We start from the raw sequence: 56,582 nt of genomic DNA on the forward strand, positions 1-56,582 counted from the left end.
CGTCACCCCGAGGTGCAGCGGGTAGTCGCACTGCGCGGCGAGCTGGGTGTACGCCTCGATCATGACGACCGGGTCGTTGTGCTTGACGGAGATCTTGATGTCCCGGAAATCGTGTTCCTCGAAGAGGGACGTCTCCCACAGCGCCGACTCGACGAGGGCCTCCGGGGTCGCCCTGCCGTACTTCTGCAGCAGCCGCCGGTCCAGGGAGCCGGCGTTGACCCCGATGCGGATCGGAGTGCCGTGGTCCTTGGCGGCCCGCGCGATCTCCTTCACCCGGTCGTCGAACTGCTTGATGTTGCCGGGATTCACCCGTACGGCCGCACAGCCCGCCTCGATCGCGGCGAACACGTACTTGGGCTGGAAGTGGATGTCCGCGATCACCGGGATCTGCGACTTGCGGGCGATGGTCGCGAGGGCGTCCGCGTCGTCCTGCGTGGGGCAGGCGACCCGGACGATCTGGCAGCCGGACGCGGTGAGCTCGGCGATCTGCTGCAACGTGGCACCGATGTCCGACGTACGGGTCGTCGTCATCGACTGCACCGACACGGGGGCCCCGCCCCCGACGGACACCGGCCCGACCTGGATCCGCCGCGACGCGCGCCGCTCGGCGATCGGCCGGACCGGTACCTCGGGAACGCCCAGAGGGACGGCCGTCACGGCGTCACTCGCGGTTTCCGGAGACGGTCTCGCGCATGGCCCGCAGCGACTCCTTGAGGGAGCCCATGGTGGCGAGGACGGCGGTGGGCTCGTAGCCGCAGTGCGCCATGCAGTTGGCGCAGCGCGGGTCCTTGCCGCGGCCGTACTTGTCCCAGTCGGTGTCCTCGATGAGTTCGCGGTACGTCGGCACGTACCCGTCGCTCATCAGATAGCAGGGGCGCTGCCAGCCGAAGAGGGAGTAGTTCGGGATCGCCCACGCGGTGCACGGGAAGTCGACCTTGCCCTCCAGGAAGTCCAGGAAGAGCGGCGAGTGGTTCAGTCGCCACTTCCTTCGGTTGCCGCCCGCGAAGGCCTTCTTGAAGAGTTCGCGGGTCTGTTCCACGCCCAGGAAGTGCTCCTGGTCGGGCGCCTTCTCGTAGGCGTAGGCGGGCGAGATCATCATCTCGTCGACCTTCAGGTCGTCGTTGAGGAAGTTCAGCACCTCGATGATGGTCTGCGGGGTGTCGGTGTTGAAGAAGGTCGAGTTGGTGGTCACTCGGAAGCCGCGCCGCTTGGCCTCCTTGATGGCCTCCACCGCCTCGTCGAACACCCCCTCCTTCGCCACGGACTCGTCGTGCCGCTCACGCAGCCCGTCGATGTGCACGGCGAAGGCGAAATAGGGGGAGGGCTTGAACTTGTCCATCTTCTTGCGCAGCAGCATGGCGTTGGTGCAAAGGAAGACGTACTTCCTCCTGGCCACCAACTGGCGCACGATCTCGTCGATCTGAGGATGCATCAGCGGCTCGCCGCCGGCGATGGACACCATCGGGGCCCCGGATTCGAGCACCGCGCCGACGGCCTGGGCCACGGGCATGCGCTGCTTCAGCACCCCCGCCGGGTGCTGGATCTTGCCGCAGCCCTCGCACTTCAGGTTGCAGGCGAAGAGGGGTTCGAGCTCTACGATCAGCGGAAACTTCTCCCGCTTACGGAGTTTCTGTTCGGCGAGGTAGGTAGCGACCTTGATGGACTGGCGCAGTGGCATGGCCATGAGGCTCACCTCCGGGGGAGCAGCACATTGCGGTGCCACTCGAAGAAAGTAGGCAGGACGGAACGAAGGACACGGAAGGCTGATATTCCACCGCGCACCGTGCCGATCCGGACGAGTTCATGTTCTGGAGCGTCCACGACCACCCGGACGGCCGCAACCGGGCGCTCGCCCGCGTGGACGGCGCTCAGGAGCGTGGCCGCCGACTCCATGTCGACCGCGATCGCACCGGTCGCGCGCAGAGCGGACCGTTCGTGTCCGCGCACGACGTGGTCGGAGCCCACCACGGGGCCGGTGTGGACGGTACGCCCGGGCAGGGAACGCACCAGTTCCTTAACGAGCAGCTCGGTCGCCACGCAGGGGACGGTTCCGCGGGGGTCGCGGGTCTCCTCGGCGACGACCAGGTCACCGGGGTGCATGCCGGGCGCGAGCCCCGCGCAGAAGCCGGTGGCCAGCACGGCGGCCCCGCCGAGCACCGGGTCGGCCAGGACCCGGCCGACAGAGCGTTCGGCCGCCCGGGGCCCCATGCCCGTCCGCAGGACGGTGACCGGCCCGCCGGCGCCCCACTCGATCGGTTCGGCTCCGGGGCGCTGAAAGCCGCCCCTGCGCCTCACGCTGCGGTCGCCCATGCGCAGGGCGAGGTGCTCGATGCCGAGCGCGCAGGCGATCAGCAGCGGGGCCGGGGCGGGCTTGGCGGTCATCAGCTCCCCTTGACCTCGGCGAGCGGCTGGTCGGTCCCGTCGGTCCTGTCGGGCCTGTCAGCACTGCCGGTCCTGTCCGCGAAAGGCTCTCCGTGGACGTAGCGGCCGAGCGCGGTGAGCGGGAAGACCTGCCGGTAGAGGTGGTAGTTGATGGAGAAGTCCCACGGGAAGCCGGTGCCGGTGAAGTAGGGCTCGTCCCAGGAGCCGTCCTCCCGCTGGGTGGACGCGAGCCACTCGACCCCCCGTTCGACGGCTTTGGAGTCCTGCTCCCCCGCCGCCAGCAGGGCCATCAGCGCCCACGCCGTCTGGGAGGCGGTCGAGACGCCCCGGCCGCTCCACTCCTTGGCGTCCTTGTAGGAGCGCAGGTCCTCGCCCCAGCCGCCGTCGTCGTTCTGGACGCGCTCCAGCCAGGCCACGGCCCGCCGGATCGCCGGGTGCGATCCGGGCAGTCCGGCGGCCGTCAGGGCGGGCACCACCGACCCGGTGCCGTAGACGTAGTTGACGCCCCAGCGACCGAACCACGAGCCGTCCGGCTCCTGTTCGGCGAGCAGCCACTCGATGCCGCGCCGGGTGCGCGGGTCGTGGGTGAGTCCCTCGACGGCGAGCATCTCCACGACGTGCGCGGTGACGTCCGCGGACGGCGGGTCGATGACCTCGCCGAAGTCGCAGAACGGCAGCCGGTTGGGGAAGGGGCTGGTGTTGTCGACGTCGAAGGCGCCCCACGCGCCGTTCTTCGACTGCATGCCGAGGTTCCAGCGCACCCCGCGTCCGACGGCCCGGTCGACGCTGTCCGGGTCGGGGTGCTTGACGCGACGCAGGGCGAGAACGACCTCGGCGGTGTCGTCGATGTCGGGGTAGTTGTCGTTGTGGAACTCGAACGCCCACCCGCCCGGCGGCAGTTGGGGCCGCTTGACGGACCAGTCGCCGGGCCGGACGATCTCCTCGCCGAGCATCCAGTCCGCGGCCTTGACGAGCTGGGGGTGGTCGGCTGGGACCCCGGCGTCGACGAGGGCGATGGTCGCGAGGCAGGTGTCCCACACGGGCGACTGACAGGCCTCGACCATCCGCGCCCCGTCCTCGCGCCAGACGGCGAACCGGTCCAGTGAGGCGAGCCCCTCGCGCATCACGGGGTGCTGGAGGTCGTAGCCGAGCAGGTGCAGCGCGATGAGGGAGTACACAGCCGGCGGCTGGATGCCTCCCCAGCAGCCGTCGTTCTCCTGGCGTTCGATGATCCAGCGGGCGGCGGTGTTCATCGCGGCCCTGCGCAGTCTGCGCGGGGCGACCTTGCGCAGGGCGTGCAGTGCCTTGTCGAGGCGTTGGAAGGCGCCGTCCCAACTGGCCGCCGGGGCCAAGGGCTTGGGCGGGTTGGGTTGGCGCGGATCGGTGTGCAGCTCGTCGAGCGGGAAGGGCGCGGGGCGTACCGGGCGCTTCGCGGAGACGATGGTGAGGGGCACGATGGTCTGCCGGGCCCAGCAGCCGAAGTCGTAGATGTTGAGCGGCACCCACTTCGGGAAGAAGATGAGCTCGGGTGGGAGTTCGGGCAGGTCCTCCCACTTCCACCAGCCGAACAGGGCCAGCCAGATCCGGGTGAAGACACGCGCGGCGGCGATGCCGCCCCGGGCGCGGATCCACTCCGACGCCTGCGCCATGTGGGGGTCGTCCGGTGAGTCGCCGGCCAGGCGGAGGGCGACGTACGCCTCGATGGTGGTGGAGAGTTCGCCGGGTCCGCCGTAGAAGGACGCCCAGGTGCCGTCCTCGCGCTGCTCGCCGCGGATGAAGAGGGCGGCGGCCCGCGTGGTCGACTCGTCGCGGATGCCCAGGAACTGACGGAGCAGCAGGTCCTCGGCGTCCATGGTGACGTTGGTCTCGAGGTCGCCCTTCCACCAGCCCGCGGCGTCCTGGCGGGAGAGCAGGAAGTCGGTGGCGCGCCGGACCGCGCGCGTGGCGGCTTCGTGGACCCCGGCCGCCGCGGGGACGTTGCTGTCGGATTCGCTGGCCGCGGCAGCGCGGGGCGGCGGGGCCCCGGTGCTTCCGTCGGTCGTCGCTGTCATGGCTTCCCCTTCGTGCAGTGTGCAAGTGGTGCTGTCTGCTGTGGGTCCGCCGTCGGCCGGTGCGCGGATGTCCGCGACTCCGGCCGGCGACTACGCGAGGAGTATTCGGCCGATAGTGATCATCTCTTTCGTACGACGACGAAGTCCGCGAGCGCCGTGAACCGGGCCCGCACCGGGTCGGGCATGTCGACGGCGTCGAGGGCTTCGATGGCGATGGTGTGCTGACGACGTGCCTCTTCGGCGGTCCACTCGCGGCCGCCGGCCTCCTCGATGAGGGCGGCGCGGGCCGCGAACTCCTCCTCGGAGAAGTTCTCGAAGTCGCTGCTCTTGGCGTCGGCGGCGAGCATCTCGCCGAGCCGCTCGGAGGCGCTGCCGCCCGCCGCGAGGGCGGCCACGACCGGCAGGGACTTCTTGCGCTGGCGCAGGTCGCTCCAGGTCTGCTTGCCGGTGGCGACCGGGTCGCCCCAGATGCCGAGGAGGTCGTCGACGGCCTGGAAGGCGAGGCCGAGGTGGTAGCCGTACTTCTCCAGCGTGTCGGCGGTGTGGTCGTCCGCGCCGCCGAGCACGGCGCCGATGGAGCTGGCGCAGGCGAGCAGGGCGCCGGTCTTGTTGCCCTCCATCTCCAGGCACTCCTCGACGCTGACACGGTCGCGGTGCTCGTAGGAGATGTCCTGCGCCTGGCCGTCGATCAGGGCGCGGGTCGCGGTGGTCAGACGGCGGGTGGCCCGGCCGGCCTCCACCGTGCCGAGTTCCAGCAGGACCTCGTTGGCCAGGGCGAACAGGGCGTCGCCGACGAGGATCGCCTGGGCGGGGCCGTGCACCTTCCAGACGGTGTCGCGGTGGCGGCGCTGCTCGTCGCCGTCCATCAGGTCGTCGTGCAGGAGCGAGAAGTTGTGGACCAGTTCGACGGCGACCGCGCCGGGCACGCCGACCTCGGGAGCCGCTCCGGTGACCTCCGCGGACAGCACGGCCAGGGCGGGGCGCACGGCCTTGCCGCCGTCGCCGTCCGTGGGGTTGCCGTGGGCGTCGATCCAGCCGAAGTGGTAGGCGGAAACAGTGTCCATGGGCGGCGCCAGGCGGTCGACCGCCGCGCGCAGTACCGGGGTGGCCAGGGTCCGCCCGCGCTCCAGCAACGCGGTCACGTCCACCGCGGTCCGGTCGGCCGTCGAGGCCGGGGGCACAGTGGGCACAGTCTCTCCTCTTGTTGCGGTACCGGAGGTGCGTTGACCTGCCGAGCCGTGCTGATCGAGCATCACGCGGCCTCCTCGAAGTCGAAGAGGGTGCGGGGGCGAGGCCGGCCCAGGGCGCTCAGCGCGGCGTCCGCCGCACCCACACCGCTTCGGACCGCACTCTCCATGGTCGCGGGCCACCCTGTGGCGGTCCACGCTCCGGCCAGGTAGAGGCCGGGGGCCTTGGTACGGGCGCCGGGCCTGAGCCGTCCGACGCCGGGGGTGGGCGCGAACGTCGCCGTGCGCTCCCGGGTCACGAAGAAGTCCCGTACCTCGGCGCCGCGCGTGCCGGGCAGCAGCCGCTCGAGTTCGGGCAGGTAGCGCTCGCGCAGGGTGGCGACGGGCTCCTCGATCTCGTCGTGCGCGGCGGACTGCGACAGGGCGAGGTACTGGCCCTCGCGCAGGCCCGACGCCTCCGTGCGGTCGAAGACCCACTGCACCGGGGAGCCGAGGGTGGTGAAGAAGGGCCGGGCGAGCACCTTGCGGTCGTAGACGACGTGCACGTTGAGGATCGGAGCGGTGCCGATCTCCAGCAGCCGTTCGGGGGCGTCGAGCGCTCCGTCCGGCAGCAGCCCGTGGGCCTCGCGCTGGGGTACGGCGAGCACGACCGCGTCGGCCGCCAGCGTCTCGCCGGGCACCTGAACGCTCCAACGTCCGTTTTCGTCAAGGGAGATGGAGGTGACGCGTGTACGGACCTCGGTACGCACGCCCGCGGAGTCGAGCGCCTTGCGGGACAGCCGGTCGTGCAGTTCGCCCAACGGAACTCGCGCCCAGCCGATGTCGGCCGCGGCCGGGTCGGACAGCAGACCGGTCTTGAACACCATCGCGGCGAGCCCCAGTGAGGCGTCGCCCGCGACCGCGTTGAGGGTGGCGACCCCGACCAGGTCCCACAGGGCCTCGACGGCACGTGCCGACTGACCGTGCGCGGTCAGCCAGCTGCCGAAGTCCTGCGCGTCCAGGGTCGGATCGGCGAGGTCGAGCCCCTTGAGCGCGAGCGCGGCACGGCCGACCTTGGCGCGTTCGGCGAGCGAGAGGTGCGGATACGTGGCGAGGCTGCGTCCCAGGTGCAGGGGCACCGGCAGCGCGTCGCGCCGCAGCCTGCCCAGCCGCCGTCCCTCGGGCTTGGTGACGTCGAGGACGGGCACGTCGAGGCGGTCCTGCAGCGGTGCCAGCGCGGTGCCCTCGATCCGGTCGAGGAACCAGCGGTAGGCGGTGCAGCAGCGCAGGTAGACGTGCTGGCCGTTGTCGACCGTCAGTTCGCCGCGCTGGAAGGAGAAGGCGAGGCCGCCCAGTCTCGGCCTGCCTTCGAGCAGGGTCACGCGCACACCGGCGTCGGCGAGCGCGAGCGCGGCGGTGATACCGGCCAGCCCGCCGCCCACCACGACGGCGTCCCGCCCGCCGCGCTCATGGACACCGTCTCCGGGAGCGTCCGCGGGCAGCCCCTCGGGCCGCATGCCGTCGGTCATCGTGCACCCTCCCCTGCGGGCCCGCCGAGCTGCGACAGGCGTACGCGGCGAGCCGTCGCAGTCAGGGACGCAACCGTGTGCCGAAGGGTTGCGTGCCGCATGGCGTCGGTGGCGTCGCCCAGATCCAGGCCACTCATCAGACGCGCCTCCTGACGGTCTGCCGGGACACGTGTCGGGTGTCCAGGCCGGAGAGGCCGCGTACGGCGACGTACGCCTTCTCGCGGCCGGGCAGCGAGACCCGGCCGCGCAGTACGGCCTCCGGATGGCGTTCGATGCGGTCGAGGAGGCGGCGGTAGATGCCGGCCATGGCGGCGACGCAGGCGCCGCTGCGCCGGTCGAGCATGGGGAGCAGCCGGTAGCCCTCGGCGAAGAGGGCGCGGGCCCGTCGCACCTCGAAGTGCACCAGACCCGCGAAGTCGGAGCCCTCCGGTGGTCTCGGCCCGCTGAACCCGGTGGAGCAGCCGAACTTGGCGAGGTCGTCGGCGGGCAGATAGGTGCGGCCGCCCTCGGCGTCCTCGCGGATGTCCCTGAGGATGTTGGTGAGTTGCAGCGCGAGACCGAGCGTGTCGGCGTACTCCGGCGCGCGCTCGGCGCCGCGCGCCCCGGGTTCCGTGCCGAACACGCCGAGTGAGAGCCGCCCGATGGCGCCGGCCACGCAGCGGCAGTACACCTTCAGGTCGTCCCAGGTCTCGTAGGTCTCACCGCGTACGTCCATCAGCACGCCGTCGATGAGTTCGTCCAGGCCGCCCAGGGGAATCGAGAAGACCCGGGCGGCGTGGGTGAGGGCGACGGCGACCGGGTCGGTGTCGTCCTCGTCGACCTCGCCCTGGCGGATCCGGGTGAGCAGCGCCCTGGTGTCCTCCAGCCGCGCGGCCTTCACGTCGTCGCCGAGCGCGCCGTCGCCGATGTCGTCGACGCGCCGGGAGAACGCGTAGAGCGCCGACATCGCGCGGCGCTTGTGCGTCGGCAGCAGTCTGATGCCGTACGCGAAGTTACGGGCCTGCTGGCCGGTGACGGCCTCGCAGTAGCTGTAGGCGGCGAGTACCGGTGCGGGCACGTCCGCTGGGGACTCCACGGTCCGGATCACCCCTCTCCTCGCAGAGTCAGGCCCACCTCGCGCAGCAGCCGGAGCTTGCCGGGCTTGGGCGGACCGGGAAGTACGTCGTATTCGGCGGCGGAGATCGCGTGGATCGCCGCCCTTCCCCCCGCAACGAACCCCGCGAGCAGCAGCTTGAGTCTGCCGTGGACGCTACCCACCAGGGGGGCGCCTTCATTCAGGAGGTCGCGGGCGCGTTGCGCTTCGTAGGCGACCAGGGCGCGCACCGACGCGCTCGCGCTGTTCGCGGCGAGATCCGCCTCCTGGACGTGAAAGCGCTTCATGTCCGCGGCGGGCAGGTAGATGCGGTCGCGGCCGAGGTCCTCGGCCACGTCCTGGAGGTGTTCGACGATCTGCAGGGCGGTGCAGATCGCGTCGGAGCGGCGGACCCGCTCGGGGGTGGCGGTTCCGGTGACCGCGAGGACGAGTCGGCCGACGGGGTTGGCGGACAGCTCGCAGTAGGCGAGGAGGTCGTCGTAGGTCTCGTAGCGCCGTACGACCTGGTCCTGGCGGTTGGCGGCGATCAGGCCGAGGAACGGCTCGGGGGTGAGCGAGCGGAGGTGGACGGTGGGCTGCAGTCGGCGCAGCAGGGGGTGGCGCGGGGTGCCGTCGAAGACGCGGTGAAGGTCGGCCTCGAAGGCGTCCAGGAGCACCAGCCGGTCCTCGGCGTCCTGCGGATCCACGCCGAGCAGGCGGGCGTCGGCGCCGCCGGGGGCGAGGTCGCCGTCACCGATGTCGTCGACGAGGCGGGCGAAGCCGTAGACGGCCATGAGGTCGGCGCGCCAGGCCTGGGGCAGAAAGAAGGGCGCCACGGGGAAGTTCTCGTCCGCGGCCTTGTCGAGCGTGCCGCGTTCCGTGGCGCCGGTGCGCGGCGTGTCGGTTCCCGTCACCGTCGGCTGCCCGGGGCGGGGACGGCACATGCTGCGTTGAGCTGGGGAGTTTCCGTAGCCATTGCCGTCACATCTCCCGTTCTACACTGCCGACCCAATACACACTATTTCGGACACGCCGCCCAGCCGTCCGCGCGGTGGCCCTGCCGAAGGGTGTCGCGCATTATCGCCCCACTTGCCGCGTTTCGGCACCGGTACAGCTTACGTTGTACAACGCGCCGAGGACCGTGGGGGTGTCCCGCGCATCACAAGAACACACCGATTGGCGTCAAGATTCCTCAGCGCGACCGGAGTTGACGTTTCCTTTGCAGACGCAGGGCCCCACCGGAACAGTTCCGGCGGGGCCCTGGCCGAATGGGCTACTTGCCCGTGAACTTCTCGTACTCCTTCAGGACCTCTTCGGTCGGGCCGTCCATACGGAGTTCGCCGCGCTCCAGCCACAGGACGCGGTTGCAGGTGTCGCGGATCGACTTGTTGTTGTGGCTGACGAGGAACACGGTGCCGGCCTCCTTGCGCAGTTCCCGGATCCGCGCCTCGGAACGCTTCTGGAACGCGCGGTCACCGGTGGCCAGGGCCTCGTCGATCATCAGGACGTCGTGGTCCTTCGCGGCGGCGATGGAGAAGCGCAGGCGGGCCGCCATGCCGGAGGAGTAGGTGCGCATCGGCAGGGTGATGAAGTCGCCTTTCTCGTTGATGCCGGAGAAGTCGACGATGTCCTGGTAGCGCTCCTTGATCTCCTCACGGGACATGCCCATGGCGAGCCCGCCCAATATGACGTTCCGCTCGCCGGTGAGGTCGTTCATCAGGGCCGCGTTCACACCGAGGAGCGAGGGCTGGCCGTCGGTGTAGACCTTGCCCTTCTCGGCGGGCAGCAGGCCGGCGATGGCCCGCAGCAGCGTGGACTTGCCGGAGCCGTTGGAGCCGATCAGGCCGATGGCCTCGCCCCGGTAGGCGACGAAGGAGACACCCCGCACCGCGTGCACCTTGCGCACGCCGCGCTCCTCGCCGCGCTTGACGATCCGGCTGAGGGCGGCGGTGGCGCTGCCCTTGCCGGTCTTGGCGCCGTTGACGCGGTAGACGATGTGCAGTTCGTCCGCGATGACGGTCGGAACCAGTTCGGTCTGCTGCTCAGCCACGGCCGTACCTCTCCTCCGCCTTCCAGAAGTACACGAAGCCGCCGACGGCGAACAGCGCGGCCCAGCCGCCCGCGGCCGCCCACACGTGGTCGGGCAAATTCTCGGAGCCATAGCCGTCGATGAGTGCGAAGCGCATCAGGTCCATGAAGATGGCGGCCGGGTTCCACTGCAGGATGTTCGCCACCCACTGCGGCTTGTCCTCCAGCATGATCGGGATGGAGAACATCACACCGGACGCGTACATCCACGTACGCATCACGAACGGCATCAGCTGCGCCAGGTCAGGGGTCTTCGAACCGGCCCGGGCCATGATCAGGGCGAGGCCGGTGTTGAAGAGGAACTGCAGGACCAGCACCGGCACGATCAGCAGCCAGGACAGGTCCGGGTAGCTGCCGAAGCCGGCCGACACGGCGAACAGCACGATCATCGAGAACAGCAGTTGCTGGAGCTGCTGCAACGAGAAGGAGATCGGCAGGGAGGCGCGCGGGAAGTGCAGGGCGCGGACCAGTCCGAGGTTGCCGGAGATCGCGCGGACGCCCGCCATCACCGAGCTCTGCGTGAAGGTGAAGACGAACACACCCGTCACCAGGAACGGGATGTACACCTCGCGCGGCATGCCCCGGTCGGCCTCCAGGATCACGCCGAAGATGAAGAAGTACACGGCCGCGTTCAGCAGCGGTGTGACCACCTGCCACAGCTGTCCGAGCTTGGCCTGGCTGTACTGGGCGGTCAGCTTCGCCTGGGAGAAGGCCAGGATGAAGTGACGGCGTCCGAAGAGCTGGCGGACGTACTCCCCCAGTCCGGGCCGCGCGCCGCTCACGGACAGCCCGTACTTGGCGGCGAGCTGCCGCGGCGGGAGGCCCTCGTCGGGCGACGGAGGCGCACTCACCGCGACTCCACCGTCATGCGTTGTCTCACTCACAAGTGGAAACTTTCGTCTTCGAGATGCACAGCCTGTGCGGGCCTGGCATGAGCCGGGGCCGGGGTACGACCCGAATGATCTCAGGCCCGAACGCTCTCAGGAACGAGCTTGTCAGATGACGGGAGGTCGTCCCAGTCGCGTCAGCCGCCACACCGTACGCCACTTCATGGGCCGGCGGGGTCCGCACGGTGTGGTCCAGCCCTCCTTGAAACCGCCGAACCACGCCTTCAGTGCGGGCCGCGAAGGACGGCGCGCCAGCGTGAGCAGCAGCCAGACGCCCAGGTAGACGGGGACGAGGAGCGCGGGCAGGTTGCGGCGGGCCAGCCAGACCCGGTTGCGCGCGACCATGCGGTGGTAGACCGCGTGCCGCGAGGGCGCGGTCGTGGGGTGGTACAGCACCATGTCGGACCGGTAGTCGATCATCCAGCCCGCGTCGAGGGCCCGCCATGCCAGATCGGTTTCCTCGTGTGCGTAGAAGAATTCGTCCGGGAGCCCGCCGACTTCTTCGAAGACCTTCGTACGGACCGCGTTGGCGCCGCCGAGGAAGGTGGTGACCCGCGAGGAGCGCATCGGGTCGGCGGCGCGCAGCCGGGGGACGTGGCGGCGCTGGGTGACGCCGGTGTCCGGGTCGGCGATGCGGAAGCTGATGATGCCGAGCTCCGGGTCGGCCGCGAAGGCCGCACGGCACAGCTCGGCGGTGTCGTGGTGCGCGAGCAGTCCGTCGTCGTCGAGGAAGAGCAGGATGTCGACGTCGCGGCCACCGGGGCCGAAGGCCTCGATGCCGACGTTGCGGCCGCCGGGTATGCCGAGGTTCTCGGGCAGCTCGACGGTCCGTACGCCCTCGGGGACGTCCGGGACGGGCGAGCCGTTGCCGACGACGACCACCTCGACCCGGTCGCCGTCCTGCTTGGCGACCGAGTCGAGGAGGGCGCGCAGTTCGTCGGGCCGGTTACCCATGGTGATGATCACCGCGCCCACCTTGCCGGCCAGGGGTCCGGTCATCGCAGCCTGCTGGAGGCGAGGATGGACACGAGGTGCAGCACGGTCTGCAGCATCGCGATGCCGGCCAGCACCGCGACACCGAGCCGGGTGTAGAAGAGGTCGCCGCGCATCTGGTCCACGATCGCGAGGCCCAGGATCAGCAGGGACGCCTCGATGCCGAGGATCAGCCGGTGGAACTTGAAGGCGGCGGCGGCCCTGCGGGCCAGCGCCATGCCGGAGGAGCGCATCTCGGAGGCGGTCTCCTGGACCGGCGGCAGACCGCCCTGGTGGCGGGCGACACCGACGAGGTCGGTCTCGGCCTTGATCAGGATCGCGCCGAGGGCGGCCAGGGTGCCGAGGAAGGCCCACAGCCAGTCGATCCGCCCGCTGCCCCACAGGTCGGCGGCGCGCAGGCCGAAGCCGACGAGCACGGCGGCGTCGGTCAGGTAGGCGCCGACCCGGTCGAGGTAGACGCCGCCGAGCGAGTACTGCTGCTTCCAGCGCGCGACCTCGCCGTCGACGCAGTCCAGCAGCAGGTACATCTGGACGCACACCACGCCCAGCACGGCGCCCGCGATCCCCGGCACCAGCAGGGCCGGGGCCGCGAGCACGCCGAAGACGGTCATCAGGTACGTGAGCTGGTTGGGCGTGACCCTGGTGTTGACCAGGTAGCGGTCGACCCGCAGGGACACCTCACGCATGTAGAGGCGTCCCATCCAGTGCTCACCGCTGCGCCGGTCCTTCACCCCTGCGGGGTGGACGACCGGACGGAGTTCAGCTACCGATGGCCTTGACATAGTCGGCGTACGTGTCCTTGATCTGTTGGGTGGTGAGGTCGAGGTGTTCGAGGATCGTGTAGCGGCCGGGCCTGGTCTGCGGGGCGAACGCCACGGCCCGGACGAACTCGTCCACCGTGAAGCCGATCTCGTCCGGCGTCACCGGCAGCCCGTGCCGACGCAGCACCTCGGCCATGTACACCGACTCCTCGTGGGCCCCGCGCAGGTACATCGCGAAGGCCGCGCCCAGGCCGCACTGCTCGCCGTGGGCGGCGGCGCGCTTGGGGAAGAGCAGGTCGAAGGCGTGGTTGATCTCGTGGCACGCGCCGGAGGACGGGCGGGAGTCGCCCGACACCGACATGGCGATACCGCTGAGGACCAGCGCCTCGGCGAGCACCTGGAGGAAGTCGTTGTCCCCGATGCCGCCGGGGTGCCTCAGCACCGCCTCCCCGGCCTGGCGGGCCATCGCGGCGGCGAGCCCGTCGATCTTCTCGCCGTTGACACGGTTGGCGAGCTCCCAGTCCGCGATCGCCGAGATGTTCGACACGGCGTCGCCGATGCCGGCGCGTACGTAGCGGACCGGGGCCTCGCGGATGACGTCCAGGTCGATGACGACCGCGATCGGGTTCGGCACGCCGTAGGAGCCGCGGCCCGCGTCGTTGTCGAGGGTGGCGACCGGCGAGCACAGGCCGTCGTGGGCGAGGTTCGTCGGTACGGCGACCAGCGGCAGGCCGATGCGCGCCGCGGCGAACTTGGCACAGTCGATGATCTTGCCGCCGCCGAGGCCGACGACGGCGTCGTAGTGGCCGGCCTTTATCTCGCCGGCCAGCCGGATCGCGTCGTCGAGGGTGCCGCCGCCGACCTCGTACCAGGTGGCGCCGGGCAGGCTGGGGGCGATCCGCTCGCGCAGCTTGGCGCCGGAGCCGCCGCTGACGGCGACGGCGAGCTTGCCGGAGTGCGAGATGCGCTCGTCGGCGAGCACGCAGCCCAGGTCGTCGAGGGCACCCGGGCGGATGTCCACGACGACCGGCGAGGGGATGAGCCGGGTCAGTAGCGGCACGCGATCTCCCGTCCTCGCGCGAGGTCGTCGTGGTTGTCGATCTCGACCCACGGGACGTCACCGATCGGTGCGACGTCGATGCGGAAGCCGCGGCCCACGAGCTCCTGGTAGCCGTGCTCGTAGAACTGCTGCGGGTCGGTCTCCCACACGGTCTTCAGCGCGTCGCCGAGTTCGGCGGCCGCGTCGCCCTCGATGAGGGTGACGCCGATGTACTCGCCGGTGGCCTCGGCCGGGTCCATGAGCTTGGTGATCTTCTGGACGCCCTTGTCGGGGTCGACGACGACCTTCATCTCCTCGTCCGCGAGGGACTTCACGGTGTCGAGGGCGAGGATGATCTTCTTGCCGTCGCCGCGGGCGGCGAGCAGCGTCTTCTCGACGGAGACCGGGTGGACGGTGTCGCCGTTGGCGAGGATCACACCGTCCTTGAGAGCGTCACGGCCGCACCACAGGGAGTAGGCGTTGTTCCACTCCTCGGCCTTGTCGTTGTCGATGAGGGTGAGCTTGAGGCCGTACTTCTCCTCCAGCGCGGCCTTGCGCGCGTAGACGGCCTCCTTGCGGTAGCCGACGATGATCGCGACCTCGGTCAGGCCGATCTCGGCGAAGTTGCCGAGGGTGAGGTCCAGGACCGTCGGTTCGCCCTCTATGCCCGCGGGCCCCACCGGCACCAGCGCCTTGGGCAGGCTGTCGGTGTAGGGGCGCAGACGCCGTCCGGCGCCGGCCGCCAGCACGAGGCCGATCATGCGGGTTCTCCTTCATCGTGTACGGCGGGCGCGCCACCCTTGTGGGCGGCGACCCAGTAGCGGATGCTCTCGACGAGCACCACCAGGGCGACGGCCACGGCGAGGGCCGTGAGCGCCGCCGTGAACTGCGAGGCGGTGAGAAGCGCGGCGAGCACGGTGACAAGCAGCGTCCGCCCTTCGTGCCCCCCGATGGCGCGCACCAGCCAGGCCGGGGGCGCTCCGGCGTCGCCGCGGATGCGGTACACCGTGTCGTAGTGATGGTAGGCGACAGCCGCCACCAGCCCGAAAGCCGCAGGAAGGGCGCCGTTCACGTTCGCTTCGGCGGCGAGGATGAGGACGGTGCCGTATTCGGCGGCGCGGAAGAACGGAGGGATCAGCCAGTCGAGGGTGCGCTTGAGGGGGCGGGCGACGGCGGCTGCGCAGAAGAGGACATAGCCGACGGCACACAGGACGGTCTGCCAGCCCGCGCCCCAGAGCCAGGCCGAGCCGGTCACCAGGGCGGCACCGACGGTGGCGGCAAGGGAGGCGGAGCGGGCGTACGTCGCGCCGGGAAGACGCAAGACCAGTTCGACCAGCGGTCCGCTGTCCGCGAGGTCCGCCAGCGCCTTCGCCGCCCGGTCGGTGCGCTGCGCCTTGCGCGTCAGGGACCGCAGCAGCCGGCCCGCCGTGGTGTACGCCGCCGCGAAGGCGCAGCCGACGAGCAGGGCGTAGAAGGTGATCCGCGGTGTGGTGAACGCCGTGAGTACGGCGATCATGGCCCAGCGTTCGCCGATGGGCAGGACGATCATCCGGCGCAGCCAGACGGTCCAGCCGACGCTGTCGAGCTTGTCGGAGAGGGCGGCGGTGGGGCTGGTGTTGGCGGTGGCGTCGTGGTTGGCCTCGTTGAAGGAGAAGTCCACGATGTGCCGGCAGCTCTGCAGGACCATCGCGCCGAGGGCGAGGGCCCACACGTCGTCACCGCCGCGGGCCGCGCCGAGCGCGAGGCCCGCGTAGTAGGCGTACTCCTTGGCCCGGTCGAAGGTGGCGTCGAGCCAGGCGCCGAGGGTGGAGTACTGCAGGGAGTAGCGGGCGAGCTGGCCGTCGGTGCAGTCCAGTACGAACGAGGCGATCAGCAGGACGCCGGCGGCGACGTACCCGCCGCGGGTGCCGGTGGCCGCGCAGCCGGCCGCGATCAGCGCGGTGAGCAGGGAGGCGGTGGTGACCTGGTTGGGGGTCAGGCCGCGGCGTGCGCACCAGCGGGCGATGTAGCGCGAGTAGGGGCTGATGAAGTAGGTGGTGAAGAAGCCGTCGTGGGCCTTCACGGCCGACTTCAGGCGTACGGCCTCGTCGTCGACGGCGGCGACGGCCTGCCGTGCCTCGTTGCGGGCCTGCGGGTCGGCGGGGACGACGGCGACGAGGCGGCCGAGCGTGGGGCGGTGCACGGGGGCGCCGTCGGCGTCGAGGGCGGTGACGACGCGGTCGGCGAGGCTGTCGACGTCCGCCACGCTCGACTTCGCTCGCGCGGGGGCACCCCCATGGGCCGTGCCGCCGCTCGCGGAGTTCTCGCGGGCCATCGCGCGGGTCAGCGCCTGCCGGCCGGCCGCCTGCGCGGTCACGGCGCCGGGGATCGCGGCGAGCGGGAAGCGGGGGTCGGTGAGGGCGAGGCGAAGCGCATGCAGATGGCCGACGAAGCGGGCGTCGACCACGGCGACCCGCTGCTCGGTCGGCACCTGGGCGAGGAGCGTCTCCGCGTCCGTGGGGTCGGCGGCGGCCCGGACGTCGAAACCGAGGGACCGCAGATCCCCCTCGATCGACGATCCGGGGACCGGCTGACCGGTGAGGATGGCGGTCGGCAACCGAACTCACTCCCTGGGTCCCCGACGCGTCCGCGCCGGTCGTGTGCACGATGGGGGGCGCCCTTGGCTGCGCCAGACGTGATGGCTGCACCAGGTGGGCGGCGTGTCGGCAGAGGCTATCGGATGCCGGGAAGCAGGCGTTCACCGCCTGTTCATGGCACCGTTGACGGGGTTCGTACCCGGCCTTTGCCGAGATCATCATCGGTGATGCGCGGCCCGGCCCACAAACCGCGCCCCTTACACCTCGCATCCGGGACATTGCGCCCGCCTCGCGGGGGGCGACATAGGGTGGGCGACCATGACGTGGCTGATCACCGGCGGAGCCGGATACATCGGGGCCCATGTGGCACGGGCCATGGCCGGCGCCGGGGAGCGGGTCGTCGCGCTGGACGACCTGTCGGCGGGGGTTGCCTCGCGGCTGCCGGCGGACGTGCCGCTGCTGCGGGGCTCGTCGTCGGACGGCGACCTGGTGAAGCGGGTCCTCGCCGAGCACGCGGTCACGGGTGTGGTGCATCTCGCCGCGCGCAAGCAGGTCGCGGAGTCGGTGGCGCAACCCACGCGGTACTACCAGGAGAACGTGGGCGGCCTCGCCGCGCTGCTGGAGGCGGTCGCCGGGGCCGGGGTGGAGCGGTTCGTCTTCTCCTCCTCGGCTGCCGTGTACGGCAATCCCGATGTGGATCTCATCACCGAGGACACCCCGTGCGCGCCGGTGAACCCGTACGGCGAGACCAAACTCACCGGGGAGTGGCTGGTGCGGGCGGCGGGCCGGGCGCACGGCATCGCGACGGTGTGCCTGCGCTATTTCAACGTGGCGGGCGCGGCGGCGCCCGAGCTGGCCGACACCGGCGTCTTCAACATCGTCCCGATGGTCTTCGACCGGCTCACCCGCGACGAGGCCCCGCGGATCTTCGGCGACGACTATCCGACGCCGGACGGCACCTGTGTACGCGACTACATCCACGTCGCCGATCTCGCCGAGGCACACCTCGCGGCGGCCCGGCGGCTCGGCGAGCGCAGCGGTGACCTGACGGTGAACATCGGCCGTGGCGAGGGCGTCTCGGTACGGGAGCTGGTCACGATGATCGGCGAGGTCACCGGTGACCCGCGCCCCGCCCTGGTCGAGGCCCGGCGCCCGGGCGACGCCCCGCGGGCGGTCGCCTCGGCCGCGCTGGCCGCCGAGGAGCTCGGCTGGACGGCCCGCCGTGGGGTGCGCGAGATGGTCGAGTCGGCCTGGCAGGGGTGGCGGCTGCACCACGGCGGGTGAGCGCGCACCGCTCTGACCTGCGCTTCGTTCGGTGGTTCGTTCGGTGGTTCGCCCGTGGACCGTTCCGTGGTTCGTTTCCGCAGGTCAGGGCACATGACAACGGTGTTCAGTGCCGCGTTGCCCGATACCCCCCGCCCGTAGTTGACTGTGAGCCCGGAGACCACGGCGACACCTAGGAGGGCGGCTTCTCATGGGGGCTGGGCACGATCACGGACACGCGCACTCGCACGTGCCGACGGGCGGTACGGCGACGGCGGCCTACCGCGGTCGGCTCCGGGTCGCACTGTCGATCACGCTCACCGTCATGGTGGTCGAGATCGTCGGCGGGGTCCTCGCGGACTCGCTCGCGCTGGTCGCGGACGCGGCGCACATGGCGACGGACGCGCTCGGCCTGGGCATGGCCCTGCTCGCCATCCACTTCGCGAGCCGCCCACCGAGCGGGAACCGCACCTTCGGGTACGCCCGTGCCGAGATCCTCGCCGCGCTCGCCAACTGTCTGCTGCTGCTCGTGGCCGGCAGTTACGTCCTGTACGAGGCGATCCAGCGGTTCATCACGCCGGCCGGCACCGAGGGCGGTCTGACCATCGTGTTCGGCGCGATCGGCCTGGTCGCGAACATGATCTCGCTGACGCTGCTGATGCGCGGTCAGAAGGACAGCCTGAACGTGCGGGGCGCCTTCCTGGAAGTGGCCGCGGACGCGCTGGGCTCACTCGCGGTGATCCTCTCCGCGCTGGTCATCCTCGCCACGGGCTGGCAGGCCGCCGACCCGATCGCCTCGCTGGTGATCGGCCTGATGATCGTGCCGCGCACCTTCAAGCTGCTGCGCGAGACCCTCGACGTGCTGCTGGAGGCGGCCCCCAAGGACGTCGACATCGCGGAGGTACGGGCCCACATACTCGCCCTGGACGGCGTGCAGGACGTCCACGACCTGCACGCCTGGACGATCACCTCCGGCATGCCGGTGCTGTCCGCGCACGTCGTCGTGACCTCCGACGCGCTCAACGCCATCGGCCACGAAAAAATGCTGCACGAGTTGCAGGGCTGCCTCGGCGACCACTTCGACGTCGAGCACTGCACCTTCCAACTGGAGCCGAGCGGGCACGCGGAGCACGAGGCCCGGCTCTGTCACTGAGGGTGTCGTGATCACCGGCGGGACCACCACGGACGGTTCCCGGCCTGTCACGCAGGGCACGATCACCTATCGGGCCCTCTTCCGGCGCCGGCCCGGGTGACGCGCGCCGTGAAGTGCCGGGAGCGCCGGTTTCGTACGGCAGACTTGGGGCGCGAAGACCGATGCGAAGGATGGGTATGCCGATCACACCTGCCACCGCGACGCACAGCACGTCGAGCGGCACCGAGGACGCGATTTTGCTGGAACTCGTCGACGAGAACGGTGTGACGATCGGCACCGCGGAGAAGCTCTCCGCGCACCAGCCACCCGGGCAGTTGCATCGCGCGTTCTCGGTGTTCCTCTTCGACGAGCGGGGCCGGCTGCTGCTCCAGCAGCGGGCGCTCGGCAAGTACCACTCCCCCGGTGTCTGGTCCAACACCTGCTGTGGCCACCCCTACCCCGGTGAGGCGCCGTTCGCGGCGGCGGCGCGGCGGACGCACGAGGAGCTCGGGGTCTCCCCGTCGCTGCTCGCCGAGGCGGGCACGGTCCGCTACAACCACCCGGACCCGGACTCGGGCCTCGTGGAGCAGGAGTACAACCACCTGTTCGTGGGCATGGTGCAGTCCCCGCTGCGACCGGACGCGGAGGAGGTCGGCGCGACGGCCTTCGTCACACCGGCCGAACTGGCGGAACGCCACGCGAAGGACACGTTCTCGGCCTGGTTCATGACCGTCCTGGACGCGGCACGCCCGGCGGTGCGGGAGCTGACGGGGCCGTCGGCGGGCTGGTGACGGTGAGGGGCGCCGCGGGCTCACGGGCAGCGGGTGACCAGGCAGCGACCATGCCAAGCTCACGGGCGGTCCCGGCTCACGGGCGGTCCCGGCTCACGGGCGGTCCCGGCTTGCGGCCGGTCAGGTGACCACCGGCCACGGCCCCGGGCTCACGGGCCGGTGGGCTTGAGGGGCAGAGCGGCCCAGATCACCTTGCCGCCGGCCGCCGTGTGTTCGACGTCGCACACACCGCCCGCCTCGTGGGTGATCTCGCGCACCAGGAGCAGTCCGCGGCCGCCGGTGCGGCCGTGGTCGGCCTCCAGGGCCGTAGGACGGTAGGGGTGGTTGTCCTCTACGGACACCCGCACCCACTCCGCGCCGACGGCGACCTCCACGGCGAGCATCGGCGACAGCAGCGCCGCGTGCCGGACGGCGTTCGTCACCAGCTCCGAGACGATCAGCAGTAGCCCCTGGGCCAGGTCGTCCGAGACCGGCACTCCCTGGCGGTGGAGCAGGTCCCGTACCGCGTGTCGCGCCTGCGGGACCGAGGCGTCCGCGGCGGGGGCGGTGAACCGCCAGACACCTTCGTACGGCAGCGGCTGCGGCGGCCCGTGGTTCTCCATCGTCCGGTCGCCACCCTTGCGCTCGATTGTCACCACACGACGAGTGTTGGTACCGCGCGCCCCGACTCCCGAGAACTGAACAGAAGTCAGCAGATATCGAGCGTTTCTGACCACTGGCGTATGACACGGTCAGTTGTGGGACCACTCCTGTCCTGGCCACGCCGAGCTTGCGAACTCTTCGGGTTGTACGTCATCGGCCTTGTCACCGACCTTTGGACAGCCGGTCGGTGACCATGCCGACAACGCGCCGGCCGCCGAAGCCGGTGGCGATCAGGCCGAGCCCGTCGAAGAGCAGCGCGAGGGAGAAGAAGCAGCCGATGACGTACTTGCTGCTGCTCGGCCAGTTCGCCAGCACCAGGGCGCCCAGCAGCAGGTCGAAGGCGCCCAGGACGAGGGTCCAGCCGAACTGCGGGCCGCGCACCACGAGGCTGCCGACCACCCGGAAGAGGCCGGCGGCCAGGAACAGCAGGGCGGCGAACATGGTGAGGGCGGCGGCGGTCTCGTCGGGACTGCGGATGACCACCACGCCCGCGGCGATGTTCAGGGCCGCGACGACGGTCCCCAGCCAGAAGAAGTTGGTGCCGCGCGCCTGGACCGCGTGCAGCAGACCGACGATGCCGCCGATCAGCAGCAGCCAGCCGAAGAGGATCATCGACGTGAGGGTGGCGAGGCCGGTGTAGATCAGCCCGACGAGTCCCGCGACCACCAGGAGCACACCGAGTGCGCCGATCCAGCTGAAATCGCGCCGGAGCTTCTCCGTCTCGCCCTTGCGGCGGGTGGACGTGACCATGACCGCCTCCTCACGCCTCTTTGCCTTTGAGCCCTCTTTTGATCCCCTCTGTCCATCGTGCCGTAACTCACCTTGTCCTTCTTGATCGCGTCCACGGCCCTGCGGATAGCATCCGGCGCATGGAGCCGCAGCTGCTGCACAGCGTCACCGACTCGGTCGCCACCGTCGTCGTCCACCATCCGGCCAAGCGCAACGCCATGACGGCCACGATGTGGCGGGCGCTGCCCCCGCTCCTGGAGACGCTGGCCGCCGACCCGGACGTACGGGCTCTGGTGCTGACCGGCGAGGGCGACACCTTCTGCGCGGGGGCCGACATCTCCACGCTCCAGGGATCGCCGGAGGAGGCGCAGCGGCTGGCGGTGCTCGCCGAGGAGGCCCTCGCCGCCTTCCCGAAGCCGACGCTGGCGGCGATACGGGGGCACTGTGTGGGCGGCGGATCACAGCTCGCGGCGGCCTGTGATCTGCGGTTCGCCGAGGAGGGCGCGCTGTTCGGGGTGACCCCGGCGAAACTCGGCATCGTCTACCCGGCGTCCTCCACGCGGCGGTTGGCGTCGCTGGTGGGGCCTGCCACCACCAAGTACCTGCTGTTCTCCGGTGAGTTGATCGACGCGGGGCGGGCGCTGCGGACGGGTCTTGTCGACGAGGTACTGCCCGCCGGTGAACTCGGCAAGCGGATCGCGGAGTTCACGCGGATCCTGGTGAGCCGCTCGCAGCTGACGCAGGCCGCGGCGAAGGAGTTCGCCGACGGGCGCACCGACCGGGACGCGTACTGGGCCGCGCAGGCACGCGGCAGCGGCGACACCGCGGAAGGCGTCGCCGCGTTCCTTCAGCGCAGGCAGCCGCGCTTCACGTGGAGTGTGCCTACGTCAGGATGAAGCGGCTGGTGTCGCGGAACTGCTCGACGAGGTGCGCGGGCGCCTTGTCCGGGGAGCCGGCGTCGTAGGGCGGCTGCGGGTCGTACTCCGTGAGCAGCTGCACCGCCTGGGCGTGTTCGTCGCCGGCGATCGTGCCGAGAAGGGTGAGGCCCATGTCTATGCCCGAGGAGACGCCGGCGGCGGTGACGTACTTGCCGTCGAGGACGACCCGCTCCCCCGTCGGCTCGACGCCGAACTGCGTCAGCTGGTCCAGGGCCAGCCAGTGGGACGTGGCACGGCGGCCCCTCAGGAGACCGGCGGCGGCCAGCAGCAAGGAGCCGGTGCACACGGACGTCGTCCAGGCGCTGGTGGCGTCGGCGGCGCGCAGCCACTCCAGCAGGGTCTCGTTCCCCATCTGCGCGGTCTGCCCGGGACCACCCGGCACCACCACGATGTCGGGGCTCGGCACCTCGGCCAGAGCCTTGTCGGCCGTGATCGCGAGGGTTCCCGTGTCGGTGCGGACGGGTCCGGTCTCCTCAGCGACGAACACGGTCTGCGCGCCTGGGAGGCGGCCGAGGGTCTCATAGGGGCCGACGGCGTCGAGCGCGGTGAACCGGTCGAAGAGGACGATGGCTATCTGCACGGGTGAGGTCTCCTCTGGGTGGGTTCAGCTGGGCGGGCCCAGCTGGGCGGGTTGGGTGGACGGAGGCGAGCGCGGTGAGCGGGAGCGGGGTCAGTGGACGGGAGCGGTGTCAGCGGGGGCGGGAGCGGGATCCGCGGGCGGGAGTGGTGTCCGCGGGGGCGGGAGCGGGATCCGCGGACGGGAGCGGTGTCCGCGGGCGGGAGCGGGGTCAGTGGGCGGGTGCCGGGTGGAAGCGGCGGCGGTATTCGGCGGGGGACGAGCCGAGGGTTCTGGTGAAGGCGCGGCGCATGGCCTCCGGGGTGCCGTAGCCGCTGGCGCGGGAGATCTCCTCGATGCCGTCGGCCGTGTCCTCCAGGAGGCGGCGGGCGTGTTCGAGGCGGACGCGGTCGACGTAGCGGCCGGGGGTCATGCCGGTGTCGGCGAGGAAGGCGCGGGCGAAGTGGCGGGGTGAGAGGCGGGCGCGGGCGGCGAGCGCGTCGACGCTCAGGTCGGCGGCCGGGTGCTCGCTGATCCACTGCTGGACCTCGCGCAGCGGTTCGCGCCGGGCGGTCTGGGCGGCGAGCTGGGCGCTGAACTGGGCCTGGTTGCCGGGCCTGCGCAGGAAGACCACCAGATGGCGGGCGACGGTCAGCGCGGCGTCCCGGTTCAGGTCCTCCTCGACGAGGGCGAGCGCGAGGTCGATGCCGGAGGTGACGCCGGCCGAGGTGAGGACGGGCCCGTCGCGTACGTAGATGGGGTCGGGGTCGACCTCGACGGCCGGGTGGTCGCGGGCGAGCTTGTCGCAGTAGGCCCAATGGGTCGTGGCGCGGCGCCCGTCCAGCAGACCCGCCGCGGCCAGCAGGATCGCCCCGGTGCACACGGAGACGAGGCGTTCGGCGCGCGGGGCGTGCGTGCGCAGCCAGTCGGTGAGGCGCGGGTCGGGCAGGCGGGTGCCCTGGCCGCCGGGGACGAGGAGGATGTGCGGGGCGGCGACGTCCGTGAGCGCCTCGTCCGGTACGAGGGTCAGGCCGCTGGAGGTGCGTACCGGCGCGCCGTCCAGGGAGGCCGTGCGGACGCGGTATGTGCCCGGGGTGACATTCTCCGCGCCCGCGAAGACCTCCAGGGGGCCGGTGACATCGAGACTCTGGACGCCGTCGAAGAGGACGAAGAGAACGGTGCGCTGCGCCATGCCCTCGATTCTCGACGGGCCGGAGCATGGCCGCAATGACGGCCTTCCCACCTTTCCCGCCATACGAGGGGTAGCTCGACGCATGATCGGCCGCGGCCGAGGTACCCGAGCGTCGCCCGGCCCCGACGGCCGGCAGAGAAAGCGAATCGAAGCGAGGAAAGGGGAACTCCGTGTTCCGTGCGATCGCAGACGTGCTGCGCCAGATCGGTGGGGCGATAGCCACAGTGGTGACGCTCCCGTTCCGCGCCCTGGCCAGGCTGTTCGGCGGCGCCTCGTCCTCCGCCCACCGCGGACGGGCCTGACCCGCCGTGTCCCCGCCCTGATCCCCGAGTGTCGGTTCCGCCTGCCACAATTGCCGCGCAACCTCAGTGGAGAAGGCGGTACGGGATCGTGACGACACCCGGATCCATCGGGTCCATCAACGTAGGGTCCATCGAAGGCAGGATCGCCGAGGAGCTCGGCGTACGGGAGCGGCAGGTGAAGGCCGCTGTGGAACTGCTCGACGGCGGTTCCACGGTGCCCTTCATCGCCCGCTACCGCAAGGAAGCGACCGAGATGCTCGACGACGCGCAGCTGCGCACGATCGAGGAGCGGCTGCGCTACCTGCGGGAGCTGGAGGAGCGTCGGACGGCGATCCTGGAGTCGGTGCGCGAGCAGGGCAAGCTCACCGACGAGCTGGAGGCGCAGATCCGGGGTGCCGAGACCAAGGCGCGCCTGGAGGACATCTACCTGCCGTACAAGCCCAAGCGGCGCACCAAGGCGCAGATCGCGCGGGAGGCGGGGCTGGAACCGCTGGCGGAGGGGCTGCTCGGTGACCCGGGTGTGGACCCCCTCGCCGCGGCCGCCGCGTTCGTCGACGCCGACAAGGGCGTGGCCGATCCGCAGGCCGCCCTGGACGGCGCGCGGGCGATCCTCACCGAGCGGTTCTCGGAGGACGCCGACCTGATCGGCGAGGTCCGCGAGCGCATGTGGGTGCGGGGGCGGCTGGCGGCCAAGGTGCGGGAGGGCAAGGAGGAGGCCGGCGCCAAGTTCGCCGACTACTTCGACTTCGCCGAGCCGTTCACCGAGCTGCCCTCGCACCGCATCCTGGCGATGCTGCGCGGCGAGAAGGAGGAGGTCCTCGACCTCGTCCTGGAGCCGGAGGAGCCTTCGGAGCAGCCCGGCCCCTCGTCGTACGAGGCGATCGTCGCGTCGAGGTTCGGGATCGCCGATCGCGGCCGCCCGGGTGACAAGTGGCTGACGGACACGGTCCGCTGGGCCTGGCGCACCCGCATCCTCGTCCACCTCGGCATCGACCTGCGGCTGCGGCTGCGTACGGCCGCCGAGGACGAGGCGGTCAACGTGTTCGCGGCGAACCTGCGGGACCTGCTGCTGGCCGCCCCGGCGGGCACGCGCGCGACGCTGGGCCTCGACCCGGGCTTCCGTACGGGCGTGAAGGTCGCCGTGGTCGACGCGACCGGCAAGGTCGTCGCGACGGACGTGATCTATCCGCACGTCCCGGCCAACAAGTGGGACGAGGCGATCGCCAAGCTGGCGCGGCTCGCCAAGGAGCACGCGGTCGAACTGGTCGCGATCGGCAACGGCACGGCGTCCCGCGAGACGGACAAGCTCGCCGGTGAACTCATCACCAAGCACCCCGAGTTGAACCTCACCAAGGTGATGGTGTCCGAGGCGGGCGCGTCCGTGTACTCGGCCTCCGCCTTCGCCTCGCAGGAGCTGCCCGACATGGACGTGTCGCTGCGTGGCGCGGTGTCGATCGCGCGTCGGCTCCAGGACCCGCTGGCCGAGCTGGTGAAGATCGACCCGAAGTCGATCGGTGTCGGCCAGTACCAGCACGACCTGTCCGAGGTGAAGCTGTCACGCTCGCTGGACGCGGTGGTGGAGGACTGTGTGAACGGCGTGGGCGTCGACGTCAACACGGCGTCGGCCCCGCTGCTCGCCCGGGTCTCCGGGATCACCTCCGGTCTCGCCGAGAACATCGTGTCGCACCGCGACGCCAACGGCCCGTTCACCTCCCGCTCCCAGCTGAAGAAGGTGGCGCGGCTGGGTCCGAAGGCGTACGAGCAGTGCGCGGGCTTCCTGCGCATCCGCGGCGGCGACGACCCGCTGGACTCCTCCAGCGTGCACCCGGAGGCGTACCCGGTGGTGCGCCGGATGGTGAAGACGACGGGCCAGGAGGTGGCCTCGCTCATCGGCAACACGTCGGTGCTGCGCTCGCTGAAGCCGACCGAGTTCGTGGACGAGACGTTCGGTCTGCCGACGGTGACCGACATCCTCAAGGAGCTGGAGAAGCCCGGGCGCGACCCGCGGCCCGCCTTCAAGACGGCCACCTTCAAGGAGGGTGTCGAGAAGATCTCCGACCTGTCGTCCGGGATGGTCCTGGAGGGCGTGGTGACGAACGTGGCGGCCTTCGGCGCCTTCGTCGACGTCGGTGTCCACCAGGACGGTCTGGTGCACGTCTCGGCGATGTCGAAGACGTTCGTGAAGGACCCGCGGGACGTGGTGAAGCCCGGTGACATCGTCAAGGTGAAGGTCCTCGACATCGACATCCCGCGCAAGCGGATCTCGCTGACGCTGCGGCTGGACGACGAATCCGCTGCGCAGGGCGGCCGGCAGGGCGAGGGAGGCGAGCGGCGGCAGCGTGGCGGACGTCCGCCGCAGCAGCGGCAGGGCCGGGGCGGCGGTGGCGGCGGCGGTTCGCGCCAGGCGGCCCCGCCGGCCAACGGTGCGATGGCCGATGCTCTGCGCCGGGCGGGTCTGCTCGATCCGAAGAAGGGGCGCTGACGGCTCCGCCGGGGAGGCCGTGGAAGACCGTGGGGAGCTGCGGGCCGGTTGTGGCCGGCCGCGCCCCCGCGGCGGTGCCGCATATCGACACAGCCCCGCGTCCCTTCGGGGGCGCGTCCGAGCCTGGAGTGACGGCATGATCGCTTCACACGTCATCAGCTGGGACGTCACGGGGAGCAGGGGGTACGAGACCGCCTGGGTCGAGATCGGCGCCGAGGTTCTGCGGGCCCGCGGGCGGGCGGTCGGGACTACGCCGGAGCCGTACTGGATCTCGTACGAACTCGAGACCACCGTCGGCTTCGTGACGCGACGGTTGCGGGTGGCGGCCGAGACCGCCGACCGGACCCGCACGCTGGATCTACGGCACGACGGCCATGGCGGCTGGACGGCCGACGGCGTGCGGGTGCCGGAGGTCGAGGGTGCCCTCGACTGCGATCTGGGGCTGTGCCCGCTCACCAACACCATGCCGGTGCTGCGGCACCAGCTGCATCGGGTGCCCGGGGAGCGGGAGTTCCTGATGGCCTGGGTGTCGGTGCCGGACCTGGCCGTACGGCCGTCACCGCAGACCTACACCCATCTCGGGCGCGCCGGCGACGGCGGCGGACGGGTGCGGTACGCCTCCGGGGACTTCAGCAGCGATGTGGAGTTCGACGCGGACGGCCTGGTTGTGCAGTACCCGCAGCTGGCGCGGCGCCTGACGGCCGGTTAGCGCTCGGTGACCTTGCCGTCCGCCACCTCCAGGCGGCGCGTGACGTGGACCGCGTCCAGCATGCGGCGGTCGTGGGTGACGAGCAGGAGCGTGCCCTCGTAGGCGTCGAGGGCCGACTCCAGTTGCTCGATGGCCGGCAGGTCGAGGTGATTGGTGGGCTCGTCGAGGACGAGGAGGTTGACGCCTGCGCCCTGGAGCAGCGCCAGGGCCGCGCGGGTGCGCTCGCCCGGTGAGAGCGTCGCCGCAGGGCGCAGCACGTGTTCCGACTTGAGGCCGAACTTGGCCAGCAGGGTGCGTACCTCGACGGGTTCCGTGTCCGGGACGGCGGCGCAGAAGGCGTCCAGCAGTGCCTCCGGGCCGTGGAAGAGCTTGCGGGCCTGGTCGACCTCGCCGACCAGCACGCCCGAGCCGAGGGCCGCGTGTCCCGCGTCCAGGGGGACGCGGCCGAGGAGGGCGCCGAGCAGGGTCGACTTGCCGGCGCCGTTGGCGCCGGTCACCGCGACCCGGTCGGCCCAGTCGATCTGCAGGGACACCGGGCCGAAGGTGAAGTCGCCGCGCCGTACCTCAGCGTCCCGCAGGGTGGCCACGACGGCGCCCGAGCGTGGGGCCGACGCGATCTCCATGCGCAGCTCCCACTCCTTGCGCGGCTCGTCGACCACGTCCAACCGCTCGATCATGCGCTGGGTCTGCCGGGCCTTCGCCGCCTGCTTCTCGCTGGCCTCGCTGCGGAACTTGCGGCCGATCTTGTCGTTGTCGTTGCTCGCCTTGCGACGGGCGTTCTTGACGCCCTTGTCCATCCAGGAGCGCTGCATCTGGGCGCGGTCCGCGAGGGCGGCGCGCTTGTCGGCGTACTCCTCGTAGTCCTCGCGGGCGTGCCGACGGGCCACGTCCCGCTCCTCCAGGTAGGCCTCGTAGCCGCCGCCGTAGAGGTTGGTCTGCCCCTGGGCGAGGTCGAGTTCGAGGATCTTGGTGACCGTGCGGGTGAGGAACTCGCGGTCGTGACTGACGACGACGGTGCCGGCGCGCAGGCCGCTCACGAAGCGTTCGAGGCGCTCCAGGCCGTCGAGGTCGAGGTCGTTGGTGGGCTCGTCGAGCAGGAAGACGTCGTAGCGGGAGAGCAGCAAGGAGGCGAGTCCGGCGCGGGCCGCCTGGCCGCCGGACAGGGAGGTCATCGGCTGGTCGAGGTCCACGCCGAGGCCCAGCGAGTCGGCGACCTCCTCCGCCCGCTCGTCGAGGTCGGCGCCGCCGAGCCCGAGCCAGCGCTCCAGGCTGGTCGCGTACGCGTCGTCGGCGCCCGGCGCCCCGTCGACGAGGGCCTGCGTCGCCTCGTCCATCACCCGCTGTGCCTCGGCGACGCCCGTGCGACGCGCGAGGAACTCCCGCACGGTCTCCCCCGGCCGCCGCTCCGGCTCCTGCGGCAGATGTCCCACGGTCGCCGTCGGCGGGGAGAGCCTGAGCTCCCCCTCCTCCGGCACGGTGAGCCCGGCGAGCAGCTCCAGCAGGGTGGACTTCCCCGCCCCGTTGGCACCGACCAGCCCGATCACGTCCCCGGGCGCGACAACGAGGTCGAGCCCGGAGAACAGGGAGCGGTCACCGTGCCCGGCGGCGAGGTTCTTGGCGACGAGGGTGGCAGTCATCAGGGGGCGATCCTAATGGCCGCCCGGCGCCGCCCGCGCCGGGGTTTCCACCGAGCCGCCACCCCACCGCCCCGGGGAGCCCCCAACGCGCCCCGCCCGCCCGACCGCTGCCGCCCACGCCATGGGCCCCGAGCGCACCGCCTCCTCCCTGCCCGCGCGCTCCACGCACCACCACCCCTGCCAGGGCCTCAGCGAGCCATCGCGCCACCCCCGCCGCCCCACCCGGGCACGACGTCGGGATCCGGGTGGCTCACGCCGGCGCACCTCCGTCCCGGAGTCCGGGCGCTGCTCCCGCGCTCCCAAGGCACCGCCGCCCACCACTGCCCCCGCCGGGGCCTCAGCGCGTCATCGCCCCCACCAGGACGCTCCCGGTAGTCCGTGCCACGACGAAGGACTCGCCCTTCAGCGCCTTGGGGTCCAGGGGGATGCGGTGGTGGCCCGGTTCGAGGACGGCGTCGAAGAGGTCGTGGGTGTGGGTGCGGGAGAGACGGTCGAGGCGGTAGGTGGTGATGCGGACGCGGCAGGGGGAGGTGACCTCGATGGCGGCGGCGCCGTCGGAGGCGACGAGGTCGAGGAGGCGGCGTTGTTCGGGGGGTCGGCGGTCGAGGGCGTTCTCGATCTGGGCGACCAGGAGGGCGACGATGGGGGCGAGGCCGTCGACGTAGGCGACGTCGACTCCGGCGCGGGTGAAGGAGTGGCGGACTGCGGCGCGTTCCTCCTCGCCGATGGCGCGGCCGAAGGCGACGGCGCCGTAGGCGCGCAGTTCGTCGGCGGGGACGTCGTTCGCGTCGTGGGCGATGTCGGCACCGATGCCGATGGTGCGCAGTGCCGCCGCCAGTTTGGCGAGGACGGCGACCCGGGCTCCGATCAGCAGGACACGGCGGCGGTCGGTGGTGGGGGCGGTGTCGTCGAGCAGGGCGCCCAGGGACGCGCGGTACTCGTCGCCGCGGAAGCGGAAGGGGCCGAGGCCGTGGTAGCCGTTGAGGTCCAGGTCGGCGTGTTCGTCGGTCTGCCAGGCGAAGTCCCGCCAGACGTAGTCTTCGCCGTGGCGCTCGATGAGGGCGGTGACCGCTCCGCAGCCCAGGTCCTCGCACTCGGGGCAGCCGTAGACGACGTAGCGTCCGCCGGGCAGTGGCGGGTCGGCCTCCAGCAGCAGGGCGCGGACCTGCGCGGTGAAGATCGCGGGTGGTACGTCGGAGGCGAGCGGGGAGACGGCGTCCAGGTCGGAGAGGCGGAACAGCAGCGGGCGCCCGTCGACGATGAAGTCCAGGAAGTCCCGGTGGACCTGGACGGCACCGTCCGCGAGAACTCCACCGGCACGCATCGCCGGTGCCAGGCCGAAGGTCGCGTACTCGGCAGACATGCTGTGAGTATCCCCAGGAAGGGGGCGAGGTGAGCACGGCATGACGTATTCCGCTAACGTCCCGGCGTGGCGAACGAACAAAGTGGCGACGTGGTGGTCGTCGGCGGGGGCGTCATCGGTCTGACGACGGCCGTCGTGCTGGCGGAGCGCGGCAGGCGGGTGCGGGTGTGGACGCGGGACCCGGTGGAGCGGACCACCTCGGCGGTCGCCGGTGCGCTGTGGTGGCCGTACCACATCGACCCGATCATCTCGGCACGGGCGTGGGCCCTGCGATCCCTCGACGTGTACGAGGAGTTGGCGGCCCGTCCGGACGAGACCGGTGTACGCATGGTCGAAGGGGTGCTGGGCGAGACGGAGCTGGACGAGGTCCTCGGGTGGGCGGCTGCCCGGCTGCCGGGGGTGCGGGTGTCGTCGGCCGACGAGTACGCGGGGGCGGGCACATGGGCGCGGCTGCCACTCATCGACATGCCGGTCCATCTGTCGTGGCTGCGGGAGCGGTTGCTGGCGGCGGGCGGCACGGTCGAGGAGCGCACGGTCGCCGCTCTCCCGGAGGTCGCGGCGCCCGTGGTGGTCAACTGCACCGGGCTGGATGCCCGGAATCTGGTGCCGGACCCGTCCGTGTGGCCGGTGCGCGGGCAGTTGGTCGTCGTGGAGAACCCCGGGATCCGTACGTGGCTCGTCTCCACCGCCCCGGACGGCTCGACGGCGTACTTCTTCCCGCAGCCCGGGCGACTGGTGCTCGGCGGGACCGCGGACGACGACGCCTGGTCGCTGGAGCCGGACCCGGAGGTGGCCGAGGCGATCGTGCGGCGGTGCGCGGCACTGCGGCCCGAGATCGCCGGGGCGCGGGTCCTGGAACACCGGGTGGGGCTGCGGCCCGCACGGCCGACGGTCCGCCTGGAGCGCGAAGTGCTGCCGGACGGGCGGGCGTTGGTGCACAACTATGGGCACGGCGGGGCGGGGGTGACGGTGGCGTGGGGCTGCGCGGAGGAGGCGGCCCGGCTGGCCGCCCCCTCCTGAGTCACTGACTTTCCGGCGGCCCGGGACGCAGGCGAGGCCCGCGTGCCCTACTGGCCCGGGACGCGGTCCGCTCCCTTCGGCGCCTCTACGCCGTCCAGGGCCCTGGCCCCGGCAGTGGCCGGCCGTGTTCCGGACGTGGCGCGGGCGAAGGCGTCGGTGCCGCCGACGAACGGGACCTTGGCGGAGGTGCGGGACAGGTCGAGGGTGAGGGTCGGAGTCGTGGACGGGGGATCGATGAGGTCCTTGTCCGTGCCCGCGACGATCAGCGCGAGGCGGTGACCCCGGGGGACGACGTGGTCGGTGGCGGCCAGGTCGAGGGTGATGGTGTACGCCTTGCCCGGGGTGAGCGGCTCGCCCTCGAGGTCGGAGGCGTGGTTGCCGAGGTCGGCCCAGCCGCGGCTGACGATCGTGTAGTCGACGTCGGCCGTCTTGGCCCGCGTCTCCTTGAAGCACGCGCTGTCACCCGCCGTGCTCGCTCCCCAGCAGGAGCGGTCCGTGAGGGTGGTGATGCCCTCGGCGGTGTCGGCGTAGTCGCGGATGGTGTCGGGGCCCAGGTCGACGAGGACGGCACTCAGGTGGGCCGTCGAGGTGCTGGGGGTCGCGGTGACGGTGACCTTGGAGGAGCCGGACAGGCGCAGGTCCCGGGTGAGGGGACCGGTGGTGAAGCCGGCCTTGTCGGAGGTCGGGGTGTCGATCCGGGCGGCCCAGTCGGTCTCGGCGAGCCGTGGGTCGTCGGTGAAGGTCTCGGTGCCCCTGGCCCTGCTCAGGCCGAGGGTGCCGACGCCCGGCTGGGCGCCACGGGCCGGGCGCAGGGTGGTGGTGTCCGTACCGTGCGGCGGCCAGGCCTTGGAGGTGACCCACTGGTCGGGGTGGCGTTCGAGGTCGGCCATGGGTGCGCGGTCGATGCCGTTGTCGTAGCCGAGGAGTTCGTGGTCGAACCAGCGGTGCAAGGTGTCGACCCAGGTGGCACGGCGGAAGTCGAAGGGGTCGACGTGGCCGGTCTGGGAGAGCCAGATCTTGCGCTCGACGCCGTTCTTCGCGAGGGCGTCCCACCACTGGCCGAAGTGCTTGGCGCGCACGTTGAGGTCCTGCAGGCCGTGGATCAGGAAGACGCTCGCCTTCACCTTGGAGGCGTCCTTGACGTAGTCGCGCTCGGTCCACAGGCGGGTCCACTCGCCGGTGCGCGGGGCACCCTCGACGAGCTTGCGCTGGACGGCGGCGCACTCGGCGCGGGCCTCGGGGCTCTCGACGCGGTCGGACAGCCAGTCGGGGCCGGAGTCGTACAGCGGGGCGCCCTTGGCGAAGTAGTAGTCGTACCAGGAGGAGATCGCGCTGATCGGGACGATGGTCTTCAGGCCCTTGACCCCGGTGGCGGCGACGCCGTTGGCGATGGTGCCGTCCCAGCTCTTGCCGATCATGCCGGTACGGCCGTTGCTCCAGGTCGCCTTGGCGCGTGTGGTGCCGGTGCGGGTCGTGTACGCCTTGGCGCGGCCGTTCAGCCAGTCGACGACGGCCTTGGCGGACTGGATGTCGGAGCGCCCGCCGACGTCGACGCAGCCGTCGGAGCGGTTGGTGCCGGAGAGGTCGACGGCGACGAAGGCGTAGCCGCGGGGCACGAAGAAATTGTCGTAGAAGAGCGGAGCCTGGATGACGTTGCCGGCGGCGTCGTACGTCTTCTTCTGGCTCTCGTTGCCGCGGCCGCAGCAGGAGTAGTAGGGGCTGGCGTCCATGATGACCGGGATCTTCCGGCCCAGCTGGGCGGGTTCGCGCGGGCGGACGATGTCGGCGGCGACCCGGTCGGCGCTGCCGTCGCCGTCGGCGTCGAGGCCGGTGTCCACCCAGACGGCCTCGCGGACGGCGTTGTCGTAGGAGTAGACCGGTCGGCTCTCCCTCGGGCCGGCCTGGGCGGTCGCGGGGGCGAGGAGGGCGGCGGCCAGCGCGGTGACGGCCGCGGTCGCGAGCGTTCTCCAGGTCGTTAAGCGCGTGCGTTTCGGCATGCGCGGGACGGTACAGGGGTCAACTCCCGGGCAGAAGAGGGCAACGGGACGTGTCCTGAGGCCTGACGGAGTGGTGTGTCCATGACGGCCGAATGGCGATCGTGTGACAGCGGTGGTGATGGACACGCGTGGGGGCACAGGGAGTCAATAGGCTTCGAACTGACCTTCTGCCCCAACGACTTGGAGCTTTCGTGCACCGCAGATTCATCGCGCCGGGCGCACTCGCTACGGCTTCCCTGTTGCTGGCGATCCCGGCATCGGCCGCGAGCCACACCCCTGGCGCGCCGGGCATCGGCGACCCCTACTACCCGGACTACGGCAACGGCGGATACGACGTCTCCCACTACGACCTGCGGCTGAAGTACCAGCCCGCCACGGACGAGCTGGAGGGCACCGCGACGCTGCTGGCCCGCACGACGCAGGACCTGTCGCGATTCGATCTGGACTTCCTGCTGGACGTCGAGGAGGTCCGGGTCAACGGCGCGAAGGCGTCGTTCACCACCTCGGGTGAGCACGAGCTGGAGATCACGCCGAAGACGCCGCTGGACAAGGGCACGGCCGTCACCGTCGTGGTGCGCTACAGCGGGGTGCCGTCGTCGAAGCAGGCGTACGGCTTCACGAGCTGGCACCGCACTCCGGACGGCGGGGTCGCCGCGAACGAGCCCGAGGCGGCCTGGTGGTGGTTCCCGAGCAACGACCACCCGCTCGACAAGGCCACCTACGACGTGTCGGTGCTGGTCCCCGACGGTTCGCAGGCCATTTCCAACGGCACGCTGCAGTCCACGAGTTCCCGGCTCGGGTGGACCCGTTACAACTGGCGGTCCAACAAGCCGCAGGCCACCTATCTGGCCACGCTCGCGGTGGGCAAGTTCGACGTCACCACCCAGACGACCGAGAGCGGCATCCCGGTCGTCAACGCCTACAGCAAGGACCTGGGGGACAACTACGGGGCGGCGCGGGCGAGCATCGAGCGTACCGGTGAGATCGCAGACTGGCTGACCGAGTACTTCGGGCCGTACCCCTTCAACGCGCTGGGCGGGTACGTGCCGAACACGACCACCGGGTACGCGCTGGAGACGCAGACCCGGCCGTACTACAGCCCGCGGCAGTTCGCGAACGGGACGAACACCTCCGTGGTCGTGCACGAGTTGGCCCACCAGTGGTACGGCGACCTCGTGTCCGTCTCCCAGTGGAAGGACATCTGGGTCAACGAGGGCTTCGCGCGGTACGCGCAGTGGCTGTGGTCCGAGCACGAGGGCGAGGGCACGGCCCAGGAGCTCGCCGACTACGTGTACGCCTCGCACCCGGCCGACGACCCGTTCTGGACGGTCAAGCCCGGTGACCCGGGTCCGGAGAACCAGTTCGACATCGCGGTCTACGACCGGGGCGCGCTGGCCCTGCAGGCGCTGCGCAACGAGATCGGCGACGAGGCGTTCTTCACCCTGCTGAAGGGCTGGCCCAAGAAGCACGCGTACGGCAACGCGTCGGTCGCCGACTTCCGGAAGTACGCCGAGGCGGTCTCCGGGCAGCAGTTGGGCGCCCTGTTCGACACCTGGCTGTTCCAGGTGTCGAAGCCGAGCGCTCCGGCGGCGCGGGAGGCGTCCGTCTCGGCGCGCTCGCTGGGAACGCCGGGTGCTCCCGCCCAGCCCCGGTCCTGGAAGAAGATCGCGCAGACGAACGACGTGCACGAGCACTGACGCGCTGCGTCCCGCACGGCGGTGCACGGTGGGCCCATGCGGATGCGTGGGCCCGCCGGCGCCGCCGGGCAGGCCACGGGGCCCGGGGGCGGCGCGGGCCGGCCGGGTCGCGTCGCCCGCGTACGACACGCGGCGTGATGCGGACGGCGGACACCGGCTGTGCCCAGGCCGCGGTGGAGGGTGTTGGCGCCCGCCTCGAGCCGTATCGTCGCAGCGGGACAACAGCAGTGTGCGTCAGGCCGTCGGCAGGGAGATCGTGATCCGTGCGCGTTGCCCGGCGGTGAGGGAGATGTTCCGGGCATGCGGGCCCAGCATGGAGGGGCCGACTTGTGCGGAGGTGGTGACGGCCGTGATGCCGCGGCGGCTGATCAGCGTGACGTCCTGGGTCCGGTCCGAGGTGACGGTCGCCGTCGTGGTGCCGTCGGACAGATCCCAGTCCAGGTTGTGCACACGGATTCCGCCGCGGCCCCGGATGCCGGTGATCGTGCCCTTGTCCCACTGCTCGGGCAGTGCGGGAAGGAGTTCCAGAACGCCCGGCCTCGTGTGGAGCAGCGCCTCGGCCAGGACGGCGGGCAGGGCGTTCGCCGCGTCGGCGTTGTAGATGTGCCGCCCGGGGTTGTGGGAGGTCATCAGCGACCGGAAGAGCATGTCATTGCCGATGATCTTCCGGAGGTTGTCGTACACCTGGGCGCCGTCCTTGAGCCGGGCGGCCGCCAGGGCGCGATGGAGGCTGCCGTGTGCGGAGAGGTTCTGGTCTCCGCGCAGTTCGAGCGCCTTGAGAGCCGGGGGCACGAGGTCGGGGCGCTCCTCGGGGTTGATCTCGTGCAGGGGCCAGGCGGCGTACAGGTGCTGGATGTGGCGGTGGTCGTAGTGGTCGGTCAGTCCGGGCCAGGACCATTCGGCGAGCGCGCCGTCCTCGTTGATCCGGTAGTCGGGGAGTCTGCTGAGCAGCGCCGTCCAGCGTTCGACGCCCTCGCCGCTGCCCTGTTCGACGCCGAGGGCGCCCGCGGCGTCGATGGCGGCCCGCAGGGCGTGTCTGCCGGCCGTGATGTCGCCGGTGGCGTTGACGGACAGGTGCTCGCCCGTGCTGGCCGGAGCGTTCTCCATGGAGAAGGACGGTACGAAGACCGCCTTGCCGCGCGCGTCGGTGCGGGTGAGGAAGTCCTCGTAGAACAGGGCCAGTTCCATCAACGCGGGGCCGAGCTTGTCACGCAGGAACGCCTGGTCGCCGGTGACCTCGTAGTACTCCAGAAGCGGCTGGAGCAGCCAGTCGGCGCCGCCGGTCCAGCAGTGGCCGGGGAAGTCGCCGCCGTTGAAGTGCAGCATGTGGCCGTACTCGCCGTCGGTACGGGAGGGGGCGAGGAAGCCGCGGGCTCCGTAAAGGTTCTTGGCGTTGGTGCGCCAGTGGTCCAGCTGACCGAGGATCAGGTCGAAGTAGCCCTCCATGGCCTCGGTGAGGTCGAGGATGTTGCCGCCCGCGACCTGGAGGTTGACGTTGGCGTCGGTGGTGAAGTCACCGGCCCAGGCGGCGGTCCACGCTCCCGTCCAGATGCCGGTCAGACGGGGCGGCAGGATGCCGCTGGAGCTGAGGAAGAGGTAGCGGCCCGAGGCGTAGAGCCGCTCCAGCAGCGCCGGCTCGATGACCGTGCGGTCGGCGTTCTGACGTGTGATCAGCTCGGTGGTCGACAACTGGCGGTCGGCCTCGGGGACGTTCAGGTCGAGGCGGGAACGGTCGTACAGTTCCGAGTGGATCTTCGTGTGCCGGGCGAGCAGTACCTCGTAGTCGGATTCCAGGGCGGCCAGGCCCGCGTGCAGGGGCCGGGCGTGCCAGGCGGTGGGCGTCTCGTACCTGTCCAGCCGGGTCAGGAGGGTGAGCCTGGCCGCCCCCGTCACGACGACGGTCGAGCCGCTGACGGCGACCGTGCCGCCGGTGGGCACGACGCGGGTGACGCCCTCGTAGCCGTAGGCGCCGAGTTTCTCGGGGTAGGTGCCTCGTAGGTTCAGCCACCCGGAGCCCTCACCGACGTCGGCCAGGGTGGTGAACGTCATGCGGGTGTGCAGGGTGTCGCCCCCGCCGTGGTCGGTCGCGGTGTCGTCGAGCGCGGTGTGCACGCCCAGGGTGACGTCGACGGTACGGCCCGGGGCCGGCACCAGTTCGTGGACGACGACCCGGTCGGCACGGGAGACGAAGATCCGGCGCGACCAGGTGCCGTGCGCGTCCGTCCAGGCGGAGGTGACCTCGCCCGTGCGGAAGTCGGTGACCCGCGTGTACCGGTCGTACCGGTCGGCGGCGGGGGCGTCCACGGTGGCGATCCGGAGCTCGTAGGCGGGGTGGTACGTCTGGGTCCAGCGCAGTTCCCATCCGGCGGCGAAGTCCCGGCTCGCTCCGGCGTAGTCCCCGGCCAGCGCCTTGTCCCGCACCGCTTCCAGCCGGTCGGCGAGCACCGGCGGGGTGACATCGCGGGTGCTGTTCGGCAGGACGAGGCGGTGGTGGTCGAGGACGACCTTCTCCAGCGCCGGGTCCCCGTACACCACGGCCCCGTATTCGCCGTTGCCGGTGAGGAAGCCGTCGGTCCACGAATCGGCGGGAGCGGCGTCATGGATTCCCCGGTCGGGCAGCGCGACCAGGGCCGGCGAGGACGCGGTCGTGGCGCCCGCTGGGGGGCGTACGGAGTGCATGGCTTTCCTGTCCTTGGTGAGTGTGATTCAAGTGCCCGGACATGTGTATCCGTGGGCGGCCGGTACCGTCTGCCGCGCTCGACGGTACCGGCCATCCCGGATCAGTGTGTCTTGTCGTACGCCTGCTGGTAGATCTCCAGGAAGCGCTTCAGCCCGAGCTGGTCGAGGTTCTTGAGGTACGAGTCCCAGTCGGAGTCGAGGGACTTCTTGCCGGTGAAGTGGGCTCGCGAGGCAGGTGATGGCCGCGGCACCTCGTCGGCGGTGGCCCTGCGTCCCACGGGGACGGCGGGCGTGAGGGCGGCGCGTTCTGCCTCGGGGTCGGCGGCGCGCTCCAGCAGGCGCCTGATCCACGAAGTGTCAGCGGTGCCGGGGGGGTGACTGGGTCGCCGCGGATTCCTCAGGGTAAGAGGTCGGCGGCGGTCGCCCGGGTGAGGGAGAGGGCGTTGGCGTCGAAGACGCTGTGCCCCTCGTCGTCGGGGTGGTCCTCGATGGTGCGCTGGGCGCCGATCCCGGCGTGGTCGACCAGGATGTCGATGCCGCCGAGCAGGTGTGCGGGGGCCAGGCCGATGCCGGAGGAGCCGCCGGTGACAATCGCTCTCAGGCCCGCGACCTCGGGCGGATCGTCGCTCATGTGCCGGCCTCCTCCTGCCACACGGGACCGTCCGGGTAGCGGTGGGCTGCCACGGAGGCCGGGTGCAGTTGAGCGCTGATGCCGGGAGCGGTCGGTGCGAGGTAGCGGCCGTCGCGGATACGCACGGGGGCGGTGAAGTGCTCGTGCAGATGGTCGACGTACTCGATCACACGGTTCTCGGTGCTGGCGCTGACGGCGACGTAGTCGAACATCGCCAGGTGCTGCACCATCTCGCAGAGTCCCACACCGCCGGCGTGCGGGCAGACCGGGACCCCGAACTTGGCGGCGAGCAGCAGGATGGCGACGTTCTCCGTGACCCCGGCGGTGCGGCTGGCGTCCATCTGCAGGACGTCCAACGCTTCCGCTTGGAGGAGCTGCTTGAACATCACCTGGTTGTGGGTGTGTTCGCCGGTGGCCACCTTCACGGGTGCCAGAGCCCTGCGGACTGTGGCATGTCCGAGGACGTCGTCGGGTGAGGTGGGTTCCTCGATCCAATACGGGTCGAAGGGGGCGAGCGAGCCCATCCAGTCGATCGCCTGCTGAACTCCCCAGGCCTGGTTGGCGTCCACGGCGATCCGGATGTCCGGACCGACCGCCTCGCGGGCCAGCCGCAGCCTGCGGACGTCGGCGTCGAGGTCGGCGCCCACCTTCAGCTTGATCTGGGAGAAACCGTCGGCGACCGCCTCCTTGGACAGCCGCACCAGCTTCTCGTCGTCGTAGCCGAGCCAGCCCGGTGTCGTCGTGTACGCCGGATAGCCGTGCTCCAGCAGGTGGGCGGTGCGTCCGGCGCGGCCCGGCTCCGCACGGCGCAGGATCTCCAGCGCCTCGTCGCGGGTCAGCGCGTCCTCCAGGTAGCGGAAGTCGACCAGGGCGACGAGCTGCTCCGGTGACAGTTCGGACAGCAGCCGCCAGACCGGCTTTCCCGTGCGGCGCCCGTACAGGTCCCACACAGCGTTGACGATCGCCGCGGCGGCCATGTGGATGGCGCCCTTCTCCGGTCCCAGCCAGCGCAGTTGGCTGTCTCCGGTCAACCGCCGGGAGAAGCCCCCGAGATCGTCCAGGACCTCCTCCACCGGCAGCCCGACCACCAAGGGGGCCAGGGCCCGTACAGCGGCGACCTCGACGTCGTTGCCGCGCCCCACGGTGAAGGCCAGCCCGTGTCCCTCGTCACCACCGCTCGTACGGATCGTCACATAGGCGGCCGAGTAGTCGGGTTCTGGGTTCATGGCGTCGGAGCCGTCGAGTTCGCGTGAGGTCGGGAACCGTACGTCCACCGTCTCCACGGCGCTGATCAGTTCAGTCATGGTGCCCGGCCATCCCGGCCCGGGGGCCGTGGTGTCGGTTCGGAGTCATGGAAACCACCTGCCGTCAAGCGTCGATGGCAGTCCCTGTAGAACAACAGGTTTCGGACATGGGATGGATTTAACGACCGCTCGAACGCCATGTCCATACCTGCGGCGGAAATTTATATATGTGACCACAATTCCTGCGGTTATCCGCCTCACTGATCGTGGCGGCCTCAGGCGAGCCACCTCTGCCTCCAAGGCCATGGGATGTCTTGTCAAGGTGCCGCTGCGCACGCACCTCGACCACCACAGGTCCACTCGCTGGGCACCCACGGACGCTGCGGCCCCTCGACGGCCGCCCCGGCAGGAAGGTCGGGCCTGTCCAGGCCGTCGACCGCCTGGCGCCCGTGCCCGCCTTGTTGCCGGGGCTGCCCACGCCGCCTGTCTGCGCGAGCTTTAAGTGCTGACGAGATACGGGGCCGCGGGTGGCAGTGGTCTTGGGAAGGGCGCATCATGCCCTCAGGCGGCGAAGTCCACCGGAACCGGATCGGAGGCCAGGGCAGCAGCGCGCCCGGAAAGAGGTGTGGACACACCCGTGGTGTGCCGGCCCAGGCGCTGCGCCGCCCGCGCGGTCACCAACGAGCCATGGTCGTACTGCGTCACGGCGACCCGTGGTCGTAGACCGTCACGGCGACGCCACGCCTCACCAGCCGCTCGGTGATCAGCGGCTCGACGCGGGACCACTTCCCGCCGGCCAAGCCGCAGCCTATCCGGGGCATGTGCACGGAGGCCTCGCGGGCGAGGGCCTCGTCGGCCAGGCGGGCCAGCGCCGCGTCGATGGCCTCGTAGCGCACGGGGACGCCCTTGCTGCCCGTTCGGATGCCCCGCTGGCCGATCATGTTGGCCACCCACACGTACGGCTCGACCTGGACCAACTGGAGCGCGCCCAGGCCGAAGTCGTTCGACGCGCGCTCGCGGTGCCAGGCGCGGTAGGCCTCCTCGGGTCCCGGCCAGCGGCGGGACAGCGCGACGACGAAGCCCTTCCCCCATCCCCCGATGTCGTTGCAGACGTGGGCGATCATCTTGACGCCCTTGGCCGACGGCACGGTGGCGTCACCCCGGACATACATGATCTCCGACATGACGCCACCGTAGGCGATGCCACTGACAGCGGCTCCGACCTGCTACTTCGCGAGGTCGGACAGCTCTCGGTCGGCGGCCTTGGTGACCCGGCGGCGGACCGCGAACCAGCCCGCGACGAGGGCGACGGCGATCACCGGGACGAGGAGGAGCGTCTTGCGGCCGACCGCGGGGTCGTTCCACATCAGGCCCAGCACGGCGAGCAGGAAGGCGATCGTGGTGATCTCCGTGACCGGACTGCCGGGGAGGCGGAAGGAGGGCCGGGCGAGAAGGCCCGCCCTGGCGCGGCGGACGAAGACCAGGTGGCAGATCATGATGATCACCCAGGTGCTGACGACGCCGAGCGAGGCGATGTTGAGCACGATCTCGAAGGCCTGGCTCGGCACCAGGTAGTTCAGGCCGACGCCCAGCACGCACACCGCGCAGGTGAGCAGGATGCCGCCGTAGGGGACCTGGGAGCGGTTCATGCGGGCGGTGAACCTGGGGGCAGAGCCCGCCATGGCCATGGAGCGCAGGATGCGGCCGGTGGAGTACAGGCCGGAGTTCAGGGAGGACATCGCGGCCGTGAGGACGACCAGGTTCATCACGTCGCCGGCCGCCGGGACGCCGATCTTCGACAGGACGGTCACGAAGGGGCTCTGGTCGGCCGAGTAGACCGAGCCGGGCAGCAACAGGGCGAGCAGGACGACCGAGCCGACGTAGAACAGACCGACGCGCCACATGATCGAGTTCACCGCGCGCGGGACGACCTTCTCGGGCTCCGAGGTCTCGCCCGCGGCGACGCCGACGAGCTCGAGCGCGGCGTACGCGAAGATCACGCCCTGCATGACGAGGACGACGGGCATCACGCCGTGCGGGAAGACGCCGCCGTTGTCGGTGACCACGTCCATGCCGGGCGTGGCTCCGTCCACCTGGTGCTGGGTGGCCAGCAGGAAGACACCGACGAGCATGAAGCCGACGAGCGTGGCGACCTTGATGATCGCGAACCAGAACTCCATCTCGCCGAAGTACTTCACCGAGATCAGGTTGACGGCCAGGACCACGGCGAGCGCGATCAGGGCGAGCACCCACTGGGGGATGTCCGTGAACAAGCTCCAGTAGTGCGTATAGAGCGCGATCGCGGTGATGTCGGCGATTCCGGTCGTCGACCAGTTCAGGAAGTACATCCAGCCGGCGACGTACGCGCCCTTCTCGCCGAGGAACTCGCGCGCGTACGACACGAAGGAACCCGAGGAGGGGCGGTAGAGGACCAGTTCGCCCAGGGCCCGCACGACGAAGAAGGCGAAGACTCCGCAGACGAGGTAGGCCAGCGCGAGCGCCGGGCCCGCGCTGTGCAGACGGCCACCGGCGCCCAGGAAGAGGCCGGTGCCGATCGCGCCGCCGATGGCGATCATGTTGACGTGGCGGTGCTTGAGGTCCTTGCTGTAGCCGGCGTCGCCCGCGTCCGCGGGCGATTGTGTCGCCCGGGTCCGGGTGACGACCTGTGCCGATTGCGCGGCGTCCTTGCTGCTCACGGGTGGTACCACTCTCTGGTGCGCCCCGAGCGGGGTCTCCCTCGGGTATCCGTACGTGACTCGGCCCGTACCACCCTGTAGGCGGCACGGACCGAGACTGCGCCTTCCCGGAGGCACCCGTCGCATGTGGCAATTCACGTCACATGGCGTTACTCCTCACACGGTCCTCACTCACTGGTGGTCACTCAGCGGGCGTCGGTGAACGTCTCGCCGTTCTCGGCCTTCTGCACCAGTAGCGCGGGCGGGGTGAACCGGTCGCCGTAACGTTCGGCGAGTTCACGCGCGCGTGCCACGAATCCGGGCAGGCCGGCACCTGCCCCGGCGCCGCCGTCGTAGCCGTTGATGTACTGCAGGATCCCGCCGGTCCAGCCGGGGAAGCCGATGCCGAAGATCGAGCCGATGTTGGCGTCGGCGACGGAGGTGAGGACGCCCTCCTCCAGGAGCCGGACCGTGTCGAGCGCCTCGGCGAAGAGCATGCGTTCCTGCATGTCCTCGAAGGGGATCTCGGTGCCCTCGCGCGTGAAGTGCTCGCGCAGCCCAGGCCACAGCCCGGCCCGCTTTCCGTCCTCGCCGTACTCGTAGAAGCCGGCGCCGCCGCTGCGGCCGGGGCGGCCGAACTCGTCGACCATGCGGTCGATGACGGCCTCGGCCGGATGCGTCTGCCAGGTGCCGCCCGCCTCCTCGACGGCGCGCCGGGACTCGGCGCGGATCTTGCGCGGGAGGGTGAGCGTCAGCTCGTCCATCAGCGAGAGCACCTTGGCCGGGTAGCCCGCCTGGGCCGCCGCCTGCTCCACGGAGGCGGGCTCGACGCCCTCGCCGACCATGGCCACGCCCTCGTTGATGAAGTGCCCGATGACGCGTGAGGTGAAGAACCCGCGCGAGTCGTTGACGACAATCGGCGTCTTCTTGATCTGCCGGACCAGGTCGAAGGCGCGCGCGAGCGCCTCCTCACCGGTGCGTTCACCCTTGATGATCTCGACGAGCGGCATCTTGTCGACGGGCGAGAAGAAGTGCAGCCCGATGAAGTCGGACTGGCGCTCCACACCCTCGGCGAGGGCGGTGATGGGGAGGGTGGAGGTGTTGGAGCACAGCAGCGCGTCCGGCTCGACGACGTGCTGGATCTCCTGGAACACCTTGTGCTTGAGCGCCGTGTCCTCGAAGACGGCCTCGATGACGGCGTCGCAGCCCGCGAGGTCGGCCGCCTCGGCGGTGGGGGCGATGCGGGCGAGCAGCTCGTCCGCCTTCTCCTGGGTCGTACGCCCCTTGGCGACGGCCTTGGCGCACAGCTGCTCGGAGTAGCCCTTGCCCTTGACGGCGGCTTCCAGGGAGACGTCCTTCAGGACGACGTCGATGCCCGCGCGGGCGCACGAGTAAGCGATGCCGGCGCCCATCATGCCGGCGCCGAGGACGGCGACCCTGCGGACCTGGCGCGGCTCGATGCCCTGGGGGCGGTTGGCGCCGGAGTTGACGGCCTGGAGGTCGAAGAAGAACGCCTGGATCATGTTCTTCGAAGTCTGGCCCGCGGCCAGCTCCACGAAGTAGCGGCTCTCGATGACCTGGGCGGTCTCGAAGTCGACCTGGGAGCCCTCCACGGCGGCCGCGAGGATGTTGCGCGGGGCCGGGTAGGGGGCGCCGTTGGTCTGCTTGCGCAAGGAGGCCGGGAAGGCGGGCAGGTTCGCCGCGAACTTCGGGTTGGCCGGGGTGCCGCCCGGGATGCGGTAGCCGGGCCGGTCCCAGGGCTGCTGCGACTCGGGGTGGGCGTCGATGAAGGCGCGGGCCCTGGCGAGCAGTTCCTCCGGGGTGTCGACCACCTCGTCGACCAGGCCGTTGTCCAGGGCGCGCCGGGGGCTGTACTGAGTGCCCTGGATGAGCACCTTCAGCAGCGCGTCCGCGATGCCGAGGAGGCGTACGGTGCGCACGACGCCGCCGGCTCCGGGCAGCAGGCCGAGGGTGACCTCGGGGCAGCCGATCTTCGAGCCGGGCGCGTCCAGGGCCACGCGGTGATGGCAGGTGAGGGCGAGTTCGAAACCGCCGCCGAGGGCCGCGCCGTTGATCGCCGCGACGACGGGCTTGCCGAGGGTCTCGATGCGGCGCAGGTCGCGCTTGACGGCCATGCCGCCCTCGAACAGTTCCTGCGCCGTCTCGGGCGTGACCTTGATCAGCTCGCGCAGGTCGCCGCCGGCGAAGAAGGTCTTCTTGGCGGAGGTGAGGATGACGCCGCGGATCGAGTCCTGCTCGGCCTCCAGGCGGTCCGCGACCACGGCGAGCGACGCGCGGAACGCCTGGTTCATTGTGTTCGCGGACTGGCCGGGGTCGTCGAGGACGAGGGTGACGACGCCGGTGTCGTCCTGTTCCCAGCGGATGGTGGTGCTCTCGGTCATGACAGGGTCTCCGTAGAAGTCTCTGAAGTCACTCGGATCCGGATTCCGCCGGGGATTCAGATGCGCTCGACGATCGTCGCGATGCCCATGCCGCCGCCCACGCACAGCGTGGCGAGGCCGTACCGCTTGTCCTGGCGCTCCAGTTCGTCGACGAGCGTGCCGAGGATCATCGCGCCGGTCGCGCCGAGCGGGTGGCCGAGGGCGATGGCGCCGCCGTTGACGTTGACCTTGTCCAGGGACAGGCCCATGTCCTTCGCGAAGCGCAGCACGACCGCCGCGAAGGCCTCGTTGATCTCGACAAGGTCGATGTCGTCGATGGTCAGGCCGGCCTTGGCGAGTGCCTTGCGGGTGGCGGGGGCGGGGCCGGTGAGCATGATGGTGGGCTCGGAGCCGGAGACCGCGGCGGAGACGATCCGCGCGCGCGGGCGCAGGCCGTGGCGCTCGCCGACCTCCTTGGAGCCGATCGCGACGAGGGAGGCGCCGTCGACGATGCCGGAGGAGTTGCCCGCGTGGTGGACGTGGTCGATCTTCTCCACCCAGTGGTACTTCTGCAGGGCGACGGCGTCGAAGCCGCCCAGGTCGCCGATGTCGGCGAACGACGGCTTGAGCTTGGCGAGGGAGTCGGCGGTCGTGCCGGGGCGCGGGTGCTCGTCGTGGTCGAGGACGACCAGGCCGTTGCGGTCCCGGACCGGGACGACGGACCGGTCGAAGCGGCCCTCCTTCCACGCCGTGGCCGCCCGCTCCTGCGAGAGGGCCGCGTACTCGTCGACGTCCCGCCGGGAGAAGCCCTCGATGGTGGCGATCAGGTCGGCCCCGATGCCCTGCGGCACGAAGTTGACGGCGATGTTGGTCATGGGGTCGTTGAACCAGGCGCCGCCGTCCGAGGCCATCGGCACCCGGGACATCGACTCGACGCCGCCCGCGAGGACGAGGTCCTCCCAGCCCGAACGGACCTTGGCGGCAGCCATGTTGACGGCCTCAAGACCCGAGGCACAGAAGCGGTTCTCCTGGACGCCGGCCACGGTGTCCGGCAGTCCGGCGGCGACGGCGGCGATCCGCGCGATGTCGGAGCCCTGGTCGCCGACGGGGCCGACCACGCCGAGCACGATGTCGTCGATGGCGGCCGGGTCCAGGCCGGGGAAGCGGTCGCGGAGCTCGTGGATGAGGCCGACGACCAGGTCGATGGGCTTCGTGCCGTGCAGGGCGCCGCCTGCCTTGCCGCGCCCCCGCGGGGTGCGGATCGCGTCGTACACGTACGCTTCGGTGCTCACTGGTAAGCCTTTCGGGGAGGGTGGGCCGAGCGGTGGGCCGGGGTCAGCCGGCCGGGGCGTCGCTGTCTGTCGCGAGGGCTCGGTCTGCTGCCGGGGCGTCGTACGGTGCCGCCGTCGCGTCGCCCTCGGCCGACGTGATGAGCCGGGGTATCCCCCAGTCGCGTGCCACCGCCTCCGTGTCGGCACCGGGCCGGGCGGGGCCGTTGCGGACGGTGACCGGGGTGGCGGAGAAGCGGGGAGCGGGGGCCGGCTGGGTGACGCCGCCGTGGTCGGTGAAGGTGCCGCGGGCGGCGAGGTGCGGGTGGTGCGGGGCCTCACGCAGCGACAGGACGGGCGCCACGCACGCGTCGGAGCCCTCGAACACGGCCGTCCACTCGTCGCGCGTGCGGGTCAGGAAGCGGGCGGAAACCGCCTCGCGCAGTTCGGCCCAACGGGTGATGTCCTTGCGCGCCCGTGTGTGCTCGGGCAGGCCGAGGATGTCCAGGAACTCCTCGTAGAACTGCGGCTCCAGCGCGCCGACCGCCATGTACCGGCCGTCGGCGGTCTCGTAGGTGCCGTAGTACGGGCAGCCGCCGTCGAGGAGGTTGGCGCCCCGGCGGTCCTGCCAGCCGCCGGCGGCGAGCATGCCGTGGATCATCGCGGCGAGGTGGGAGGCACCGTCGACGATGGCGGCGTCGACGACCTGTCCGGTGCCGGTGGCGCGGGCGTGGTGCAGGGCGGCGAGGACACCGACGACGAGGTAGAGGGCGCCACCCGCGTAGTCGCCGAGCAGGTTGGCGGGGACGGCCGGGGGCGCGTCGGGGGCGCCGATCATGCCGAGGGTGCCGGTGAGGGCGAGGTAGGCGATGTCGTGGCCCGCGCGGTGGGCGAGGGGGCCCTCTTGGCCCCAGCCGGTCATCCGGCCGTAGACCAGCCGGGGGTTGCGGGCGTGGCAGTCCTCGGGACCGACGCCGAGGCGCTCGGCGACGCCGGGGCGGTAGCCCTCCAGGAGCACGTCGGCGCGTTCGGCGAGGTCGAGGACGCGGGCGGGGCCGTCGGCGGACTTGAGGTCGACGACCACGGAACGCTTGTTGCGGTTGGTGACGTCGTACTCGGGGTCGATCGCGAGGACGGCGCCGCCCGGGCGGTCCACGCGGACGACGTCGGCGCCGAGGTCGGCGAGGAGCATGGCGGCGAAGGGAGCGGGCCCGATGCCCGCCAGCTCGACCACGCGCACACCGGCGAGCGGGCCGTGCCCCGGCGTCCTTGCCGTCGTCATCCAGCCCCCTGCTGAGACGGAGCGATGTAGCCACCAGCGATGCTAAGAACGTGTTTCACCCGGCACAAGACCTGGGCGAGCAAGCGCTTAGACACCGTACCTCGCGCCGAGCCGATCGGCAGGCCGCCCGGCTCGCCCCGCACTCCTCACGCTAGCCTCAGCCACCGACAACGGCGCGGAGCACACGACCCGAGGGGTGTCATGAGCAGGCTGAACAGGGCGGATCGCCCCACCGACCGTCCGTACGACATCGTGCTCTTCGGAGCCACGGGCTTCGCCGGTGAACTCACCGCGGAGTACCTCGCGCAGCACGCGCCCGAGGGACTGCGGTGGGCGATCGCGGGCCGCAGCGAGGAGAAGCTCCAGCGGCTGCGCGAGCGGCTGCCCGGCGGCGCGGACATCGGAGTGCTGCGGGCGGACGTGTCCGATCCGGCCTCGCTGCGCGCACTCGCCGAGCACGCGCGCGTGGTGGCCACGACCGTGGGGCCGTACGTCCGCTACGGCGAGGCCCTCGTCGCCGGCTGCGCCGACACCGGCGCCGACTACCTCGACATCAGCGGTGAGCCGGAGTTCGTGGACCTGATGTACGTGCGTCACGACGCACGCGCGCGTGAGACCGGCGCACGGCTGGTGCACGCGTGCGGGTTCGACTCCGTTCCGCACGACCTGGGCGCGTACTTCACCGTCCAGCAGCTGCCGGAGGGGGTGCCGCTGACCGTGGACGGCTACGTGACCGCCGACGCGACGTTCTCGGGCGGCACGTTCTCCTCCGCGCTGGGCCAGTTCGCGCGCGGACGGCAGATGGTGGCGGCCGCGCGGGACCGCGGACGGCACGAGCCGCGCCTGGTGGGCCGCCGGGCGACGGCGCCGACGAGCGCGCCCCGGTTCGCCCCGGAGGTCGGCGCGTGGGCGCTGCCGCTGCCGACGATCGATCCGCAGATCGTGCGCCGCTCGGCGAGGGCGCTGGAGCGCTACGGGCCCGACTTCCGCTACCGCCACTACGCGGCCGTACGCAGCCTGCCCGCCGCGGTGGGCGGGGTCGCGGCCGTCGGCGCGCTCTTCGCGGCCGCCCAGGTGCCACCCGCCCGGCGCTGGTTGTCCGACCGGCTCAAGCCCGGTGAGGGGCCGAGTGCCGAGAAGCGGGCGAAGAGCTGGTTCTCCGTGCGGTTCGTGGGCGAGGGCGGTGGCCGCCGTGTGTTCACGGAGGTCTCGGGCGGCGATCCCGGCTACGACGAGACGGCGAAGATGTTCGCCGAGGCGGCGCTCTCCCTCGCCTTCGACGACCTCCCGCCGACGGCCGGCCAGGTCACCACCGCGGTGGCCATGGGCGACGCCCTCATCGAACGGCTGCGCGGGGCCGGGATCACCTTCCGTGTCGCCGCGTCCCGCTGACCGTCCCTACATCGGCCAGACCACCAACGTGTAGATCATCCCGCCGATCCAACCGAGCCCCGCCAGCAGGGCGAGAACCAGCGCGGCGGTCACGGCACGCTCGACGGGCCGGTTGGGGTCGGCCAGAGGCTTGGGAGCACGGTGCGTCGTCATGCGCCCAAGCCTGCCGATCATGACGGGGCGGCCACATCCGTACGGATACTCAGACGTGGTACTCAGGCGCGGTACTCGGACGCGGTACTCGGACGTGCCCTCTCAGTCCGCGGCGGTCACTTCGGCGGCGTCGGTGGGCGGCCAGTCCCCCAGCGCGGTCTCGACCCGGTCCCGTACCGCGGGGTCGTGCGCGGCCTCGGCGAGCCGGACGGCCAGCGGGCCGATCTGCCACCCGACGTGAGGGTCGTAGAACGGCGGGGGCCCTGCGGCGTTGTGGGCGAGTTTGGCGACCAGTTCCGCGAGCCGGTGCAGCAGGTCCTCCTCCGTGAGCCGGCCCCCCGGGGCGAACTCCCGCTTGCGGACCAGGCTCAGCACCTCACTCCCCCGGCTCCACGCGTCGCGGTCGTCCGCCAGCCGCAGCGCCGCGTCGATCTCCGGTGTCCGGCCCGGGCCTTCCGCGGCGGCTTCGAGCACGCGGGCCGCCCAGAACAAGGGGTAGCGCTGACGCTCGAACAGGGAGCGTCCCCAACTCCACGTGGGGTCCGCGGCGCCCTGTCCGGCAGAGGGAAGCCGCCCGCGCGTCGCTTCCCGCAGTGCCTTCCTGCACAGCGCATCTGCCGTGCGGGTCGTTTCCGGGAGGCGGTACTTCGGGGTGAGGGCGAGGGTGTGGGCGCAGGCGTTGGTGAGGGTGGTGCGGTGGCCCACGGAGACGAAGACCGGCTTGGTGTCCGTCCGGGTGCGCAGGGCGCGGCCGACCTCCTCGTGGTCCGCCATCAGGGGGGTCGAGGATCCGCGCGGGGTGTCGGGGGTGTCGTACGTGAAGGTGAAGGGATTCTTGGCCACGCCGATCGTCGGAAGGCCCGTGAGGACGCCGAGGTGGGTGGCGAGGCCGAAGCGGCGGGGGTGGGCCAGGCCGTAGCCGTCGCAGACGACCAGGCCGGGCGAGCAGGGCAGGGCGTCGAGGGCGGCCAGGACGGTGGGGAGTTCGCGGAAGGCGAGCAGACCGGGGACGTAGGGGAACGAGATCCGGCCCACCGCCGTGGTCTCGGCGACGACGTCGAGGGTCGCCGCGTCCAGGACGACGGCAGCGGCCGCCACCACGTCGAGTTCGTCGACGTAGGCGACGTCGACTCCGGTCACATGGCCCGTCCCGGGCGGCGGGCCCGGCTCGTCGAGCACCACTCTCGCCCGCAGCTCGTCCTGGACGGCGCGGGCCTCCTCCTCGGTCGCGGGCCAGCCCGCGGGCACACCTACGGTCGTCATCGTGCTGACGAGCCTACGGGCTGCGGGGGTAGGCTCGCGATCATGTTCGTACTGGAGCTGACGTACACCGCCCCGCTCGATGCCGTCGACGCCGTGCTGGAGGCGCATGTGGCGTGGCTCGAAGAGCAGTACGCGAAGGGGTACTTCCTCGCTTCCGGGCGCAAGAACCCTCGCGACGGCGGGGTGATCCTCGCCGTCGCCGAGGACCGCGCCCGGATCGAGGAGGTCGCCGCGGGCGACCCGTTCGTCACCGCCGGGGTGTGCGCGTACCGCGTCACGGAGTTCGCCGCGACGAAGACGGCGCCGGCGTTGGAGCGGTACCGCGAGACCCCGGGCTGAGGCTCAGCCCTTGTTGCCCAGCGCGCGCTGCAGCTGCTGCTTGTTCATGTCCGAACGGCCCTGGATGTTGCGCCGTTTGGCCTCCTCGTAGAGCTGGTCGTAGGTGGGCCCCTGGGAGCCCTTGCCGGACCGCTGGCCGCCCCGCTTGCCGGACGACATGTCCTGGGTGGAGGTGCGGCTCGCGGTCTTCGACTCGCCGGAGCGGGCGCGTTCCTTGTTCACCGTCCGCGCGGCGATCTCCTTGGCGCGCCCGGCGCTCTCGCCCCGGTCCTGCGCGCTCTCCTTGATGTGCTCGTACTGCCGCTCCCGCTTCGGGCTCGAACCGCGTGGCATGTCCGTTCACTCCTCTCGTGCCGCTCATGCCTCTTGCTCGGGGAACGGGTACCCCGTTGCGGGCGAATGTGGCACTCCGGTTCGCCCGGTCGGCCCGCATCCGGCGGGGATCAGTTCTCCAGGCGCGCCACGCGGCCCTTCTCGCCGGCCGCCCAGCACCCCAGGTCGGCGGTGCAGTCCACCGTGTCGTACGAGCCCGTGTCGACCGTCCGCCAGGTGCGGCCGCCGTCCGTGGTCAGGTCCGTGCCGGTGGGGCCGACCGCGAGGGCGGCGGTGCGGCTGTGCGGGAGCCAGGCGACGCCGGAGCGGTAGGCGGGCGGGGGCGTGGTGGCGGGCCGCCAGGCGCGGCCGGCGTCGCCGGTGGTGGCGGCCGCCTGCGGGGAGGGCTGGTCGGCGCGGTAGTCGCCGCCGACGGCGAGTCCGTGCGTACGGTCGCGGAAGGCGAGCGCGAAGACACCGCGGGCCGGGTCTCCCGCCGGGATCGGCGTGTCGCCGGCCGTCCAGGTCAGGCCGCGGTCGGCCGAGTGCAGCACGCGCGCGTGGGCGCCGCCGCCGGTGGCCAGCCAGACGTCCCGGGAGCCGGAGGAGACCAGGCACTGGCCACTGGCCGCGAACCCGGCCTCGCCGTCCAGTGCGGCCGGCATCCCGTCGTCGGGAAGCACCTTCCAGGAGCGGCCGCCGTCGCTCGTCGACAGGATGCGGAACTTTCCGTCGACCGGGTCGCTCATCGCGAGGCCGTGGCGGCGGTCGAAGAAGGTGAGGCAGTCGTAGAAGGCTCGCGTGTCCGTGTTGCGGAAGGATTCGGTCCAGGTCGTGCCGCCGTCGTCGGTGCGGTAGAGGCGGGACGCCTCGCCCTCGCCGATGGCCAGCACCACGGCGCGCCGCGCGTCGAACGCCTCGATGTCCCGGAACTGCAACTCGGAGGCGCCCGGCGGTGAGACGTTCCGCCAGCTCTTCCCGGCGTCCGTGGTGCGCAGCACGGTGCCCTGGGTTCCGGCCACCCAGGCGGTGTTCCGGCCGACGGCCGCGAGCCCGCGGAACCGCACGTCCGGGGTGCCGCTGTCCTTGAGGGCCCAGTGCGGGGTGCCGTGTGAGGGGAGGCCCCCGTGCGGGGTGCGCTGCCCTGGCGTCTGCACGTGCGCCTGCGCCTGCGCGGGTACGGCGGTCAGGGCGGCCAGTGCCGCCGCACAGGCCACTGCCGCGGCCACCGCCCGGGCCGTACGCCCCGCCCCTCGCCCCGCCCCTCGTCCGGTCCCGCGTTCCGTCCGTGTCACCTGTCTCGTGCGTCGCGTGTTCCCCAAGCGCCTCATGGCGGGCGAAGCTAGCCGACCACCCATGAGCCGTCCAGATGACCTCGTCCGGGCCGTCCCGAGGTGTCCCCGATCGCCCCAAGTGCCCTTTCCTGCATGGGAGGAGAGTTGCGCCACTCCTGTGAATGAACGCGGTGACCGAGGTCACTCGACTTTCTGTACACGGATTGGCCGATTCCGTCGTCTCTTCCCATGCCCGGCCTCATCCGCCCGGAAGGTCTGTCCAGCCGTCACCAAGGGAGCAAGGCGTTGTCCACCGTCATCGAGCAGCCCGTAGAGGCCCGCCTCGTCGCCGCCGCGCCGCGGATGCCGAGCATTCCCGCCACCCTGCACTACGACCGCCGTGACCCGTTCGCCGTCCGCATGACCTTCCCCGCCCCGGCCACCCTGGAGGGCGTGGAGGTCTGCTGGACGTTCGCCCGCGACCTGCTCGCCGCCGGCCTGCAGGATGCCGAGGGCCACGGCGACGTCCGCGTCCGCCCGTACGGGTACGACCGTACGGTCCTGGAGTTCCACGCCCCCGAGGGCACCGCGATCGTCCACGTCCGCTCGGGCGAGATACGCCGCTTCCTGGACGCCACGGGTGAGCTGGTGCCGGCCGGCCTGGAACACCTCCAGCTCGACCTGGACCACGACCTGGCGGAGCTGATGCGGGACGCCTGAGAGGGGCAGGTCGGCGAGCCGGTCGGGCGCCTAACGCCCCGCGCCGAGCAGCGTGTTCAGCTCGCCGTAGTCGAACGCGTCGGTCAGTGTTTCGTACGTCCCCGCCTCCAGCAGCTCCCGCGCGGCGCGACGGACGAGGGCGTGGGCGGCCTGGGCGATGGCCGATCCGGCGCTCACGCGCGCGACACCCAGGCCGGCCAGTTCGGCGACGGGGAGTGCGCCGGGGCCGACCAGCACGTTCAGCGGTCCGTCCACGCCGTCCACGAGGAGCTTGACGGTCTCCCGGTCGACGGCTCCGGGGACGAAGATCCCGTCGGCGCCCGCGGCGCGGAAGGCGGCGGCCCGCTCCAGGGTGAGGTCCACTCCCCCGGCATCCGCCAGGAAGGTGTCGATCCGGGCGTTGACGAACAACGGCACGCCCTCGGCGTCGGCGGCCTCACGAGCGGCGGCGATCCGCTCGGCCTGCTCGGCGACCGCCCGCAGCGGCCCCGCCCCGCCCTCGTACAGTGCGTCCTCGATGTTGATACCGACGGCACCCGCGGCGAGCACCGCGCGGACCGTGTCGGCGACTCCGGCCGGGTCCGAGGCGTAGCCGGCCTCGATGTCCGCGCTCACCGGGACACGGACCGCGGCGGCGATGGCCGCGACCGCCGCCACGGCCCGGTCGCGCTCCAGCCGGTCGCCGTCGGCCGCGCCGAGGGCCCAGGCGACCCCGGCGCTCGTGCTGGCCACGGCGGCCGCCCCCGCGTCCTCGACGATGCGGGCACCCGCGGTGTCCCAGGCGTTCGGCAGCACCAGGGGCCGCCCCGGGACATGCAGGGCGTGGAAGGCGAGGGCGCGGTCACGGACGGGGTTCTCGTTCGTGGAGCTGGTCGTCATGCGGATCACTCAAGCACCGGGCGTGGGCGGGAGCTGGCGGAAATCCGACATCAGCGTGCGGGCCCGCGACCGGTCCCGCGTAATTCCGTTGACAGCCCTTCAGATCCTTCCTACGGTGTACAACGGTTCTGTTGCCGTCGATTGGAGAAGGACGTTGCTCGTCTGAGGTCCTGAGACACCGCTCCACACCCGTGAGGTGTGGACGCCGCGTGCGACCTCGGCATCCGAGCCGTCCTTGACGGAGCAGGGCTTCTCTCATGTTCCCTCGGCTCCTCGTCCGGCCTTCGTGAGTGGTCGCCACCCCGGTGTCTCGACACGCGTTGCTCCCCGACCGCATCCAGCAACCGCGAGGCCCGTATGCATAGTTCCATCGCCTGTACCTCCCTCTCGTTCACCTGGTCCGACGGCACGCCCGTCTTCGAGGACCTCGACGTCGCCTTCGCCCCCGGCAGGACCGGACTTGTCGGCGTCAACGGCTCCGGGAAATCAACCCTGTTGAAGCTGATCGCCGGGGAACTCACCCCCGCCGACGGCACCGTCATCCGCGTGGCGGGCGAGGTGGGTTACCTCCCGCAGAACGTCACGCTCGACACGGCGCTGCGCGTCGACGAGGCCCTCGGTATCGCCGCCCAGCGGGCCGCGCTGCACGCCATCGAGGCGGGCGACGTGACCGAGGCCCACTTCGAGACCGTGGGCGACGACTGGGACGTGGAGGAGCGCGCCCTGGCCACGCTGGGCGAACTCGGGCTCGGTCACGTCGAGTTGGACCGTACGGTCGGCGAGGTGTCGGGGGGCGAGTCCGTCCTGCTCCGGCTCGCCGCGCTGCTGCTGCGCCGGCCGGACGTCCTGCTGCTCGACGAGCCCACCAACAACCTCGATGTGTACGCGCGCCGGCGGCTGTACGCGGCGGTGGCGTCCTGGCCGGGTGTGATGGTCGTGGTCAGCCACGACCGCGAACTCCTCGACCTGGTCGACCAGATCGCCGATCTGCACTCGGGTGAGATCACCTGGTACGGCGGCAACTTCTCCGCCTACGAGGAGGCGCTCGCCGCCGAGCAGGAGGCGGCGGAGCGCATGGTGCGGGTCGCCGAGGCCGACTTCCGCAAGCAGAAGCGCGAACTGGTCGACGCTCAGGTCAAGTTGGCCCGCCGTAAGCGGTACGGGCAGAAGATGTGGGACAGCAAGCGCGAGCCGAAGATCGTCATGGGGGCACGCAAGCGCGCGGCCCAGGAGTCCGCGGGCAAGCACCGCATCATGCACGAGGAGAAGCTCGCCGAGGCCAGGGAACGGCTCGACGAGGCGGTGGAGGCCGTACGGGACGACGACGAGATCCGTATCGACCTGCCCTACACCGCCGTACCGCCGGGCCGTACCGTCCTCACCCTCCTGGACCTGGAGTTGGCGTACGGGGCCCGGGTGGCCGGAGGGCTCGACCTGCGCGGGCCGGAGCGGGTCGCGCTGATCGGCCGCAACGGCGCGGGCAAGACGACGCTGCTGCGCACGATCGCCGGGGAGCTGGCGCCGGTGTCGGGCGAGGCGCGGGCGCACGTACCGCTGCGGTTCCTGCCACAACGGCTCGACGTCCTCGACGACGAGCTGACCGTCGCCGAGAACGTGGCCCGGTTCGCTCCGGGTGCCACCAACAACCGGGTCCGGGCACGGCTGGCCCGCTTCCTGTTCCGGGGCGCCCGTGCCGACCAGCGGGCGGCGACCCTCTCCGGCGGCGAACGCTTCCGGGCCGCACTGGCCGCGCTGATGCTCGCCGAGCCCGCGCCGCAACTGCTGATGCTGGACGAGCCGACGAACAACCTCGACATGGCGAGCGTGCGCCAGCTCACCACGGCCCTGGAGTCGTACGAGGGAACACTGATCGTGGCCAGCCACGACCTCCCCTTCCTGCAATCGATCGGCATCACCCGCTGGCTGCTCCTGGACGGCGAACTCATCCACACCACACCGGAGGCGGTGGGGCAAGCGGGGCCGGCGGGCTCCTGAGAGGAGGGTGCCTCTGACGGCGGAGCGGGCAGGCTCCAGGGGAGGAGGCCTCTGACGGCGGAGCGGGCAGGCTCCTGAGGACGGGTCGGGGCGCTGGGCGCCGGCTCGTGGGGGCGGCTCCGGCGGCCGGGTGGTGGGTCTGCGGAGCGTCTCAGGAGGGGCACGGGCCGGTGGGTGGGGTTTTGTGGGGGCGGACCGGCGCTGCATGATGGCCTGTCGGTGCCGCTTCAGGGGCGCCGACACCCTCAGCCGATTCGGAGACCTGGACGTGCCCAGCAAGAAGGCCCTCATCCGCCGCCCCAGCCCGCGCCTCGCCGAAGGCCTGGTGACGCACATCGCGCGGGAGAAGGTCGACGCCGGGCTCGCCCTGGAGCAGTGGGAGGCCTACACGGAGGCGCTGCGCACCCACGGCTGGGAGACGATCGAGGTGGACCCGGCCGACGACTTCCCCGACTCCGTGTTCGTCGAGGACACGGTGGTCATGTACAAGAACGTCGCCCTGATAGCGCGGCCCGGCGCCGAGTCGCGGCGCGAGGAGACCGCCGGGGTCGAGGAGGCCGTGGCCCGCCTCGGCTGCTCGGTGAACTGGATCTGGGAGCCGGGCACGCTGGACGGCGGCGACGTGCTGAAGGTCGGCGACACGATCTACGTCGGCCGGGGCGGTCGCACCAACGCGGCCGGCGTCCAGCAGCTGCGCGCCGCCTTCGAACCGCTGGGCGCGCGGGTCGTCGCCGTGCCGGTGAGCAAGGTGCTGCACCTGAAGTCGGCGGTCACCGCACTGCCCGACGGGACGGTGATCGGCCACATCCCGAAGGTGGACCGGCCCGCGCTGTTCCCGCGCTTCCTGTCGGTGCCCGAGGAGGCCGGCGGCCACGTCGTACTGCTCGGCGGCGACAAGCTGCTCATGGCGGCGAGCGCGCCCAAGACGGCCGACCTGCTCGCGGATCTCGGATTCGAGCCGGTCGTGGTGGACATCAGCGAGTTCGAGAAGCTCGAGGGCTGTGTGACATGCCTCTCGGTACGATTGCGGGAGCTGTACGCCTGACGGGTGGACGCCCCACGCCTTCAGCCCTGGGACCTGCGCGTCCCGGGGCTGTTTTC

50 protein-coding genes and 1 pseudogene (1 of these 51 only partly in view) are annotated in these 56,582 nt (G+C 71.4%); 14 read left to right on the plus strand and 37 right to left on the minus strand.

Annotation, left to right across the window (positions count from 1 at the left end; all coding sequences use genetic code 11):
* The 16 genes from ispG to AC067M_RS29090 form a co-directional block, all read right to left on the minus strand.
* Positions 1-657, minus strand: the 5' portion of a protein-coding gene (gene ispG, locus AC067M_RS29015) for a flavodoxin-dependent (E)-4-hydroxy-3-methylbut-2-enyl-diphosphate synthase (RefSeq protein WP_478699987.1). The gene continues 501 nt to the left of window position 1, outside the view; only the first 657 of its 1,158 coding nucleotides appear in the window; its start codon is at positions 655-657; the stop codon falls past the left edge of the window.
* A gap of 4 nt (positions 658-661) precedes the next feature.
* Positions 662-1,684 (minus strand): adenosyl-hopene transferase HpnH, encoded by a 1,023-nt coding sequence (gene hpnH / locus AC067M_RS29020; RefSeq protein ID WP_478699988.1) that lies wholly within the window; start codon positions 1,682-1,684, stop codon positions 662-664.
* 5 nt (positions 1,685-1,689) lie between these two features.
* Entirely contained in the window at positions 1,690-2,382 is a 693-nt protein-coding gene (locus tag AC067M_RS29025; protein WP_478699989.1) for a 5'-methylthioadenosine/S-adenosylhomocysteine nucleosidase family protein, read from the minus strand.
* Positions 2,382-4,433: a squalene--hopene cyclase gene (gene shc / locus AC067M_RS29030; RefSeq protein ID WP_478699990.1), complete on the minus strand. Its 2,052-nt coding sequence runs from the start codon at positions 4,431-4,433 to the stop codon at positions 2,382-2,384. Before shc ends, AC067M_RS29025 begins: the two co-directional genes overlap by 1 nt.
* Before the next feature lie 119 nt (positions 4,434-4,552).
* Positions 4,553-5,614 carry a polyprenyl synthetase family protein gene (locus tag AC067M_RS29035; protein WP_478700081.1) on the minus strand — a complete coding sequence of 354 codons (1,062 nt, stop codon included), beginning with the start codon at positions 5,612-5,614 and terminating at the stop codon, positions 4,553-4,555.
* A 71-nt stretch (positions 5,615-5,685) separates the two neighbouring features.
* Positions 5,686-7,128 (minus strand): hydroxysqualene dehydroxylase HpnE, encoded by a 1,443-nt coding sequence (gene hpnE, locus AC067M_RS29040; RefSeq protein WP_478699991.1) that lies wholly within the window; start codon positions 7,126-7,128, stop codon positions 5,686-5,688.
* Positions 7,125-7,265, minus strand: coding sequence for a DUF6380 family protein (locus AC067M_RS29045; protein WP_478699992.1), 141 nt, complete (start codon positions 7,263-7,265; stop codon positions 7,125-7,127). The genes hpnE and AC067M_RS29045 overlap by 4 nt, the downstream gene beginning before the upstream one ends.
* On the minus strand, positions 7,265-8,215 hold the full coding sequence (hpnD, locus tag AC067M_RS29050) for a presqualene diphosphate synthase HpnD (RefSeq protein ID WP_478699993.1): 951 nt from the start codon (positions 8,213-8,215) through the stop codon (positions 7,265-7,267). Before hpnD ends, AC067M_RS29045 begins: the two co-directional genes overlap by 1 nt.
* On the minus strand, positions 8,212-9,114 hold the full coding sequence (gene hpnC, locus AC067M_RS29055) for a squalene synthase HpnC (protein WP_478699994.1): 903 nt from the start codon (positions 9,112-9,114) through the stop codon (positions 8,212-8,214). The genes hpnD and hpnC overlap by 4 nt, the downstream gene beginning before the upstream one ends.
* Positions 9,115-9,473: 359 nt before the next feature.
* Positions 9,474-10,250, minus strand: coding sequence for an ABC transporter ATP-binding protein (locus AC067M_RS29060; RefSeq protein WP_478699995.1), 777 nt, complete (start codon positions 10,248-10,250; stop codon positions 9,474-9,476).
* Positions 10,243-11,172 (minus strand): ABC transporter permease, encoded by a 930-nt coding sequence (locus AC067M_RS29065; protein ID WP_478699996.1) that lies wholly within the window; start codon positions 11,170-11,172, stop codon positions 10,243-10,245. Before AC067M_RS29065 ends, AC067M_RS29060 begins: the two co-directional genes overlap by 8 nt.
* A gap of 111 nt (positions 11,173-11,283) precedes the next feature.
* Positions 11,284-12,174, minus strand: a complete 891-nt coding sequence (locus AC067M_RS29070; protein ID WP_478699997.1) for a glycosyltransferase family 2 protein — start codon at positions 12,172-12,174, stop codon at positions 11,284-11,286.
* On the minus strand, positions 12,171-12,950 hold the full coding sequence (locus AC067M_RS29075) for a CDP-alcohol phosphatidyltransferase family protein (RefSeq protein WP_478699998.1): 780 nt from the start codon (positions 12,948-12,950) through the stop codon (positions 12,171-12,173). Before AC067M_RS29075 ends, AC067M_RS29070 begins: the two co-directional genes overlap by 4 nt.
* Entirely contained in the window at positions 12,928-13,989 is a 1,062-nt protein-coding gene (locus AC067M_RS29080) for an iron-containing alcohol dehydrogenase family protein (RefSeq protein ID WP_478699999.1), read from the minus strand. Before AC067M_RS29080 ends, AC067M_RS29075 begins: the two co-directional genes overlap by 23 nt.
* A complete protein-coding gene (locus AC067M_RS29085) occupies positions 13,977-14,729 on the minus strand; it encodes a phosphocholine cytidylyltransferase family protein (RefSeq protein WP_478700000.1) in 753 nt (250 codons plus the stop codon). Before AC067M_RS29085 ends, AC067M_RS29080 begins: the two co-directional genes overlap by 13 nt.
* Positions 14,726-16,564 carry a DUF5941 domain-containing protein gene (locus AC067M_RS29090; RefSeq protein ID WP_478700001.1) on the minus strand — a complete coding sequence of 613 codons (1,839 nt, stop codon included), beginning with the start codon at positions 16,562-16,564 and terminating at the stop codon, positions 14,726-14,728. The genes AC067M_RS29085 and AC067M_RS29090 overlap by 4 nt, the downstream gene beginning before the upstream one ends.
* A gap of 298 nt (positions 16,565-16,862) precedes the next feature.
* Here AC067M_RS29090 and galE point away from each other — a divergent pair, with 298 nt between their 5' ends.
* From galE to idi, 3 genes are all read left to right on the plus strand, one after another.
* Complete coding sequence (galE, locus tag AC067M_RS29095; protein WP_478700002.1) at positions 16,863-17,828, plus strand: UDP-glucose 4-epimerase GalE; 966 nt, start codon at positions 16,863-16,865, stop codon at positions 17,826-17,828.
* Positions 17,829-18,018: 190 nt separating this feature from the next.
* Entirely contained in the window at positions 18,019-18,960 is a 942-nt protein-coding gene (locus tag AC067M_RS29100) for a cation diffusion facilitator family transporter (protein ID WP_478700003.1), read from the plus strand.
* Positions 18,961-19,136: 176 nt separating this feature from the next.
* On the plus strand, positions 19,137-19,730 hold the full coding sequence (gene idi / locus AC067M_RS29105) for an isopentenyl-diphosphate Delta-isomerase (RefSeq protein ID WP_478700004.1): 594 nt from the start codon (positions 19,137-19,139) through the stop codon (positions 19,728-19,730).
* Positions 19,731-19,879: 149 nt separating this feature from the next.
* On the opposite strand, the gene AC067M_RS29110 is transcribed toward idi, so the two are convergent.
* Together AC067M_RS29110 and AC067M_RS29115 are read right to left on the minus strand one after the other, a co-directional pair.
* The gene (locus AC067M_RS29110; RefSeq protein ID WP_478700005.1) at positions 19,880-20,368 is read right to left on the minus strand and encodes an ATP-binding protein; all 489 of its coding nucleotides are present in this window, start codon (positions 20,366-20,368) and stop codon (positions 19,880-19,882) included.
* 166 nt (positions 20,369-20,534) lie between these two features.
* Positions 20,535-21,122: an HdeD family acid-resistance protein gene (locus AC067M_RS29115; RefSeq protein WP_478700006.1), complete on the minus strand. Its 588-nt coding sequence runs from the start codon at positions 21,120-21,122 to the stop codon at positions 20,535-20,537.
* Positions 21,123-21,241: 119 nt separating this feature from the next.
* Here AC067M_RS29115 and AC067M_RS29120 point away from each other — a divergent pair, with 119 nt between their 5' ends.
* On the plus strand, positions 21,242-21,997 hold the full coding sequence (locus AC067M_RS29120) for an enoyl-CoA hydratase/isomerase family protein (RefSeq protein ID WP_478700007.1): 756 nt from the start codon (positions 21,242-21,244) through the stop codon (positions 21,995-21,997).
* Here AC067M_RS29120 and AC067M_RS29125 read toward each other — a convergent pair.
* On the minus strand, positions 21,984-22,619 hold the full coding sequence (locus AC067M_RS29125; protein ID WP_478700008.1) for a DJ-1/PfpI family protein: 636 nt from the start codon (positions 22,617-22,619) through the stop codon (positions 21,984-21,986). The two genes, AC067M_RS29120 and AC067M_RS29125, sit on opposite strands and share 14 nt — an antisense overlap.
* A 208-nt stretch (positions 22,620-22,827) precedes the next feature.
* A complete protein-coding gene (locus AC067M_RS29130) occupies positions 22,828-23,787 on the minus strand; it encodes a GlxA family transcriptional regulator (protein WP_478700009.1) in 960 nt (319 codons plus the stop codon).
* Positions 23,788-23,957: 170 nt separating this feature from the next.
* Here AC067M_RS29130 and AC067M_RS29135 point away from each other — a divergent pair, with 170 nt between their 5' ends.
* The 3 genes from AC067M_RS29135 (at position 23,958) to AC067M_RS29145 (ending at position 27,280) form a co-directional block, all read left to right on the plus strand.
* Complete coding sequence (locus AC067M_RS29135) at positions 23,958-24,089, plus strand: LPFR motif small protein (RefSeq protein WP_267882529.1); 132 nt, start codon at positions 23,958-23,960, stop codon at positions 24,087-24,089.
* Positions 24,090-24,177: 88 nt separating this feature from the next.
* Positions 24,178-26,571: a Tex family protein gene (locus tag AC067M_RS29140; protein WP_478700010.1), complete on the plus strand. Its 2,394-nt coding sequence runs from the start codon at positions 24,178-24,180 to the stop codon at positions 26,569-26,571.
* A gap of 136 nt (positions 26,572-26,707) precedes the next feature.
* Positions 26,708-27,280 (plus strand): putative glycolipid-binding domain-containing protein, encoded by a 573-nt coding sequence (locus AC067M_RS29145; protein ID WP_478700011.1) that lies wholly within the window; start codon positions 26,708-26,710, stop codon positions 27,278-27,280.
* Here AC067M_RS29145 and AC067M_RS29150 read toward each other — a convergent pair.
* Together AC067M_RS29150 and AC067M_RS29155 are read right to left on the minus strand one after the other, a co-directional pair.
* The gene (locus AC067M_RS29150) at positions 27,277-28,917 is read right to left on the minus strand and encodes an ABC-F family ATP-binding cassette domain-containing protein (protein WP_478700012.1); all 1,641 of its coding nucleotides are present in this window, start codon (positions 28,915-28,917) and stop codon (positions 27,277-27,279) included. The two genes, AC067M_RS29145 and AC067M_RS29150, sit on opposite strands and share 4 nt — an antisense overlap.
* A 337-nt stretch (positions 28,918-29,254) precedes the next feature.
* Positions 29,255-30,280: an oxidoreductase gene (locus tag AC067M_RS29155; protein ID WP_478700013.1), complete on the minus strand. Its 1,026-nt coding sequence runs from the start codon at positions 30,278-30,280 to the stop codon at positions 29,255-29,257.
* Between the two features lie 66 nt (positions 30,281-30,346).
* On the opposite strand from AC067M_RS29155, the gene AC067M_RS29160 reads away from it, so the two are divergent.
* Positions 30,347-31,300: an FAD-dependent oxidoreductase gene (locus AC067M_RS29160; protein ID WP_478700014.1), complete on the plus strand. Its 954-nt coding sequence runs from the start codon at positions 30,347-30,349 to the stop codon at positions 31,298-31,300.
* A gap of 47 nt (positions 31,301-31,347) precedes the next feature.
* Here the strand turns inward: AC067M_RS29160 and AC067M_RS29165 are convergent, their stop codons facing one another.
* Positions 31,348-33,297 carry a Xaa-Pro dipeptidyl-peptidase gene (locus tag AC067M_RS29165; protein WP_478700015.1) on the minus strand — a complete coding sequence of 650 codons (1,950 nt, stop codon included), beginning with the start codon at positions 33,295-33,297 and terminating at the stop codon, positions 31,348-31,350.
* 191 nt (positions 33,298-33,488) lie between these two features.
* Here AC067M_RS29165 and AC067M_RS29170 point away from each other — a divergent pair, with 191 nt between their 5' ends.
* A complete protein-coding gene (locus tag AC067M_RS29170) occupies positions 33,489-34,994 on the plus strand; it encodes a M1 family metallopeptidase (protein WP_478700016.1) in 1,506 nt (501 codons plus the stop codon).
* A 234-nt stretch (positions 34,995-35,228) separates the two neighbouring features.
* Here AC067M_RS29170 and AC067M_RS29175 read toward each other — a convergent pair whose 3' ends face one another.
* From AC067M_RS29175 to AC067M_RS29215, 9 genes are all read right to left on the minus strand, one after another.
* A complete protein-coding gene (locus tag AC067M_RS29175) occupies positions 35,229-37,673 on the minus strand; it encodes a glycosyl hydrolase family 95 catalytic domain-containing protein (RefSeq protein WP_478700017.1) in 2,445 nt (814 codons plus the stop codon).
* A gap of 101 nt (positions 37,674-37,774) precedes the next feature.
* Positions 37,775-37,951 carry a hypothetical protein gene (locus tag AC067M_RS29180; protein ID WP_478700018.1) on the minus strand — a complete coding sequence of 59 codons (177 nt, stop codon included), beginning with the start codon at positions 37,949-37,951 and terminating at the stop codon, positions 37,775-37,777.
* A 119-nt stretch (positions 37,952-38,070) separates the two neighbouring features.
* Complete coding sequence (locus tag AC067M_RS29185) at positions 38,071-38,304, minus strand: hypothetical protein (RefSeq protein ID WP_478700019.1); 234 nt, start codon at positions 38,302-38,304, stop codon at positions 38,071-38,073.
* Positions 38,301-39,608: an enolase C-terminal domain-like protein gene (locus AC067M_RS29190; protein ID WP_478700020.1), complete on the minus strand. Its 1,308-nt coding sequence runs from the start codon at positions 39,606-39,608 to the stop codon at positions 38,301-38,303. Before AC067M_RS29190 ends, AC067M_RS29185 begins: the two co-directional genes overlap by 4 nt.
* Before the next feature lie 641 nt (positions 39,609-40,249).
* Positions 40,250-40,732 (minus strand): macro domain-containing protein, encoded by a 483-nt coding sequence (locus tag AC067M_RS29195; RefSeq protein WP_478700021.1) that lies wholly within the window; start codon positions 40,730-40,732, stop codon positions 40,250-40,252.
* 42 nt (positions 40,733-40,774) lie between these two features.
* Positions 40,775-42,244 (minus strand): amino acid permease, encoded by a 1,470-nt coding sequence (locus tag AC067M_RS29200; RefSeq protein WP_478700022.1) that lies wholly within the window; start codon positions 42,242-42,244, stop codon positions 40,775-40,777.
* Between the two features lie 185 nt (positions 42,245-42,429).
* Positions 42,430-44,625, minus strand: coding sequence for a 3-hydroxyacyl-CoA dehydrogenase NAD-binding domain-containing protein (locus tag AC067M_RS29205; protein ID WP_478700023.1), 2,196 nt, complete (start codon positions 44,623-44,625; stop codon positions 42,430-42,432).
* A gap of 56 nt (positions 44,626-44,681) precedes the next feature.
* Positions 44,682-45,896, minus strand: coding sequence for an acetyl-CoA C-acetyltransferase (locus AC067M_RS29210; RefSeq protein ID WP_478700024.1), 1,215 nt, complete (start codon positions 45,894-45,896; stop codon positions 44,682-44,684).
* A gap of 43 nt (positions 45,897-45,939) precedes the next feature.
* Complete coding sequence (locus AC067M_RS29215; protein WP_478700025.1) at positions 45,940-47,154, minus strand: CaiB/BaiF CoA transferase family protein; 1,215 nt, start codon at positions 47,152-47,154, stop codon at positions 45,940-45,942.
* A 201-nt stretch (positions 47,155-47,355) separates the two neighbouring features.
* On the opposite strand from AC067M_RS29215, the gene AC067M_RS29220 reads away from it, so the two are divergent.
* Positions 47,356-48,546, plus strand: a complete 1,191-nt coding sequence (locus AC067M_RS29220) for a saccharopine dehydrogenase family protein (protein ID WP_478700026.1) — start codon at positions 47,356-47,358, stop codon at positions 48,544-48,546.
* Positions 48,547-48,552: 6 nt separating this feature from the next.
* On the opposite strand, the gene mmpA is transcribed toward AC067M_RS29220, so the two are convergent.
* Both mmpA and AC067M_RS29230 read right to left on the minus strand, forming a co-directional pair.
* Positions 48,553-48,699 carry a morphogenic membrane protein MmpA gene (gene mmpA, locus AC067M_RS29225; RefSeq protein ID WP_478700027.1) on the minus strand — a complete coding sequence of 49 codons (147 nt, stop codon included), beginning with the start codon at positions 48,697-48,699 and terminating at the stop codon, positions 48,553-48,555.
* 579 nt (positions 48,700-49,278) lie between these two features.
* Positions 49,279-49,962 (minus strand): annotated as a pseudogene (locus tag AC067M_RS29230) (endonuclease V); the annotation flags it as partial.
* 42 nt (positions 49,963-50,004) lie between these two features.
* On the opposite strand from AC067M_RS29230, the gene AC067M_RS29235 reads away from it, so the two are divergent.
* Positions 50,005-50,301 carry a YciI family protein gene (locus AC067M_RS29235; RefSeq protein WP_478700028.1) on the plus strand — a complete coding sequence of 99 codons (297 nt, stop codon included), beginning with the start codon at positions 50,005-50,007 and terminating at the stop codon, positions 50,299-50,301.
* 3 nt (positions 50,302-50,304) lie between these two features.
* On the opposite strand, the gene AC067M_RS29240 is transcribed toward AC067M_RS29235, so the two are convergent.
* Positions 50,305-50,634: a plasmid stabilization protein gene (locus AC067M_RS29240; RefSeq protein ID WP_133925605.1), complete on the minus strand. Its 330-nt coding sequence runs from the start codon at positions 50,632-50,634 to the stop codon at positions 50,305-50,307.
* A gap of 110 nt (positions 50,635-50,744) precedes the next feature.
* Entirely contained in the window at positions 50,745-51,842 is a 1,098-nt protein-coding gene (locus AC067M_RS29245) for a WD40/YVTN/BNR-like repeat-containing protein (RefSeq protein ID WP_478700029.1), read from the minus strand.
* A 351-nt stretch (positions 51,843-52,193) separates the two neighbouring features.
* On the opposite strand from AC067M_RS29245, the gene ssgD reads away from it, so the two are divergent.
* Entirely contained in the window at positions 52,194-52,607 is a 414-nt protein-coding gene (ssgD, locus tag AC067M_RS29250) for a spore wall synthesis regulator SsgD (protein WP_478700030.1), read from the plus strand.
* A gap of 30 nt (positions 52,608-52,637) precedes the next feature.
* Here the strand turns inward: ssgD and AC067M_RS29255 are convergent, their stop codons facing one another.
* Entirely contained in the window at positions 52,638-53,486 is an 849-nt protein-coding gene (locus tag AC067M_RS29255) for an isocitrate lyase/PEP mutase family protein (RefSeq protein ID WP_478700031.1), read from the minus strand.
* Positions 53,487-53,843: 357 nt separating this feature from the next.
* Between AC067M_RS29255 and AC067M_RS29260 the strand changes: the two genes are divergently transcribed.
* On the plus strand, positions 53,844-55,481 hold the full coding sequence (locus AC067M_RS29260) for an ABC-F family ATP-binding cassette domain-containing protein (protein ID WP_478700032.1): 1,638 nt from the start codon (positions 53,844-53,846) through the stop codon (positions 55,479-55,481).
* 268 nt (positions 55,482-55,749) lie between these two features.
* Positions 55,750-56,526, plus strand: a complete 777-nt coding sequence (gene ddaH / locus AC067M_RS29265; protein ID WP_478700033.1) for a dimethylargininase — start codon at positions 55,750-55,752, stop codon at positions 56,524-56,526.
* The last annotated feature ends 56 nt before the right edge of the window (positions 56,527-56,582 follow it).

It is taken from the genome of Streptomyces sp. NPDC043427, assembly GCF_056436655.1.

What these genes read in the sequence shown, in the direction of transcription:
- AC067M_RS29100 (WP_478700003.1), top strand. Translation starts at nt 18,019, where the DNA reads ATGGGGGCTGGGCACGATCACGGACACGCGCACTCGCACGTGCCGACG.
- AC067M_RS29220 (WP_478700026.1), top strand. Translation starts at nt 47,356, where the DNA reads ATGAGCAGGCTGAACAGGGCGGATCGCCCCACCGACCGTCCGTACGAC.
- AC067M_RS29240 (WP_133925605.1), bottom strand. Translation starts at nt 50,634, where the DNA reads ATGCCACGCGGTTCGAGCCCGAAGCGGGAGCGGCAGTACGAGCACATC.
- AC067M_RS29255 (WP_478700031.1), bottom strand. Translation starts at nt 53,486, where the DNA reads ATGACGACCAGCTCCACGAACGAGAACCCCGTCCGTGACCGCGCCCTC.
- AC067M_RS29150 (WP_478700012.1), bottom strand. Translation starts at nt 28,917, where the DNA reads ATGACTGCCACCCTCGTCGCCAAGAACCTCGCCGCCGGGCACGGTGAC.
- AC067M_RS29145 (WP_478700011.1), top strand. Translation starts at nt 26,708, where the DNA reads ATGATCGCTTCACACGTCATCAGCTGGGACGTCACGGGGAGCAGGGGG.
- mmpA (WP_478700027.1), bottom strand. Translation starts at nt 48,699, where the DNA reads ATGACGACGCACCGTGCTCCCAAGCCTCTGGCCGACCCCAACCGGCCC.
- hpnH (WP_478699988.1), bottom strand. Translation starts at nt 1,684, where the DNA reads ATGGCCATGCCACTGCGCCAGTCCATCAAGGTCGCTACCTACCTCGCC.
- AC067M_RS29215 (WP_478700025.1), bottom strand. Translation starts at nt 47,154, where the DNA reads ATGACGACGGCAAGGACGCCGGGGCACGGCCCGCTCGCCGGTGTGCGC.
- AC067M_RS29085 (WP_478700000.1), bottom strand. Translation starts at nt 14,729, where the DNA reads ATGATCGGCCTCGTGCTGGCGGCCGGCGCCGGACGGCGTCTGCGCCCC.
- AC067M_RS29025 (WP_478699989.1), bottom strand. Translation starts at nt 2,382, where the DNA reads ATGACCGCCAAGCCCGCCCCGGCCCCGCTGCTGATCGCCTGCGCGCTC.
- AC067M_RS29235 (WP_478700028.1), top strand. Translation starts at nt 50,005, where the DNA reads ATGTTCGTACTGGAGCTGACGTACACCGCCCCGCTCGATGCCGTCGAC.
- AC067M_RS29045 (WP_478699992.1), bottom strand. Translation starts at nt 7,265, where the DNA reads ATGAGTGGCCTGGATCTGGGCGACGCCACCGACGCCATGCGGCACGCA.
- AC067M_RS29165 (WP_478700015.1), bottom strand. Translation starts at nt 33,297, where the DNA reads ATGCCGAAACGCACGCGCTTAACGACCTGGAGAACGCTCGCGACCGCG.
- hpnE (WP_478699991.1), bottom strand. Translation starts at nt 7,128, where the DNA reads ATGACCGACGGCATGCGGCCCGAGGGGCTGCCCGCGGACGCTCCCGGA.
- idi (WP_478700004.1), top strand. Translation starts at nt 19,137, where the DNA reads ATGCCGATCACACCTGCCACCGCGACGCACAGCACGTCGAGCGGCACC.
- AC067M_RS29115 (WP_478700006.1), bottom strand. Translation starts at nt 21,122, where the DNA reads ATGGTCACGTCCACCCGCCGCAAGGGCGAGACGGAGAAGCTCCGGCGC.
- AC067M_RS29260 (WP_478700032.1), top strand. Translation starts at nt 53,844, where the DNA reads ATGCATAGTTCCATCGCCTGTACCTCCCTCTCGTTCACCTGGTCCGAC.
- AC067M_RS29070 (WP_478699997.1), bottom strand. Translation starts at nt 12,174, where the DNA reads ATGACCGGACCCCTGGCCGGCAAGGTGGGCGCGGTGATCATCACCATG.
- AC067M_RS29155 (WP_478700013.1), bottom strand. Translation starts at nt 30,280, where the DNA reads ATGTCTGCCGAGTACGCGACCTTCGGCCTGGCACCGGCGATGCGTGCC.
- AC067M_RS29120 (WP_478700007.1), top strand. Translation starts at nt 21,242, where the DNA reads ATGGAGCCGCAGCTGCTGCACAGCGTCACCGACTCGGTCGCCACCGTC.
- AC067M_RS29130 (WP_478700009.1), bottom strand. Translation starts at nt 23,787, where the DNA reads ATGGCGCAGCGCACCGTTCTCTTCGTCCTCTTCGACGGCGTCCAGAGT.
- AC067M_RS29190 (WP_478700020.1), bottom strand. Translation starts at nt 39,608, where the DNA reads ATGACTGAACTGATCAGCGCCGTGGAGACGGTGGACGTACGGTTCCCG.
- AC067M_RS29195 (WP_478700021.1), bottom strand. Translation starts at nt 40,732, where the DNA reads ATGTCGGAGATCATGTATGTCCGGGGTGACGCCACCGTGCCGTCGGCC.
- AC067M_RS29175 (WP_478700017.1), bottom strand. Translation starts at nt 37,673, where the DNA reads ATGCACTCCGTACGCCCCCCAGCGGGCGCCACGACCGCGTCCTCGCCG.
- galE (WP_478700002.1), top strand. Translation starts at nt 16,863, where the DNA reads ATGACGTGGCTGATCACCGGCGGAGCCGGATACATCGGGGCCCATGTG.
- shc (WP_478699990.1), bottom strand. Translation starts at nt 4,433, where the DNA reads ATGACAGCGACGACCGACGGAAGCACCGGGGCCCCGCCGCCCCGCGCT.
- AC067M_RS29205 (WP_478700023.1), bottom strand. Translation starts at nt 44,625, where the DNA reads ATGACCGAGAGCACCACCATCCGCTGGGAACAGGACGACACCGGCGTC.
- AC067M_RS29075 (WP_478699998.1), bottom strand. Translation starts at nt 12,950, where the DNA reads ATGTCAAGGCCATCGGTAGCTGAACTCCGTCCGGTCGTCCACCCCGCA.
- AC067M_RS29185 (WP_478700019.1), bottom strand. Translation starts at nt 38,304, where the DNA reads ATGAGCGACGATCCGCCCGAGGTCGCGGGCCTGAGAGCGATTGTCACC.